Below are 53,907 nucleotides of genomic sequence, written 5' to 3'. Positions count from 1 at the left end.
TCAAGGCACGCGGGCACATCGGTGATCCTTAAGTCAGCGCACTCGTCGGCCTAGGACAGGTTGAGACGAAAACCGGTGATCCCTGCCTGAACTTCCCCGGAATAGTGGGTGCACTGGTTCTAATTCAATACCGTGCACATAAAAGACTTGTTATCGTACTAGTAGCTACAGTGACCGAAGTTTTCACGCATGAAAGGACTACTCGTGACTAACCAAGTAAGCGTGTGGAAGATTGCCACCTCAATCGCAGTCGCGGGCAGCATCCTCCTGCTTATTATTTACGTGGGTCTAAGCCGCTATTACAACTCACAAGAGCTCGCCATGCTTGTGGACGGCGCCACCGCCAACGGCCAGGACTACTCGGTGACAATCCACAATCAGCTCACCGGCGGCTACTCCTTTAACGCCCAGTAGGCAGGCTGAAAGCGCCATATCAAACCGGGCGCTTTCAGCCTCCAACAGCGCAAGTTCGCCCTGATTAGCACCAATAGCTCCAGACAGTGATGGTGGCCCGACCGGTACCGGAGGTGCTCGATGCGTTAGTCGGCGTCCGTGGACAGCGCCGCCACGAAGGCCTCCTGCGGCACGGAAACGGAACCGATGGACTTCATGCGCTTCTTACCGGCCTTCTGCTTCTCCAGCAGCTTGCGCTTACGGGAGATATCGCCGCCGTAGCACTTGGCCAGCACGTCCTTGCGCATCGCGCGGATGTTTTCACGCGCGATGATCTTCGAGCCGATGGCCGCCTGGACCGGCACCTCGAACTGCTGGCGCGGGATGATCTCCTTGAGCTTCTTCGTCATCTTATTGCCGTACCACTGCGCGGAATCACGGTGCACAATCGCGGAGAAGGCATCCACCGGATCACCGTTGAGCAGGATATCCACCTTCACCAGGTCCGCCAGCTGTTCGCCGGCCTCCTCGTAGTTGAGGGAAGCGTAGCCCTTGGTGCGGGACTTCAGCATGTCGAAGAAGTCGAAGATGATTTCACCCAGCGGCATGGTGTAGCGCAGCTCCACGCGGTCCTCAGACAGGTAGTCCATGCCACCCATCTGGCCGCGCTTGGACTGGCACAGCTCCATCGTCGGGCCCACAAACTCCTCCGGCACGATGATGGTCATCTTCACAATCGGCTCGTGAACCTCACGCAGCTTGCCCGCCGGCCAGTCGGAGGGATTGTGCACATACGATTCCTCGCCGTCTTCTGCCACCACGCGGTAGGTCACCGACGGGGCGGTGGAAATCAGGTCCAATCCAAACTCGCGCTCCAAACGGTCACGCGTGATTTCCATGTGCAGCAGGCCCAAGAATCCACAGCGGAAGCCGAAGCCCAGGGCCACGGAGGTCTCGGGCTCGAAGGTGAGGGAGGCGTCGTTAAGCTGCAGCTTTTCCAGCGCATCGCGCAAGTCCGGGAAGTCTGCCTGGGAGATCGGGAACAAACCCGAGTACACCATGGGGTTCGGGTCGGCGTAGCCCTTGAGCGGCTCGCTCGCGCCATTCGACGCCCACGTAATCGTGTCACCCACCTTGGTCTCACGCACGTTCTTTACGCCGGTAATGAGGTAGCCCACCTCGCCCGGGCCTAGGCCCTCGCACTTCTGCATGGTCGGTGAAACAATGCCCACCTCCAGAAGCTCGTGGTTGGCGCCCGTGGACATCATGGTGACCTTCTGGCGCGGGGTGAGCTTGCCGTCCATCATGCGGATATAGGTCACCACGCCGCGGTAGGTGTCGTAGACCGAGTCGAAGACCATGGCACGGGCCGGGGCATCGGGCCCGAACTCGGAGGTGGGCGCCGGGACAAGCTCCGCAACCTTGTCCAGCAACTCCGCCACGCCCTCGCCGGTCTTACCGGAGACGCGCAGCACCTCTTCCGGCTCGCAGCCGATGATGTGGGCGATCTCCAGGGAGTACTTCTCCGGGTCGGCCGCTGGCAGGTCAATCTTGTTAAGGACCGGGATGATCTCCAGGTCATTCTCCATGGCCAGGTAAAGGTTGGCCAGGGTTTGGGCCTCGATGCCTTGGGCGGCGTCGACAAGCAGGATGGCGCCCTCACACGCCTCCAGCGCGCGGGAGACCTCGTAAGTGAAGTCCACGTGGCCGGGAGTATCGATCATCTGCATGACGATCTCCTCCCCCTTCAGGGGACCGGACTGGGGAATCCAGGGCAGGCGCACGTTCTGGGCCTTAATGGTGATGCCGCGCTCGCGCTCGATATCCATGTTGTCGAGGTATTGGTCGCGCATGTCGCGCTCCTCCACCACCTGCGACAACTGCAGGATGCGATCAGCCAGCGTCGACTTGCCGTGGTCGATGTGGGCGATAATGCAAAAGTTTCGGATCTTGGACGGATCCGTAAACGTAGTAGCCGCGAAGTTTGTAGACATGCGTTTAGAATAGACGACATGTCTAGGTTGGCCCGCATTCTCGGCATCGGAGGCCCCGAGCCTGTCGACGCCGGCCTCGAGCGCATCACCGAACGCTTGGGGTTGAACCAAAACGATTCCGTGACGGAACCCCGCAAGGCCGCCGATATCCGCGTCGAGGCCGCCTCCGCCCACCCGCGCAGCGTCTTCTTCACCCCCGACATGGACGGGCAGGCTGACTCCGGGGAGGTCGTGTGGGTGTGGGCGCCTTCCGATGGCAAGCAATCCCCGCCGCGTGAGCGCGCAGTGCTGATTGTCTCCCGCACGCGCACCACGGTGCTCGGCCTTCTCATCTCCTCCAACCCGGGTCACGCGAACAAAGAAGAGTGGCTCGATATCGGCACCGGCGAGTGGGATGAAACCGGCCGGCAATGCTGGGTGCGGATGGATCGAGTGCTGGAGATTTCGGAAGAACAGTGCCGCCGGCAGGGCACGCTCTTCCCGGAGCGGCGCTTCGAGCGCATTGCCAACCGCCTGCGCTCCCGCTATCACTGGGCGTGATTTGGGGATTTAACCTGCGCCCTGATAAATTTTTTGGGATGCCGGGGCACGCTGGCGGTCAGGACCTTGGGTCCGCCTTCCTCGGTAAAGCATTCCTACGACGATAAGAGGTAGAACGATGGCAAACATCAAGTCCAAGCAGAAGCGCATCCTGACCAACGAGAAGTCTCGTCAGCGCAACAAGTCCGTACGCTCCGCCGTGCGTACCGAGATCCGCAAGTTCCGCGAGGCCGTCGCCGCTGGCGACAAGGCTGCCGCTGAGAAGCAGCTGCGCGTTGCTTCCCGCGCACTGGACAAGTCCGTGTCGAAGGGCGTCTTCCACCGCAACACCGCGGCTAACAAGAAGTCCGGCATGGCCACCGCCTTCAACAAGATGTCCTAAATGAAACCGCTCCTGAAGTGGGTAGGGGGAAAGCGTCAGCTACTACCCGTTATCCACTCCATGCTGCCCGAGAGCTTCGACGCTTATGTCGAGCCTTTCTTGGGCGGCGGAGCGGTTCTTTTTTCTTTGGCCCCCGAACGCGCCCGGGTCAATGACCTGAACACTGAGCTCATCACCGTCTACGAAGTGGTCCGCGATGATGTGGACGAGCTCATCGCTCTGTTGAAGGGCTATCCGAATGATTCGGATTTCTTCTACGAAATGCGCGCCCGCGACCGCGAGCCAGGCTTTGCGCATTTGAGCCCCGTCGAGCGGGCTGCACGCACGATTTATCTCAATAAGACCTGTTATAACGGGCTTTATCGGGTGAATAACTCGGGCCAGTTCAACGCCCCGTTTGGCCGCTACGCCAACCCGAAGATCTGTGATGAGCCCAATCTGCGCGCTGTATCGGAGTACCTGTCCTCCCACGACGTGACGTTTTTTAACGGCGACTACGCCGCGGTGGAGGCCAATGAGGGGGATTTCGTTTACTTCGACCCGCCCTATGATCCGGTCAACCCCACGAGCAATTTCACCGGCTACCAGTCGGGTGGTTTTGGGCGCGCGGACCAGATTCGGCTGAAGGAAACCTGCGATGCCCTTAATGCCCGCGGGGTAAAGTTCCTGCTGTCGAATTCGGCGACGGACTTCATCAAGGAGCTGTACGCGGACTATCGCGTCGAGATTGTCGGCGCTACGCGCGCGGTGAATTCCGTGGCGTCGAAGCGCGGCAAGGTCGATGAGGTGCTCGTGCGCAATTATGCTTAACGACGCCGCCTGGGACCTCGTCTACCCCCACCTCGCCGCCGACATCGCGGACCAGGGCTATGTGGTGTTGCCCGCCGCGAAGCTCAAGGAGCTTTCCGGGCGCGAGCCGCGGTTGATGGCCAAGCACGATTTTTCCGCCGCGCGCCCCGAGGTGCTTCGCCAGCACGGGTTGTCCATGCTGCCGATTCGCCGCGATGCCTACCTGATTGGCCGCTTTGACCTGTACCAGCCTTTCCCGGAGGAGGCCGGGCCGCTGAAGTCGATGCCGGTTCCGGGGCACATCCAGTCCATTGACTTCGAGAACTTGACCTCGGAGGCCGCAGCGTTGACCGCAGCACACTTAAGCGGCATGCTCGATGATTTCTTGGGCGGTGAGTTGGTACCGACCGTCAGCGGGCGCATGTCGACGCTCACGCTGCCCATGCGGGTCGGCGGACGCGATATCGAGGTGGACCGCGCCCAGATGGAGATCGACGCCGGCTTCGAATCCGCCGAGCACCTCGTGCTCGTGGAGGCGAAGAACCACATCTCCCCCGACTTCAACATCCGTCAGCTCTACTTCCCTTTCCGCCGCTTCTCGCGTGCACTGGATAAAGAAGTGGTGCCGGTGTACCTGGTCTATTCCAATGGCATCTTTCACTTCTACCGCTACGCGTTTAGGCAGCCGGAGGACTTCCGCAGCATCGAGCTGGTGAGCGCGGCGCGCTACGTTTTGGGCGAGTCCGGTGTGACTGATGCGGCGGTGCGCGAGGTTCTGGAGCACACGCAGGTCCACGGCACACGCGTTCCCTTCCCCCAGGCGGATTCCTTTGCCCGCGTCATCAGCTTGCTGGAGAACCCCGTGCCGAAGGCGGAGATGCCCGAGGCCTTCGGCTTTACCCCGCGCCAGGCTGATTACTACACCAACGCCGCCCGCTACTTAGGTTTGACCAAGCTCAGCGGCACGCGCGACGAGCGCAACCTCGCCCTCGTTGAGGCGCTGGCCTCGCGGCCGGTGTTCCGGGAGATGGTGCGGTTTGTCGTCGATAAGCACTGCGCGCTGAGCAAGGCCGAGGCGGCCGGGTTCATGCGCGCGGCCAACCTTGGCCTGAGTGAGACGACCCTACGCCGCCGCTCCGCCACGGTCGCGGCGTGGTCCCAGTGGCTCAAAGAACTACTCGATCAGTCCTAGGCGGCCTGGATACCGGCCCACACCAACGCACAGCCGGCCACCACGAAGAAGGCACCGGAACCGATGTCGATCCACGGGCCGGCGGCCAACAGGCGGCGGCGGATCGCGCGGGTCGAGATGACCGCCGAGAGGACAACGAAGAGCAGGTAGCTCGACAGGGACAGGCTCAACACCAAGGCCACCGAAAGCCACACCGGCGGGTGCGGCGGCAGCAGCGGGGCGATCATGGCGGCGAGGAAAAGCACGATCTTTGGGTTGGACAGGTTGGTGGCCAACCCCGTGCGGAAGACCTTGCCCACCGAACCCAAGCGGGCGGCGGCCTCCTCCTCATCCACCGGCGGCTGCTTGCGCAGCTCTAGCCCGGAGCGAATGGACAGCACGCCCATGAAGACGAGGAAGCAACCGCCAATCACCTGAATCAGGGAGAGAACTCCCGGGAAGGCGGTCAGCAAAGCGGCCGCGCCAAACACAGTCAGCGTGCACCAGAACAGCACGCCGACCTGAATGCCCGTCGACGCCGCGATGGCGTGGCGGCGCGAGCGCGTGGCATAGCGTGTCACCAGCACAATGTCGGGGCCGGGTGCCGCCGCGCCGACGAGGTTCATGAGGAGGATGGCCGCAAACGCGGACCAGCTCATGACAGGCGCTCGAGAAGATCCTCACGGCCGAACATGCGAGCCGAGTCGAGGGCATTTGGCTGGCCGGCAGTGGGGTCGGCGCCGGCGTCGAGAAGGGCGTCGATCACCGCGTCTTCCTTCTTGAAAATAGCCCCGGCCAACGGCGACTGGCCGCGATCGTTGAGGAGGTTGACGTCGGCACCCGCCGCGGCGAGCTGGCGCACCAGCTCCGCATGGCCGTGGTAGGCGGCGAGCATGATGAAGGACTGCCCGTCCTGGTTCACCATGTCCACGTTGACGCCCTGCTTGATGTACTCGAGCAGCGTGGCATCGCCGTTGCGGGCAAAATCGAAAAGCTTGGTGGCAAAGTTCTGGATGTCATCCATGGAGGGTTAGTCTAGCGCGCCAGCTCCGCCACCCGCTTAACGGCCGCCTCGATGGCGAAGTCCTCGTCCCCGCCCTGACCCTTGACCGCGGCATCCAGCTCCGACATGAGGATCACGGCCTTGGTGATATTCTCTCCCGACCAGCGCCGCGCCACCGGCTGGGTGAGCTTGATGGCATAGGGCGCCATGCCGGTCTGGGAGGCCAGGGAATACTGATCCCCGCGCGCGGTGTAGAGGCGCGCGATGTTGCCCACCTTGTTCGCCAGGGCAGATGCAATGGCCACGGGGCTCGCCCCCAACTGCAGCGCGCGGCGGCACGTGGACACCGCCGCCTCCACGCGGCCTGCCACAGCGGCATCCGCGATATCCCAGTTGGCCACCTCGGCCACACCTACGTAGTACGCGTGCACCGCCTCGCGGGTCACCTTGCCGCCTGTGTCGAAGACGAGCTGCGAGATGGCGGAGGCGAGCTCGCGGAGGTCGGAGCCGACGCCGTCGAGAAGCGCCTGCACCACATCCGGTGTAGGCCGCACCCCATGCGAGGCGAACTCACGCGTAGCCCACTGCGCGAGCTCGTTCGGGTAGAGGGAAAAGACCTCATGCACCTCGGCCGTCTTGCGCAGCGCCGCGATGAGCTCCGGCGGCTTCTTCTTTTTCTTCAGCGTCTTCGCCGTCACCGAGTACATCAAAATGAGCGTGATACCGGGCATGGGGTTAGCGCAGGCGTCGAGGAGGATCTTCGTGACCTCCTTGCCGGCCCTCTCCACGTCGCTGATGACGATGACGCGGTCCTCCCCAAACAAGGAGGGGCTGGTGGCTTCCAGGATTTCGCCCTCGCTGACCTCGGAGGCCTTGAGCTTGGTTACCTCACCTTGTTGGATGGACAGGCGGGCGCGCTCGGCCAGGAATTCATCATCACCGAGGATGAGGTGCACGGGGGCAGAAGACATGCCTGTCATCTTAGCAACGCCGCAATGACCCACCCGCCAAGTAGGAGCATCGCGACGGGCCCCGCCGCCACGGTGGTCACCGGCATGGAGGAGGCGACGAAGTGGATCCAATCCGCCAGCGGCTCAATAAGGATCACCAGGGGCCTGCCCCACCCCACCTGCGCCAGGACGGCGGCGATGAGCCCCACGACGGTGATAATAGGCACGACCGGGGCCACCAGCACGTTGGCAATGACTGACACCACCGAGACCCGCCCGCTCATCAGCGCAATGAGCGGCATGGTCACGATGTCCGCGGCGATGGCGACCGCAAAGGCCCGGGCCACGATGCCCGTGCCCAGCACCCGCAATAGCAGCGGGCTGAGTACTACGATGCCGGCGGTGGCCGCGACGGAGAGCGCGAAGCCGAAGCTGACCGCTAGGTCGCTGTCCGCCGCGAGCAGAAAGAGCACGCCAAGAGCCAGGGCATGGAGCGGTTCCATCTTCGAGGAGCTGAGCACCGCCGCCAGTCCCGCCAGCCCGGCGACGGTGGCGCGCTGGACGGAGGGTTCCCACCCCACAAGTGCCACGAACAACGCCAACGCGCTTGCCGACGCCCCCACTCTCACCCGCTGCCCCGGCACCACCAACGCGGCCGCGGTGCACACGATGGCAACGTTGGAGCCGGACACAGCACTCAAATGCGATAGACCCGTGTCGATGTAGAGCTGCTTATCCTCGGGGCTTTGCAGGCTGGTATCGCCCAAGACCATGCCGGGGATGAGGCCGTTGTCACACACGGCGCGGAAGTTTTCTGCGACCGTCGCCGTCCAGCTGTGGGCGTGCGCGGTGAGCTCACCACTAAAGACGGTTGTGCCCACCCCTACCTGATCCGAGGGGCCGGGGTGACCGTGCACCGTCACCAGCGAGCCGCCGAAGGCCTCCGGTTCCTCCTTGAGGAAGACGGGCAGCTGCGCCGGGTAGCCCGGCACGCGCAGGCGCACCATCCACCCGGATGCCGTCTGAACCGGGTCGGCTGCAAGCTTTCCCGTCACCTCCGAGCCGAAGTGGAACGCCGCGGCGCGCACCGAGCGCACATAAGCCAGGGTGGCGAAGATGACTCCGCTCGCCGCACATAGGATGCCCTGCCCGCGCCACTGACCGCGCGCTAGCGCGAAACACACCAGCCCGCCCAACAACCACGGATGCCCGAAAAGCACGGCGAGCGTGGCCAGCCACGCCACCACCGCGGCGGGCACGAGCCGCAGTTCTCTCACGGCCGGACCTTGTCCTTCAGCTTGGCGAACTTCGCCGGCCCAATGCCGGAGACGTCCATGAGCTGCTCCACGGTGGTGAAGCTGCCGATCTCCTCGCGGTGCGCGATGATCGCCGCCGCCGTGGCCGGGCCAATACCCGGAAGCTCCGTCAGCTCCTCCTCGCTGGCGGAGTTGAGGGAGATAGTGTCTTCGGCCGCAGCGCCTGGGGCAGCGGGTGGAGCGCCGACGGTGATCTGCTCGCCGTCGTTAAGCTTCTGCGCCAGGTTGAGGTTATCGGTGGGCACGCGCGGGCGCGCCACCTCGAGGGCGTCGTTAATGCGCGCGCCCGGCGCCAAGGTCACCAGCCCGGGCTGCTCTACCTCACCCACGACCGCAACCACGATATCCGCCGCTGCCTCGCTGCTCGGCGCGGCAACCTCATAGGGGTTCTCCGCACTGCGGCTCGCCCCCAGCCAGGCCAGAAGTGCAACGCCAGCCACGCCCACAACAGCCAGCGCCAACCAGGGCGGGACGCGCACGCGCGGAAAGTCGACGTTGAGCAGTTCTTCTTCCCCGGTCGGGCGGGTGAGGTCGCGGAGGCGATCAGCAATGGCGTTCATGCCCGCGACGCTACGCAGCGTCCACACCCCCGTCGAGGGCTTAAGCCGCAGCCTGTGGATAACTTGTTGAAGACGTCAACAACGTCTTTAGCTCGGCTCCGCCGTCAGCTAAAGACCGCGGAGACGCCGATGGCTCCGGGGCCGACGTGGACTGCGAGGACGTCGGTAAGCGGCACCAGCATGAAAGAGGAATCCGGCAGGGCCAAACGCAGCAAGTCCTCCAGCCGGCGTGCTGAGACCTTGTCCTCGTTGTACTGCACCGCGATGAAGGCCGGCTTGCCCTCGGCGCGGGAGGCCACCAGATCCACCAGCTTGGTAAAGGCCTTGGTTTGGGTGCGGGTCTTGCCCACCATCTCCAGCTTGCCGCCCTGAATGGCCATGATCGGCTTGGTGGCCAGCAGCGCAGTGGACAGCATCGCCGTGGCCGCGGACATGCGCCCGGAGCGGCGAAGCTCCTCCGTCGAGCTGAGGTAGACCAAGGTGTGCCCGCGCTCAAGGGTGTTGATGGCCGCGGCATAGCACTCGTCGAGGGAAGCGCCCTCCTGCGCAAGCCTGGCCGCCGCCATGGCAGCCGCGCCCATCGCCATCCCGGCGGTGCCGGAATCGATAACGCGCACGTTGTTCGGGAAAACTCCGGAGGCCGTCACCGCCGCCGACCACGTCGAGGACAGCTCCTTCGACAGATGAATGGCCAGCACACCATCATCACCGGAGCGCTCCATCTGCCGCCCGTATAAAGCAGCCAGCTCAAGGGCAGTCAGCCCGGACGTGGACAGCTCCGCGCCATCCTTGCCGTGGCTTTCCATGACGTGCAGATCCACGACGCAGATGCCGAGCTCCTCGACGATATCCTCCGGCAAGCCCGCGGCGGAATCGGTAACAACGCGGATCACTAGACGTCCGCCCCCGCGCCCCCGATGACGGCGCCGCCCATATTCCAGCCATCGAAGTACCACTGGGCGCGGCCGACGTTCTCCGGGGTGAATTCCAGCGGAGACAGCGGCCGTGCAGCATCAAACTCGGGCCGCGCGGTCAGCTGCGACCAGTGCGTATTCTTCAGCCCAGACAGGATCCCGTACTGGTGGTGTTCCAAGCCCAGCAGGTGGCAGGTCAGCGCTGAAATGGCGCCGCCGTGCGCGACGACGAGGACAGCCCCCTCATCCCACTGCGGGTGATTCTGCATGAGCTCATCAATCACGGGGCGGGCACGGTTGGCCACATCGACGCGGCTTTCGCCCTGCGGCGGCGCCCAGGTGGGGTCGTGGCGCCACAGCGCACGCGCCCCAGGAAACTGCTCATCTACTTCAGCGGAGGTCATCCCCTGCCACTCACCGAGGTGGGTTTCGCGCAGACGCTTATCGACGGACACCTCAAGCCCCAAGCGCCGAGCAATAATCTCAGCGGTATCGCGGGCACGGATGAGATCCGAGGAGACAATAGCGGTGATGCCTTTGCCCTCGAGCAGATCGGCCGCGGCACGGGCCTGGGAGTGGCCCGCTTCCGAAAGCTCGGTATCCAGGTGCCCCTGCATCCGGCCGGTGGCGTTATAGGTGGTCTGGCCGTGGCGGATGAGGAGGAGGCGGCGGGTCATAATTCGTCGTCTTCCGGCTCTGGCTGGGCCAGGGGAAGCTCATCGAAGGAGTCGATGTCGCGAGGGTTGACGTCATTGGACCACTCGCCGGGGCGCTCCGGGGTGTCTATACCGGGGATGTCGAGAAGCGGGCAATCGTGGTAGAGGCGGTCCAGGCCATAGAACTCGCGCTGATCGTTGCGCTGGACGTGGACCACGATGGGGCCGTAATCGAGCAGTACCCATCGGTTCTCGCGGTTGCCTTCGCGGCGCTTGGGCTCGAAGCCCTGCTTGGTCAGCTCGTCTTCGACTTCCTCCACGATGGATGCCACTTGGCGCTCGGTATCGGCGGAGGCTAAGACGAAGACCTCGGTAATCGCCAGCACGTCGGAAACATCGATAGCGGCGATGTTGGTGGCCAGCTTCTCATCCGCAGCCAGGGCGGCGGTTTCCGCCATGCGGCGTGCTTCATCAGTAATCGACATGACAATCCCTACACAAGTACTTTTCTGCTTAAGAACTCTAGTCTTACACGACAAGGCTCATTTTCCTAGTCGAATTCCCCCGCCCGACTACCGGAAAGGCGCAGACGTTACAGGGGCTTTTCCGGGTGCGGACCATAGAGGTGGTTCTTGGCGATGTATTGCACCACCCCATCCGGCACGAGGTACCACACCGGCTGGCCCTGCTGCGCGCGGGCACGGCAATCGGTCGAGGAAATGGCCATGGCGGGGATTTCAATCAGCTCGATGTCATCCTGGGAATCCTGCGGCAGCATGTCCTTGCGCAGGTCATAGCCTGGACGGGTCACGCCAACGAAGTGAGCCATCTCCAGCATCTCCTCCCAGTTGCGCCAGCTCATGATGGAGGCCACCGAATCCGCGCCGGTGATGAAGTAAAGCTCGGCGTCCGGGAAGATTCCGCGCAGATCCCGCAGCGTATCGATGGTGTAGGTGGGCCCCTCACGGTCGATGTCCACGCGGGAGACAGTAAAGCGCGGGTTCGACGCCGTGGCCACCATGGTCATCAGGTAGCGGTGCTCGGCGGCGGTGACCTGCTTATCGGCTTTTTGCCAGGGCTGGCCGGTGGGGACGAAGACCACCGTGTCGAGGCGGAAACGGTGGGCTACCTCGCTGGCGGCGACGAGGTGACCGTTATGGATGGGGTCAAAGGTGCCGCCCATGATGCCGATGCGTTGCGGACTAGTCATGGCTGGTGAGTATACCGGCCACGGAGTCGATGACCTGCATGTCCTGCCCGGAAGGCTCCGCCAAGAAATAGGAGGCATGGCGCTCAGCCTTGGTGGCCAGGGCGCGGTTAGCGGCGTCGAGGGAGAAATCGCAGACGAAATCCCCTTCCAGGCAATAATCGACGTAGCGCTGCGCCGGCAGCCCGGTGCGGTTCTTAGCCCACGGCACCTGGTGCAAGGGATTGCCAAAGGTGAGCACACCATGCAGGCGCCCGGATTCTGCGAGGTACTCCTCCGTGCTTGTCGCGACGAGCGCTCCTTGCGAATAGCCAGCGGCTACCCAACGCGGGTGGCAGCCGGTGGTGGCCTCATAGTTGTCCACCACCTTCGGCGCATTGCGGGCGCCGGTGCGTAGGCTATCGGCAGCTCCAAACGTCACCGAATACGCCATCTCCCCGAGGGAGTGTTCCTGGAGAATCCCGAGCGCTCGCTGCACAAGCTGAAGCGGGCCCAGGTCTTCACCCTCCTGCGCCAAGGGCGGCAGGTTCATCGCGGCCGGGTACGCCTCCGGCCCCAAAGCCAGAACATAAACGCCATCCATTGTGCCGGGGTGGCGCTGCTCTACCTGATGGAACAGGGCGGCAAAGTTGCGTCCCTCAAAGCCGGTGGATTCCGGCGCACGCTCGGAGTAACGCTGCGGACCTACGTATTCGCCCTGCTCCTCGTTCTGGTCTGAACCGCGTGCGACAAGCACCACGGTGTCGGGGCACGTGCCGACACCGCTCGCCGAGGCCACCGGCGCGCTGAGAAGGGACGCTGCCGTGCCAAGGGCGGCAGCTGCACAGGAAACGCGAAAGGAAAGAGACTTCATTCTTTCCTGTTTAGCGGAAACGGACGCCATCTACCATGTGGCCGATGGAATCGTAGACCTGGTTATCCCACTGGTGGTTGGTGAAGAAGTACTGGCCATGGGAGCCGCCGGTGGGCTTGGCGGCGTAGAGGGTCTGGGCGGAGAGGTCGCACACGGCGTCGAGCGGCAGGCAGTAGTCCACGCGGCTGACGTTGGCGCGCATCTGCGGGAAGTAGCCCATCGGGCCGCCCGCGCCCTGGGTTGCGCCGACGACGGCCGGGTCCCCTGCACGGGTCAGCGGGTTACCAAAGGTCACGACGCCAGCGAGCTGACCGCGGTGGGCCAGTTCCACCTCGTGGTTGGCCAGAATCATGGCGCCCTGGGAGTAGCCGGACAGGATGTATTGCGGGTGGCAACCGGTGGCGGCTTCATAGCTGTTGATCGCGCTGGTCACGCCACGATTGCCGGTCTGCACGGAGTACATGAACTGGTTGATGGCGGAGACCGCGGTGTTGATGACCGGGTTGGCGTACTGCGTGGCCAGGCGCACGAGGTCAGCCGCGGTGTTCGGAACCGACTCGTTCGGAACAGAGTATTCCGGGTAGGTCGCCGGATAGTACTGCGGCTCCAGGCCCAGCACGTAGACGTCCTTCATCAGCGAATTTCCGCCGTGAGTGGCCTGGTAGCGTGCCTCGGCGCCCTGCAGCATGGCGCGGATGGATTCGCCCTCCCATCCATTGGAGGCGCGGCCGCCCTGGTTCGAATACTGCGTGGGGTAAACCTGACCGTTTTGGCCAGAGCCGCGCGCGGCGACGACGACCACTGCGGGGCACTGTTCGTCAGCGTGCGCGGCGGGTGCAGAGATGGTTTGAGGGACAATGAAGGCGGACACGGCCATGACGGCGGCGGCCACGGAGGAAGCAATGCGGGACAGCATGGGAGAAGGCACCATTCAGTTCTTTGTTATTACCGCGCTTTAGAATACCCAGTGCTCCCCCGGCGCGCAGCACGAACCCCGCGCAAGGCAAACAATCTACTCGAAAAGTTTTCGAGTAGATTGTTTTGCGCAGGTCAGCCTCGAAAAATTCTTTTCGAGTAGCTTTCGAGTAGCTTTTCTAGCTGTCCCTAGGGGCGGGTCTGGCCGGTGCCCTGCAGCACCCATTTGGTGGATGTTAGCTCCGGCAGCGCCATCGGGCCGCGCGCATGCAGCTTCTGGGTGGAGATGCCGATTTCGGCGCCCATGCCGTATACCTCACCATCGGTAAACGCGGTGGAGGCGTTGAGCATGACCGCTGCGGCATCTACCTCGTTGGCGAAGGTCAGCAGCACGTCAGCATCCTGGGCCGCAATGGCCTCAGTGTGGCCGGTGGTGTACTCGGCAATGTGCGCGATGGCGCCGTTGACGCCGTCGACCACCTTGGCGCAGATATCCATGGAGAGGAATTCTTCGCACCACTCCTCGTCGGTTGCCTCCACGGCGTCCTTAACACCGAAGGCCTCAAGCTCCTTCACATCGCCGTGGATGGTAACCCCTGCCTCCTGAAGGGAGGTGATGATGCGGAGCTTGGAGGCGTCGTCAAGGGCAGCGTCGATCAGCAGGCACTCCGTCGAGTTACACACAGAGGGACGGCGGGTCTTGCCGTTGATCACCATGTCGATGGCCTTGTCCAGGTCGGCGGAGGCGTCGACGTAGAAGTGGCAATTGCCGGTTCCGGTTTCGATGGCGGGGACGGTGGCGTTTTCCACAACGGCGTTGATAAGGCGCGCGCCGCCGCGCGGGATGACCAGGTCGACCAGGCCGCGGGCGGTGATGAGGTCCTGCACGGAATCGTGAGTCTCACAGGGCAGAAGCTGCACGCCTTCGCGCGGCAGATCGAACTCCACCAGGGTGTCCTGGAGGAGCTCCACGAGCTTGGCGTTGGAGTTCTTCGCGGACTTCGAGCCGCGCAACAGCGGCACGTTGCCGGACTTCAGGGCCAAACCGAAGGCATCGACGGTGACATTCGGGCGGGCCTCATAAACCATGCCCATCACGCCGAGCGGTACGCGGACCTGCTTCATCTGGATGCCATTATCCATGGTGCGGCCCTGCAGGATCTCCCCTACCGGGTCCTGGAGGGAGGCCACCTGGCGCAGGCCGCCGGCAATACCCTCGATGCGGGCGACATCAAGCGACAGGCGGTCGATGAGAGACTCGGACATGCCATTGGCGCGGCCGGCCTCGATATCGAGCTGGTTCGCCGCGAGGATGTCCTCGGTGTGCGCGATGAGGTTCTCGGCCGCGCGGTTTAAGATCTCATTCTTGCGCGGGGTGGGCAGCTGCGCGAACTGCGGCGCCACCGCCTTGGCAGCGCGGGCTTTGGACAGAACTTCTTCACGTTCAGTGTTGCTCATGCCATACCAGCGTACGGAAGGTCTGCCCGCTTGTCAGGGATTCTGTGCAGCTATGGGTTCTTAATGAGCGCCAGTTTTAGGCCCCAAGTTCGCGGCGGCGCTCCGCCGCGGCACGCAGGCGCTCGGCGCGCTTTTTCTTTTCCCCTTCAGAAAGCTCATCGAAGAGCTCTTCATCCGACTCACTGAACTTCAGCACCCCGCGCGCAGCCCAGGAAGCGAAGAACGCGATGACGGGCGAGATCCAGAAATAGCTCCAGTCGAAGACAAAAAGCCCAAGGAAGAGGGCGATCATCGCCACCGACCAGATGACGGAATCCACTATCTGCACCTTGCGCCCGCGGGAGAGCATGTCCTCCAACTCCGCCTCGTGGCGGGTGGCAGGTGCTGAAGCACGTGGGGTGGAAAGCTCCGGCAGGTCCGCAAAGAGCTTTTCAACGTCCCCGCGCGTGCGCGCCGCGGCGGCCTCACCGGTGCGCTGCTCAAATTCATCGGGGCCCAACGCACCGTTGACGAAGTGCTGGCTCAACTGCTCCAGGGCCTCAGAGCGCTCCGCATCACCAACGCGAATATCGGGGTTCTCCATTAATAACCTGCCTGCGGGTCAACCAAAGTAGGCAGCTTGTCCCCCGCCGCGAAAGCCTTGGCCACCTTGACGGTGTGCGCGCCAATCTTTTCGCGCACGGAGCGCTGCGTATTGGCAATGTGTGGGGTGATAACCACGCGCTTATCCTGCCACAGCGGGTGATCCTCCGGCAACGGTTCAGGGTCGGTGACGTCGAGTGCCGCACCCGCAATCTCCCCTGCCTCCAGTGCCGCGACGAGGTCTTCGGTGTTAATGAGCGGTCCGCGGCCCACGTTGACCACCACGGCATGCTCCGGCATCTTCTTAAAAGCCTCCGCGTCCACCATGTAGCGGGTCTCCGCGGTCAGCGGGGCGATGAGCACGAAGTAGTCTGCTTGCGGCCAGACCTTGTCCACTTCAGAAATCGGGTAAGTCTCCTCCGCGCCCTCAACAGGATTGCCGGAGCGGTTCACCGCGATAATGCGCGGCCCAAAGCCGGAGAGCATGCTGATCAGACGCTTGCCAATGCCACCGGCACCAATAACGGCCACCGTCTTGTCATCGTAGAGGTAGGAGGTGTGCGCCTCCATCTCCCCATAGGAATCAAACGTGCCGTTCACGCGACGGTGCGCATGCAGCTGTGCCAAGAGCAGCGCGATGGTGGATTCCGCCACCGTGTTGTCATAGACACCGGCCGCGTTCGACCACGGCACGCTGCTCCCCTTCATCACTTCAAGCACGTGGTCCACGCCGGCCGAGGGAATCTGCACGAAGCCAATGTTGGCCGGCAGCGGGTCCGGGAAGTCGGTGCCATCGCCGGTGTAGATGAGGAAGGAGGCCTCATCTAGCGGGGCGCGCTCAAAGCCCGCGGCGTCGAGCACCTCGATGGTTTCCTCCCAGGGGTGTGGTTCGATGGCGTACTTCATGCACATCCTCCTTAGCTAGTAGCCGGCGTCCGGGTCGACGCGCGTGGGCATATCCTCGCCGCGCTCCCACGCGGCGGCGTTGGCATTGAAGATAGCACCCAGGTGGTACTGGGCCACGTGATCCGAGGCCGCCATGTGCGGCGTCAGCGTGGCGTTGGGCAAATCGTAGAGCGGGTGGCCATCCGGGAGCGGCTCCGGGTCCATGACCTCCAAGCCCGCGCCGGCGATCTCGCCCGTGCGCAGAGCCTCCACGAGATCATCGGTCACCACGGTGCTACCGCGGCCGACGTTGACGAATACCGCCGAAGGCTTCATGGCGCGGAACACCGCTGCGTCGAAGAAGGCTTCCGTGGCGGCCGTCGCCGGCATGATGCTCACGACGAAATCCGCCTCAGACCAGGCCTCGTCGACGCGCTCGATGGGCAGCGTCACGTCCGCTCCCTCTACCGGGCGGCCCGAGCGGTTCACCGCGGTGATGTGTACGCCGAAGGGCGCGAGGTAGGCCATGAGCTGCTTGCCGATGCCTCCCGCGCCCACGATGAGCACGCGCGTTGGCCCCTGCTGCTCATAGAGCCAAGCCTGGGATTCATCGAGCTCGCGCGCCACCGACCAGGACTTCGCCAGGGCGAAAGCCTTGTGGTGGTGCGCTTGGGAGAGCATGAGCCCCAGCGCAGATTCCGCCACGGGCTTAGCAAAAGCGCCGGCGGAGTTGCACCACGGCAGACCATCCCGCCGGATGAGCCCGGCATCGATGTGCCGGTTGACCCCGGTGAAGCAGTACTGCACCCACTTGATGTTCTCGGGGATCTCCGGGGTCTGCGCCGGGTCCGAGGCGGTATTCACAAAGACCTCGGCTTCCTCCAAGCTCTCGACACGCTCGTGCCCGGCGGCGTCGATATCTGCCACGGTTGCCGCCCACACGTCGGGGCCCATGAAATAACGCATTAAATACGGGAGGCGAAGTTGGACAGGTAGTCGGCATGGACAACCGGGCGGCGCATATCCTCCGGCAGCTCATCGGTGTGCTTGCCCAGCAGGTTGTGCAGTGTGGTGGAGTCATAGCCCACCTCGCCGCGCCCGATGACCTGGCCCTTGGGCCCCATGATGTCCACGATCTCACCGGCGTTGAACTCGCCCTTAATGTCGGTAATGCCCACGGCCAGCAGGGAGTTTCCACCTCGGACCACGGCCTCCATGGCGCCCTCGTCCAGGCGCAGGGAGCCACCGGTATCCGCGCAGTACAGAGCCCAGAACTTCCACGCGGACAGACGGCGTTCCTCACGGGTGTGGAAGACGGTGCCTACGGAGGCGTCGTCAAGCGCCTGCCCGATATTATCCGCCGAGGTCAACAGCACCGGGATGCCGCCGCGCGTGGCCAGGCGGGCAGCGGAGACCTTCGTGGCCATGCCGCCGGTGCCGACCTTGCCGCCGTCACCAGCCACGACCGCCTTGAGATCCTTGCCGGTGCGCACCTCCTCCACAAACTTGGCGTCCGGCTCGGCCGGGTTCTTGTCGTAGAGGCCGTCCACGTCAGAGAAAAGGAAGAGGGCATCCGCGCCGACCAGATTGGCCACGAGCGCAGAAAGGCGGTCGTTATCACCGAAGTGCATCTCGGAGGTGGCCACGGTGTCGTTCTCGTTGACGATGGGCACCGTGCGCATCTGGCGCAGACGGTCAATGGTGCGCTGGGCGTTGCGGGCGCGATCGCGCTTGCCGACGTCCGACGCGGTCAGCAGCACCTGCCCAATGGTGCGGTTATAGCGGGCAAAGGACACGCCCCATTCGTAGGCGAGGTGCACCTGGCCCACCGCGGCGGCGGCCTGCTTGGTGGCCAAATCGGTGGGGCGCGTGGTCAGGCCCAGCGGGCCCATTCCGGCGGCCACGGCACCGGAGGAGACGATGATGATGTCGGAGACGTTCATGCGTGCGCAGACGGCGTCGACGATCTTGTCGATCTTCTCGGTGGAAGTCACGAAGTCATCGCGCGTTAGCGACGAGGATCCGATCTTGATGACGATGCGCTTGGCTTTAGAGATCTCCTCGCGCAGCGGCGAGGAGAAACCGCTGGATTTTTCCGATAGCGTGGTGGTCTCCGGGTAGTCCACGTCCGGGGTCGGCCCCTCGAAGGGTTCGAGGGGGAGAGGATAGTCGAGCTGGTTGTCGTGTTCGGATGACATACCGGCTCAGTATACCGGGCTAACCCTGCCAGCGATCGCGGTTCGCGGACTCGCGAGTGACTTCCCCGTCCGTGCCAAAGTCGAACTCGTCCACGAGGCCGCGGCGCGCCTGGGAGGCGCGCTTGCGCTCGGCGGCGGAGACGCGGTCGGTGCCCATGAGGCGGCCGTCCTGTCCGCGGCCCGCGTCGGTGGCGCGGCCACCGGCCATCGGCTCGTACTCGAAGGTGATGTCCCCGATGGTGACCGGGCAGCCTTCCTCCGCGCCCTGGCGGTGCAGCTCTTCCTCGACACCGGCCTTGGCCAGGCGGTCCGCAAGGTAGCCCACGGCCTCGTCGTTTTCGAAGTCGGTCTGGCGAATCCAGCGGTCGATCTTGTCGCCCTCGACGATGAATCCGCCCTCCACCTCGGGGTCGGGGCGGACGGTGAAGTCGGCGAAGGAGCCCTTCTTTTTCTTGCCCACGGACTTGGGCTGAATGATGGTGTGGTTCTTGTCCACCGCCGCCTTGGGCTGTGACTTGCGGTGTTCTTTCACCATCTCCATCAGCTTGTATTTGAGAGGCTCTAGCCCCTTGCGCGCCACCGCGGAAATGATGAAGACCGGCCAGCCGTACTTCTCCTCGAGGTCTCCCTTGACGAATTCCGCGAGCTCCTCTGCCTCGGGAACATCCGCCTTGTTAAGGATGATGACGCGCGGGCGCTCGCGCAGGTCACCGAGGCCGGTGTCCTGCTCCAGGAGCTCTTGATACTTGGCCAGCTCGGTCTCGAGCGCCTCGATGTCGGAGAGCGGATCGCGGCCCGGCTCGATGGAGGCGGTATCCACCACGTGGGCGAGAACCGCTGTGCGCTCGATGTGTCGCAGGAAGTCGAGGCCTAGGCCCTTGCCCTCGGCGGCCCCCGGGATGAGGCCCGGGACATCCGCCATGGTGAAGGATTCGTAGCCCATGTCCACCACGCCCAAGTTGGGCTGGAGGGTGGTGAAGGGATAGTCACCGATCTTCGGCTTGGCTGCCGAAAGGACGGAGATGAGGGAGGACTTGCCCGCGGAGGGGAAACCGACGAGGCCGACGTCCGCCATGGACTTCAGCTCGAGAATGAGGTCGCGCGCCTGGCCCGGTTCGCCCTGCAGGGCGAAGCCCGGAGCCTTACGGGCGGCGGAGGCCAGCGCGGCGTTACCAAGCCCGCCGAAACCACCCTCCGCGGCCACGAAACGGGTTCCCGGGACCGTGAGATCCGCGAGCATCTCCCCGTCCTCGGTATAGACCACGGTGCCTTCAGGGACCTCGAGAATGAGGTCCTCGCCGCGCGCGCCGTTGCGCCAGTCACCGGCGCCGTTGCCGCCGCGGCCGGACTTCAGGTGCGGGCGGTAGTGGAAATCCATGAGGGTGTGGATCTGGGTTGAGACCTCCAGCAGGATGTCTCCGCCGTGGCCGCCGTTGCCGCCATCGGGCCCGCCGAGCGGCTTAAATTTTTCGCGGTGGACGGAGGCGCAGCCGTGTCCGCCGTCGCCTGCCTGCAAGTGCAAAACCACTCGGTCAATGAATCGTGCCATGCCCGCTAGTCTAACGGTTCCTGGCATACCGTCCTAGTTGAGCACTGCGGGGATCTGAAGCAACGCCCCTTTAGTTTTCTCCACGCTCCCCCGCCACGCCGGCCGCGTAAAAACGACAAAATCCCGAGCGAAAAGCTCGGGATTACGCCATGAAGCTCTTAGGCAGTTGCTTCTGCAACAACCTCTTCGGCCGGAACAATGTTGACCAGACGACGTCCACGCTTGACGCCGAACTCAACAGAGCCTGCCGCGAGAGCGAACAGGGTATCGTCGCCGCCGCGACCAACGTTCTCACCCGGGTGGAACTTGGTGCCGCGCTGACGCACGATGATCTCGCCGGCCTTAACCTGCTGACCACCGAAGCGCTTAACGCCGAGGCGCTTGGACTCGGAATCGCGACCGTTGCTGGAGCTGGAAGCACCCTTCTTGTGTGCCATGTGGTTTCCCCTCCTTCAGGGATGAATTAGAGCCGGTTAAGGCTTACTTGATACCGGTAATCTTCAGCGTGGTCACCGGCTGACGGTGACCAAGGCGACGCTTGTAACCAGTCTTGTTCTTGTACTTGAGGATGTCGATCTTCGGGCCCTTGCCCTGCTCGACAATTTCAGCGGAGACGGAGACCTTCTCCAGGTCTGCAGCCTTCGACTTGACGGTTGCGCCATCGACGAGCAGAACCGGGGTGAGAGCAACGGAGGAACCCGGCTCACCCTCGATCTTCTCGACCTTGACGAGGTCACCTTCAGCAACCTTGTACTGCTTTCCGCCGGTCTTGACGATCGCGTACATAGAGGGCTACCCCTTATCTAAACTCGGCTCGCTAGCAGCTGGGTGGTGCCGCTAACGAATGGACATTGGACATTGGCGTTTAGAACCACATCCGCGAGAGACGTGCGGGAACCGCAGCGCGTCCCATCGAGCGCATTCATGGTCTAAACAGCGACTGTCAAAGACTACCCCGTGAGGGGGCGAAAAGGCAAAACGCCTTTTCTAGCGCGACCTGCGCCGTGCTACTCGACGCCTCCCGCGCCCGCCCTTTCGCGCTTTCGACGCTGTGGTCTGTGCGGAAGACTCTCGCCGCTGCGCCTCGCTCCCCTGTCCGCGATCATTCGACGCCAGGGTGGACTGGCTCTGTGCCATCTTGCGCACCACTCGGCGGCGGCCGCGACCGCGGGTAGCTCGCACGCTCGTGTTCTCGCCCGACTCCGCGCCCTTGCGCTCAGCCTTGGCCGCCTTCTTAGAGGTGGCTAGCTGAGCGTCCTTGGCCGGGGCCTCGTCCTGCGCGAAGTCTTCACGCTTCGGGCGAACATCCGAACGGGAATTTCCGCGCGTGCGGCGCTTGCGGCGCGGTGATTTCTCAAAGGCTTCGACGGCCTCGTCATAGGTCTGCTCCGAGCGCTGCGTGGATGCCTTTTCCGCAGCGGCGTGCTCATCGCGCTTGCCGTGCTTCGCGCGCGAGCTCTCACTCGTCTCCTCGCGTTGTGGCTCCCGGAAGGTGCGCGTTGCCCGGCGCGGCTTGCGCGAGCGCTTCGCCTTCGACTTCGGCTTCGAGCGCTTCGCGTCCAGGCTTTCCGCTACGGCATAGCCAATGGAGGCGCTATCCGGGGTATCCGGCTCGTCCTCGTCGACGACGACCACGTTGGCCACGAGCTCCTCCAAGGAGGACTCGTCGTCGCGCGACGTTTCCTTTTCTGTGGCAGTTTCGTGCTCGGCGGCTTCCTCCTCGTCGCGGTGCATGCGCACGGCAGCCGGGTGCTGCTTCGGATCGCGCTGCGGTGCGCGGCGCTCCTTGCGGCCACGGCGCTGCGGCTTCGAATTCTCCTCCTCGGCATCCTCATCAACCGGGTACTCGTGAATGATGATTCCCCGGCCATGGCAGGCCTCGCACTCGGTGGAGAAAGTCTCGATGAGGCCTGTGCCCACGCGCTTTCGCGTCATCTGCACCAGGCCCAGTGAGGTGACCTCAGAAACCTGGTGGCGCGTCCGGTCACGTCCCAGCGCTTCCTTGAGGCGGCGCAGCACAAGGTCCTGGTTTTCCGGCAGCACCATATCGATGAAGTCCACGACGATCATGCCGCCGATATCGCGCAGGCGCATTTGGCGCACGATCTCCTCGGCCGCCTCGAGGTTATTGCGGGTCACCGTCTCCTCGAGGTTGCCACCGGAGCCGGTGAATTTGCCCGTGTTGACGTCAATGACCGTCATGGCCTCAGTGCGGTCAATGACGAGGGTGCCGCCAGACGGCAGCCACACCTTGCGACTCAGGGCCTTCTGCAGCTGCTCATCAATGCGGTAGGCGCTGAAGGCATCCTCGCCATCGTGGTCGCGGGCGTCATAGCGCACAACGCGGTCCGCCAAGTCATGCGCCATGGAGTCCACATAGGCGCTGACCGTGTTGTAGGAACGCTTGCCGTCCACAACCAAGGTGCTGAAGTCCTCGTTGAAAAGGTCGCGCACGACCTTAATGAGCAGGTCCGGCTCTTCGTACAAGGTGACCGGCTTGGCACCCTTCGTTGCCTTCTCGTGCGCGGCGCGGGCGCTAATGTCCTCCCACAGGGAGTGCAGGCGGTTGACGTCGGACGCGATGTCCTCCTCCGACACGTTCTCCGCTGCGGTACGAATGATGGCGCCGCCATCCCCCGGGATGACGCGCTCCAGAATCCCCTTAAGGCGCTTGCGCTCCGGCGCCGGCAGCTTGCGGGAAATCCCCGCGCTGCGCCCGCCCGGCACATACACCAGGAAGCGGCCGGCCAAAGAAATCTGGGTGGTCAGGCGCGCGCCCTTGTGGCCGATGGGATCCTTGGCCACCTGAACTAGGACCTGATCACCGGACTTCAAGGCGTTTTCCACCTTGCGGCCGCGTCCGCCAATACCCAATGCGCGCCAGTCGATGTCGCCTGCGTACAGCACACCGTTTCGGCCCTGTCCAATATCGACGAAGGCTGCCTCCATCGAGGGCAGCACGTTTTGCACGCGGCCCAAGTAGATATTGCCAATTTGGGAGGGGTGCGTCTCCGTAGTGACGAAGTGCTCGACCAGGAGATCATCCTCCAGCACACCGACCTGGGTGATGATGCCCGCGCCGTCGGTGCGCTGCTTATCGCGCACCACCATGGTGCGCTCTACAGACTCGCGGCGCGCGAGAAACTCCGCTTGGGAGACGATGTGCTGGCGCTCGCGGCCCTTCTCCCGCAGCTCCGCACGGCGGCGGCGCTGCGCCTCGATGCGGGTTGAGCCCTTGATAGCCTTCGGCTCTTCAATGCGCTCGACTTCCTCGCGGGCTGGCCCGCGGCTTTCCGCCCCGCGGCCGCGGGAGGTTCCGCGGCTGCCACGACGGCGACCACGCGGTTGGTTCGACGGCGCCGAATCTTCCTCGGTTTCTTCCTCGCGCTTTTCTGGCTTCTGGCGCTTGGCCAGCGGAGTGATCTTCGGCGCCATGAAGACCGGCGCGAAGTCGTACACGTCCGGGTCTTCCTCAGCCATCGGGGTGATCAGCGGGGTGAGGTCCTCGTCCTCGTCGCTATCACCGGCCTCGGCGAGCGCCTCGTGCAGCATTTCGGCATCGACCTTGTCGACGATCTGCGAAATCTCGTTATCAACGTTCTTGCGCACGCGCTCGCGCAGCTTTTCTTCTTCCTCGCTCAGCTGCTCCGGCTCCGCAGCCTGCTCAGCATCCTGTGTCGGCACGGCTTCCTCTGCCTGCCCCTTCGACTCAGCCTTCTTGCCTGCCTTGCTCACGCGCTTCGCCGCACGCTTGGCGCGCTTCTTCTTCACGGTTTTCTCCGGCTTTTCCTCAGCCGGGGCTTCAGTAGTTTCTTCGACAGGTGCTTCGGGGGTCTGCTCAGCATCGGCCGTGGTTGCAGCCTGGTCGGTGCCCTCGGTGGCGGGCACGAGGGCGTCGATAAGCTGGCTCACCTCTTCCGGCGTAAGTGTGGACTGTGCGGACTTCTTGATTCCCATCTCCGCGAACTGGGCCACCAATTCCTTGGAGGCCACGCCCATTTGCTTGGCCAAGGCATAAAGGCGAGTCTTGGGGGCGAGTGCCTCGCGGTCAATCCCCGCTACAGCCGCGGCCAACGTCGATTCAATACGTTCTTCTTTTGTTTTCTTCTTGGATGCCATCAGTGGCTAATCTCCTGACGTTGTGCTCACCCCGGGCGCAGGTTGCCGCCACACGGTGGTGAGTCTTTGAAAAATTCTCATCATCTGTATTAAGTTGTCAGCGCCTTCTATTCTGGCACAGAGCTCGATTAAGGCTCACATGTTAGTATCGCCGCTATGTCCGACGGCACGCCCACAAACACACCTGCAGAGCGGAAATTACCTGAACAGACGCCACGCACAGTGGCGCAGGCGCGCGCCCGCAACGAGATTGCGCTGCGGGATATTGTCACCGTAGCCGTACCCGCGGGCATCGCCTCCGGCCTGCGGGTTGTTGATTTTCCTTACCCTTATGCGGTCCCGGTCTATGCGGTGCTGTGGATCGCCATGATCTACGGCGCCATCCGCATCATTCGCAGCAAACCGAAGTTTGTACAAGCCGCGCAGGAAGAGTTTCGGGCGGGCGACTACCCCACCCTTGCCTACCTGTTGCCGGTGCTCGCCATCTTTTCGCCGCTTATCACCGAAGGGATTAAGTCCACCGGGATTGTCGGCGATATATCGCTCAACCCCATCCTCGTCGCAGCGGGCCACACGGCCTTTGCCATACCGGCATTCATCATCGGTGGCCGCGCCTTCGGCACCACCTCTTTCCGCGTGGGCAAGCGCCGCATCAAAGCCATCACAGAAAAGGACAGCTTGGATGGCGTCACAGAGAAAAGCATTGCCGCCGTTGAGGAACACCCAGAGGCCCTCAGCGGATTGGTGGCGGCGGGCGCCGTTACCGGTAACACGATTTCCATCCCAGCATTGAGCAAGCTACTCGGCTACGAGGAGGGGCTCGAGGAGGAAATGCGCGAGCTCGAGAAGGCAGGCGTGGTGAAGATGTCTGGCTTGATATACGGCAAAGGAAAACGCACCTACAACATCACGCTTACCGAGGCAGGTGTGCGCAGCATGGACGCCGCGCACACACGCTAGCGTGGAAGGGTGTCATCGCCCGGAAAGAGCTTCGGCCCGATCCACAGCATAAGGTAGACCAAGCTCACGAGAACGGGGATTTCAACGAGAGGACCAATCGTTCCGGCTAGGGCCTGGGCAGAAGTCGCGCCGAACGTTCCAATGGATACCGCGATCGCAAGCTCAAAATTGTTTCCTGCAGCAGTAAAAGCCACGCTGGCAGATTGCGCATAGTTCATCCCTACGGACTTAGCTACGCCCAATGACAACACAAACATGCCAACGAAATAGATAACTAATGGCACAGCAACGCGTGCTACCGCTGCTGGCTGCTCCACGATGTTTTCGCCTTGCAGAGAAAACAGCAGAACGATGGTGTAAAGCAATCCGATCAGAGCCAGAGGCGATACAGCAGGGAGGAAGCGGTCCTCAAACCACTCTCGTCCCTTCGCCTTTTCGCCCCAGAAGCGGGACAACGCACCCAAAAGGAACGGAATGCCCAGGAACACGAGAACAGCCTTGACGATGGCCCAAAAAGAGAACTCTGCACTCGTGGTATCAAGTCCCAACCAGCTTGGGAGGATGCGAAGGTAGAACCATCCCAACACGCCAAACATGGCCACTTGGAAAACAGAGTTAAGCGCGACAAGGATCGCCGTTGCCTCGCGGTCCGCACACGACAGATCCGACCACACGAGCACCATGGCGATACAGCGAGCAAGACCCACAATGATCACGCCGGTGCGAAGCTCCGGCTGGTCAGTCAAAAAGAGCCATGCCAGGGCAAACATGAGCGCAGGCCCCACCAGCCAATTGAGGACGAGCGACACCACCATGAGACGGCCATCAGTAGCAATTTCCCGGGTTTTCTCATAGCGGACCTTCGCCAAAGGCGGATACATCATGAGGAGGAGGCCAATTGCGATCGGAATGGAAATCCCACCAACTTTGACGGCCCCTAAGGCGTGACCAATTCCGGGGAGAAAGTGTCCGATAAGCAGTCCAATGGCCATCGCCAAGATGATCCACACGGGTAGAAAGCGGTCAAGAAAAGACAACGTGGGACGCTGCGGCAGGGCCATGTCTTCCTCTTCCTTCATTGTTGAACAGAGCAGGATACGAAAGTGCAATATACAGCTCGTATTGATACACGTCAATATGATTACGAAGGCAAGCATAGGCCATATACTGAACACATGGCTTCCTCCCCCGCTCCCAAGACCAGCGCTGACGCGGCTGAGTGTTGTTCCCTCAGCACGGGCCCTCTGAGCGCCGCCGAGGCGGCGCACTTTTCCCAGCAATTTAAAGTCCTGGCTGACCCAGCCCGCCTCCGGCTCCTGTCCATTCTGTGTGATGAAGGGTGCGGACCGATGAGCGTCACGAAACTCACAGAGCTCACCGCACTGAGCCAACCCACAGTCTCCCACCACTTGGCACGTCTGCGGGAAGCTGGCCTCCTCACCCGAGAGCAAAGAGGCCGTACCGTCACTCATCGCGTTGAAAAAGACGCTTTTACGGCGTTGCGCACACTTCTCTCTTTCGATTGACCCGCGAACCAGCGTGCACCCGTTAGCCAGCGTGCAATAGCGGGGCGGGAAATAGAAAAAGCCCGAGCATCTGCTCGGGCTTCGTTACGCGCTCAGCGCGGTAATCATAGTTAGAGGTTCGGGAACCAGATGGAGATCTCGCGCTCGGCGGACTCCGGGGAGTCGGAGCCGTGGACGACGTTCTCGCCAACGGTCAGAGCGAAGTCACCGCGGATGGTGCCCGGGGTAGCCTTCTCTACTGGGTGGGTGCCACCGGCGAGCTGACGCCATGCAGCGATAGCGGATTCGCCTTCGACAACGCCCGCAACCAGCGGTGCGGAGGTGATGAAGTCAACGAGATCGCCGAAGAAAGGCTTATCCTCGTGCTCGGCGTAGTGCTTCTTTGCGGTCTCCTCGTCGGCGACGCGCAGATCCATGGCGACGAGCTTCAGGCCCTTGCGCTCGATGCGGGAGATGATCTCGCCCACGTGGCCGTTCTTCACGCCGTCCGGCTTGATGAGAATGAGTGTACGTTCAGTCATAGGGCACATAGTACAGAACAGGTGCTCCCGCGTCCCGACAGTGGGCCAATTATTAAGCGCTACGTGAGGCGGCGCACGATTTCCTCCGCGCGCTCATGGCTCGTGCCGCGAAACCACATCTGTACTTGACGCACGGCCGTGCCGTATTGGCCGCTTTCCAGCAGGCTTTTCAGCTCCTCGCGGTGCCATTCTTCCAAATCCGCAAACTCCACCGGGCGCTCGTCGCGCTGCTGTTTGAGCACGCCGACGACGAGGAAGACGAAGGCCGGAATCAACAGCGCCAGCGGCAGCGCAAAGCCGCCAAAGTACAGCTTGGCCACGAGAGCAGCGATGCATAACAGGGCGGACAGGCCGTAGAGAAGAAAGAGCATGCCGGCTAGTCTAGCGCGTTCAGCGTCGACTGCAGCCAGACGCGAGAGTTCATGAGCAGGCGCTTCGCCTCCGCAGTATAGGGAGCCCACAACTCGAAGGCGTGGACGCCGCCATCCACAACCTCGCACTGCGTGGGCACGCCTGCGGACTTCAGGCGTTGCGCGTAGTCCACAATCTCCCCATAGAAGAGCTCGCTGCTGCCCGCATACAGCCACGCCGGCGGTAGGCCAGACAGATCCGCGCGGCGGCCGGGCACGACATAGGGCGCGTCCGGGTTGCCGTTGGTGTAGTAGCGCCAGGCCTGCGCGTTGGAATCCGCATCCCAGATGGGGTTGCGGTCGGTGGACGCTGCACGGTCATCCAGCATCGGACAGAACAGCCACTGCCCCGCCGGCTGGATTCCGCCTTCATCATAGAGGCGCTGGCACAGTGCGGCGGCGAGCCCTCCCCCGGCGCTTTGGCCGCCGATGACAATCCGATCCGGGCTGATTCCCAGCTCCTCCGCATGCGTGAGGAGCCAGTGGTGGGCCGAGTGGACGTCGTCAAGCGCGGCCGGATAGGGATTTTCCGGGGCATAGCGATAGCGCGGCGCGATGACGGTGACGCCGACTTCCGCAGCGGTCTCTTTGAGGTGTTTGACGTCCTGGCGCGGATGGCCCATGAGCAGCCCTCCGCCATGGATCCACAGCACGGCTCCGCGTGGGTTCTCCGGGCTATAGATGGTCGCGCGGATTTCGGCGTTTCTCACCCGCCGCGTGCGCACGCCCTGGATATAGGGGGCGGGCCACAGCGCTGGAACTACACGCCCGGCGCGGCGGATCAGCGGGTTGGTCGGATCCCACAAAGACATGAATGCCGCGCCCGCGCGCAGCTCCGGCCGGATATACACCGCAGCGGCCTACTTCTCAGTCAGGTGCTGCGTGGTGAGGTAGCCGCGGTCCATGCGGGCAACGAGCACCGAGCGCATATACGCCGCCAGAGCCCAAAGAAGGGCGAAGATGATGAAGATCGTGGCCACGGACCAGTGGACCATGAAACCAAGAACAATGCCGATGACGTGGAACACGATCAATACCCCGACGATCCAAGGCTTGTTCATGAACGGGAAGGACGCTAACAACAGCACCATAAATCCGATGACCACGCCATAGTTGAACGGGGTCCACAGGGTGCCGTCATACAGCTTGTACAGCATCGGCAGCGCCAAAACCAAGGTGATGAGTTCCAGCGTGAGGGAGCTGGCCACCACCATGCCACCGAATTGCTTGAGGGGATCCTTGGCCGGCGCTTGGCCTAGTCCGAGCGGGCCGATCTCCTCCTCGGGGACGGGTTTGCGGGGACTCATGCGGGCTCCTTTCCAAAGAGTGCGCGGGCGTCACCTGCCGTGACCACCGAGCCAGTAATCACGATGCCGGAACCGGACTGCACATCGGCCTCCTCCGCCAATTCCACGGCTTGGGTATAGGCGCTGGGCAGCTCTGGTTCGACGTACACGCGCTCCTCACCGAAGATGTCGCGGGCGAGCTCCGCCAGCTCGTAGGCATCGCGGGCGCGCGGGGAGGTGTTCTGCGTGATGACGACTTCCGTGAGAACGGATTCCAAGGCCGTGAGGATGCCGGCGGCGTCCTTGTCGGCGAAGATGGACACTACGCCGATGAGGCGGGCGAAGTTGAAGTCACGGTCGAGCGCTGCGGCTAGGGCCTTAGCGCCGTGTGGGTTGTGGCAGGCGTCCAAGAACGTCGTGGGGCTGGTGCGCACGCGCTCCAAGCGTCCGGGGGAAATGGCCTTGGCAAAGCCGGTGCGCACGGAGGCGATGTCGAGCTGATTGCCTGACGACGCCCCGAAGAAAGCCTCCACCGCCGCCAAAGCGACGGCCGCGTTCTTGGCTTGGTGCTCGCCGTGTAGCGGCAGGAAGATGTCCTCATAGAGGCCGCCGAGACCTTGGATGGTGAGCTGCTGGCCGCCGACGGCAATGCGGGATTCCAGCGCGGCGAACTCGGAGCCCGCGCGCGCTACGCCGGCGCCTACGTCGACGGTGCGCTGCAGCAACACACGCATGGCCTCCGGCTCCTGCTCGGCGATGATGGCGATGTTCTCCCCCGGCGTGAGCACGTCGTCGGCGTCGTGCTCGCGGGCTTTGATGATGCCGGCCTTTTCACCGGCGATCTCGGTGATGGTGTCACCGAGGTAATCGGTGTGGTCGAGACCCACCGGCATGACCACGGCTACCTCCGCGTTGACCACGTTCGTGGCATCCCACGTGCCGCCGAGGCCGACCTCGACCACGGCGACGTCGATGGGCGCATCGGCGAAGGCCGCGTAGGAAATACCGACGAGCACCTCGAAGGTGGACATGGGGATGTCGGAGCGGGAATCCACCATTTCCACATAGGGCTTGATTTCGCGCCAGATGCGCACGAAGTCGCGCGGGTGGATGGGGTGGCCGTCGATGCCGATGCGCTCGGTCACCAACTGCAGGTGCGGGCTGGTGACGAGGCCTACGCGGCGGTGGAAGGAGCGCAGCAGCGAGTCGATCATGCGCGCGGTCGAGGACTTGCCGTTGGTGCCAGCGACCTGGATGACGTGGAAGGAACGCTCCGGATTGCCCAAGAGATCCATGAGCATCTCGATGCGCTCGAGGCTGGGCTCAATGATAGTCTCCGGGGCACGCGCGTTGAGCTCCGCGGTCACCTGAGCCAGCTCCGCGAGCTCCTCCGGCGTGGCCTGCTCGGGCGCTGCCTCCTCGTAGTCATCCTCGCCGCCGAGGTTGAGTGTTAGGCCGGAGTCGGTGATTTCGACCGGCCCGCCATCGGTGCCCTCCGCGAGGGCATCGACGACCTCAAATTCCTCGCGGTCTTTCTCCTCCGCCACTACTTGAGCCCCTCCAGACGTGCAGTGATGCGCTCGACTTCTTCCTGGGCCACCTGCTGGCGCACGCGGATCTTCTCCACGACTGCCTCCGGCGCCTTGGACAGGAAGGCCTCGTTGCCCAGCTTCTTACCGGTCTGGTCCAGCTCCTTTTGGGCCTTGGCCAAATCCTTCTCCAGGCGCTTGCGCTCTGCGGCGACGTCGACGGCGCCGGAAGTGTCCAAGGTGACCTCGACGGTGGCCTGGGACAGGCGCACCTCGATGGAGGCGGACGCGGTGAAGTCCTCACCCGGCTCGGTAGTGTTGGCCAGGTTGCGGATGAGCCCCTCCTGCTCCTGCAGGTCGGCCGCGGCGAAGTCGAGGCGGCCCGGGACCTTCTGCGAAGGCTTGACACCCTGATCGGAGCGGAAGCGGCGCAGCTCGGTGATGAGCTTGTCTGCGTCCTGAATGCGGCGGGCGGCGACCTCGTCCTTCTCGGCGCCGCCGTTGGTGTGCTCCTGAGTCGGCCACTGCGCGGTGACGATGGTCTCCCCACCGGTCAGGGCCTTCCACAGGACCTCGGTGACAAACGGCATCGTCGGGTGCAGCAGGCGCAGAACCAGGTCGAGCACGCGGCCCAGGACGATCTGGGTGGTGCGTCCGGTGGCCTGCTCCTCGGCGCTCGCCGCATCGAAGTCGCGCGGGATCTGGGTCTTGGCAATCTCCAGGTACCAGTCACACAGCTCATCCCACACGAAGTGGTAGAGCAGCTCGTTGGCCTTCGCAAACTGGTAATCATCCAGGTAGGCATCCACCTTGGCGCGGACCTCTTCGGAGCGGTCGAGGATCCAGCGGTCGGCGTCGGTCAGCGCGTCGCGTGCCGGCAGCTCCGCCACGCCCGCGCCGTTCATGAGCGCGAACTTGGTGGCGTTGAAGAGCTTGGTGGCAAAGTTGCGGCCGGCAGCAGCGGCGTCGACAGCCAGCGGCAGGTCCACGCCCGGGTTCGCGCCGCGGGCCAGGGTGAAACGCAGTGCGTCCGCGCCATAGTCGCGCACCCAATCCATCGGGTCGATGCCGTTGCCCAAGGACTTCGACATCTTGCGTCCCTGCTCATCGCGCACCAAGCCGTGGAGGTAGATATCCGTGAACGGCACCTGCGGGCGGCCGTCCTTGCCTTCACCGAGCAGCTCCGGAGTGTGGGCGCCGGCGAAGGTGCCGAACATCATCATGCGGGCGACCCAGAAGAAGAGGATGTCATAGGCGGTGACCAACACGTTCGTGGGGAAGAACTTCTCCAGATCGGCGGTCTTTTCCGGCCAGCCCATCGTGGAGAAAGGCCACAGCGCCGACGAGAACCAGGTATCCAGAACGTCCGGGTCCTGGACGTAGCCTTCTGGGGCTTCCTCGTCGGGGCCGACGCAGATAATGTCGCGCTGGCCGTCCTTGCCCTCCGGGCCGTACCAGATCGGGATGCGGTGGCCCCACCACAGCTGGCGGGAGATGCACCAATCGTGCATGTCATCGACCCACTCAAAGTAGCGCGGCTCCAGGGACTTCGGGTGGATGGTGGTATCGCCCTCGCGGACGGCGTCACCGGACATCTTCGCCATCTTCTCCACGGCCACGAACCACTGCAGGCTCAGGCGCGGCTCAATCGGCTCGCCGGAGCGCTCCGAGTGACCCACGGAGTGGACGTAGGGGCGAATCTCCTTGACAATGCGGCCCTGCTCGCGCAGCGCCTCGCGGATCTCCACGCGGGCTTCTTCGCGGGTCAGGCCATCGAACTTCGTGCCGGTGTTCGCGATGTGGCCGGTGGTGTCCATGATGGTGGGCATGTCCAGGTCGTGGCGCAGGCCCATGGCGTAGTCATTCGGATCGTGCGCCGGGGTGATCTTCACGGCACCGGTACCGAATTCCATGTCCACATAATCATCGGCGATGATCTTCAGGCTCAAATCATCGCGGAAGGGGTGCGGCAGTTCCTTGCCCACCAGGTGGGCGTAGCGCTCATCGTCGGGGTGGACAGCGATGGCGACGTCACCCAGCATCGTCTCCACACGGGTGGTGGCAACGATGAGGTGCGGTTCGTCGTCGTTCAGCGAACCATAACGAATGGACACGAGCTCGCCCTCGACGTCCTTGTACACGACCTCGATATCGGACACCGCGGTCTCCAGCACCGGGGACCAGTTGACCAGACGGTTAGCCTGGTAGATCATGCCCTCGTCGTAGAGGGTCTTGAAGATGGTTTGCACGGCGCGGGAGAGGCCATCATCCAGGGTGAAGCGCTCGCGGGACCAGTCCACCGAGTCACCGATGGCGCGCATCTGGTTCTGGATGGTGCCGCCGAATTCTTCCTTCCACTCCCAGACCTTGTTGATAAATTCCTCGCGCTCATAGTCCCAGCGCTTCTTGCCCTCCTGCTCACGCAGGCGGGCCTCCACCTTGGTCTGGGTGGCGATGCCTGCGTGGTCAGCGCCCGGCAGCCACAGGGTGGCATAACCCTGCATGCGCTTGCGGCGAATGATGGAGTCGATCAGAGTGTGGTCCAAGGCGTGGCCCATGTGCAGCTGGCCGGTGACGTTCGGCGGCGGCAGCACGATGGAATAAGGCTCCGCCTCCGAGGAAGCATCCGGGGTGAAGTAACCGGCGCTTACCCAGCCTTCGTAGAGGTCTTTCTCTACTGCCTGCGGCTCCCAGGACTTGGGAAGCTGGTCCGCGCGGTTGGTGCCAACGAGTTGCTCTTTATTCTGATCAGTCACCTGGCCAACTCTACCCTGTGCGTCAACTGGCACCAGCGCCGTGTCTAGAGTAAGGGCATGTCTCACAACCCTGGCCACCGCGCCCGCCTCCGCACCCGTTACTTCGCCCAAGCCAAAGACAACTCTCAGGCATTCGCGTGCCTGACGAGCTATGACTGCATGACCGCCGAGATCTTCGATGAAGCCGGGGTAGATCTCCTGCTCGTCGGCGATTCACTGGCCAATGTGGTGCTGGGCCGCGAAACCACGCTCTCGCTCACCCTGGATGAGATGATTCCGCTGGCCCGCGCGGTGGTTGCATCGACCTCCCGTGCCTTCGTGGTGGTGGACCTTCCCTTCGGCTCCTATGAGGACGGCCCCTCCCAGGCGCTCGAGACCGCGGTGCGCGTCATGAAGGAAACCGGCGCGCAGGCCGTGAAGCTGGAGGGCGGTGCGGAGCGCGCTCCCATTGTTGCCGCGCTTGTCGCCGCCGGCATCCCGGTCTGCGCCCACATCGGCTTCACGCCCCAGCAAGTCCACGCCTTGGGCGGCTTCGTGGTCCAAGGCCGGGGTGCCGGTGCGGAGAAGCTTCACGACGACGCCCGCGCCCTCGCCGAGGCCGGCGCCTTCGCCGTGGTGCTGGAGATGGTCCCGGCGGCCCTTGCTGAGCAGGTGACCAGGGAGCTGCCCATCCCCACCATCGGCATCGGCGCCGGTGCGCAGACCGACGGTCAGATTCTGGTGTGGACCGATGCCTTCGGCCTGGGCGGACCCAAGGCGCCGCGCTTCGTGCGCCGCTACGCAGACCTGCGCGGTGCGCTACTGGAAGGTGCGAAGGAATACGTAGCGGATGTGGGCGAGCGCTCCTTCCCCAACGCCGAGGAATCCTTCGAGGACTAGGGTTTTAAGCCATGCAGATCCTGAAAACTAAATCTGAACTCCGTGCCTTCCGCGCCGCAGCCTCCGGCACCGTGGGCTTGGTGCCAACGATGGGCGCGCTTCACGACGGCCACGCGTCCCTCATCCGCCGCGCCCGCGAAGACAACGACACCGTGGTGAGCTCGGTCTTTGTCAATCCCCTCCAGTTCACGGACCTGGGCGATTGCGAAGACTACCGCGCCTACCCGCGCACCCTCGACGCGGATGCCGCGCTGCTGGACTCATTGGGAGTCGATGCGGTCTTCGCCCCCAGCGTGGAGGAAATGTACCCGGATGGTACCCCGCGGGTGTGGGTGCGCACGGGTGAGATGGGCTCGGTCTTGGAAGGCGCCTCGCGCCCCGGCCACTTCGACGGCGTGGCCACCGTGGTGAGCAAGCTGTTTCACCTTGTCGCACCAGACCGCGCTTATTTTGGGCAAAAGGATGCGCAGCAAGTAGCCATCATCCGCCGCCTGGTGGCGGACCTCGATGTGCCGCTGGACATCATCAGCGTGCCCATCGTGCGCGCAACGGACGGCGTGGCCGAGTCCAGCCGCAATGCGCGGCTTAGCCCCCGCGAGCGCGAGCAGGCGGTCGCCCTATCCCAGGCGCTCTTCGCGCTGCAGGATGGCGCCTCACGTGAAGAAGCCGAGGCCCAGCTCACCTCCTCCCCCGGTGTGACGGTGGATTACCTCACCGTGGTGGACCCGGCCACGCTCGAGCCCGTAGATGCGCAACACCGGCCCGCCTTGGCGCTGGTTGCAGCGCAGGTGGGGCCGGTGCGGCTCATCGATAACTTGGTGCTGGAGGCTTAACCCTTCAGCAGGTGGGCTACGGCCTCACGCTCCTCACGCAGCTCCTGCACGGAGACCTCGATCCGCTCCTTCTGGAAATCGCTGAGCTCCAGGCCTTGGACGATTTCCCACTTGCCGTCCCGGGAGACGGTGGGGAAACCTGCGACGAGGCCCTCGTCCACGCCATAGGAGCCATCCGAAACGATGGCGGCGGTGCGCCAATCCTCGGTGCCGTGGATCCAATCGTGCATATGATCCACCGCGGCGGATGCTGCGGAGGCTGCCGAGGAGCGGCCGCGCACGGCGATGATCTCGGCGCCGCGCTTGGCCACCTTCGGAATCATCTCCTCCTTGTACCATGTCTCATCTACCTCGGCGTTGGAGTAGGTCAGGTCCGGGAACTGGGAGGCGGAGTGGTTGCCCCAAACGGCAACCTTGGTCAGCTCCGCGGTGGGCACTCCCGTCTTGAGGGACACCTGGCTCAGCGTGCGGTTGTGGTCCAGACGCATGAGCGCGCTGAACTGGCTCGGGTCCAGGTCCGGAGCGCTGTTCGCGGCGATGTAGGCGTTGGTATTGGCCGGGTTGCCCACGACGAGGACGCGAACATCGCGTGCGGCGACGGCGTTCAGCGCCTTGCCCTGCACGGTGAAGATAGCGCCGTTAGCCTCCAGCAGGTCAGCGCGCTCCATACCCTTGGTGCGCGGGCGGGAGCCCACGAGGAAAGCAGCCTTGGTGTCCTTGAAGGCAACCTCCGGATCATCGGTGACGGTAATGCCGCGAAGGAGCGGGAAGGCGGAGTCATTAAGTTCCATGGCCACGCCCTCAGCGGCGCCAACGGCGTCCGGGATTTCCAGCAATGCGAGTTCAACTGGGGTGTCCTTGCCATAGACATCGCCGGCAGCGATGCGCCACAGCAGGGAGTACGCGATGTTGCCGGCGGCGCCGGTCACGGTGATCTTGACGGGTTGAGAAGCAGTCATGTGTGAATCCTTTCGGCTGGGTACTCACTTCCCCACCCTAGTCCCGTTTTTCGCCCCCATGGGGTGTGATTTTACCCCCGAAAGATGCGAGTTCTTTGCACTTGAACTCCATGGCCGGCTTTTTTCGGCATAGTGGACAACTGTACGCATATTCATCGACTAGACGGGACTTTCCATGAGCACTGAGACTGCAACGGTCGACTCCGGCTCTGTTGAGCACGTGATCGATGTTGCGATAGCGCAGTTTTCTGAGCACGGTTATGCCGATACCAAGCTCGAAACCGTGTCGAAGATGTCTGGAATGTCCAAGCGCATGATCCATTACTACTTCGGGGATAAAAAGGGCCTTTACCAGCAAGCATTGGCTGCAGCTGCCCAGCGGCTCAACCCTCCGGAGGGCAGCTTGGAAATCAATTCCGCGGTCCCGGTAGAGGGCGTGCGCACTTTGGTGGACTGGATGTTCCGCCAGCACGTGGACAACCCGGAGGCCATCCGGATGCTGACGATGGAGTCCTCGCACAGTGTGCTGGAGTCCTCGCACGCGCTTGTCGACGTTTCAGCGATCTCCCTCCACCTCGACAGGCTGCTTATGCTGGGCCAAGATTCCGGCGCCTTCCGCCCGGGCATTTCTGCCAACGATATCTTCACTCTGATTTCGGCGCTGACGATGTATCGGGTGACAAATCACGCGATGATGAGCAATCTGCTCGACATCGATATGCACACCCACAACAACACCGAGGGGCTACACCGCATGGCCGTCGATGCCGTGCTGGCCTTCCTCACGGCAAACATCCCCGACATTGGCTTTGAGTCCTATCTCAAGCAGAACGAGACCGAGCTGGAAGCCGAATCCGCGCCCTTGGACGTCTACTCCACCGAGGACGAAGGCGACGTGTCCCGGGACCTCTACGAGTAGACCCCTCTTCCCAGCACCGGGCGAGCAATAAAACCACAGTAAAGGAACCATTTACCCGCCGGCCCGTGCATAATCCCAGGTCACGATCTCGCGCCATAGCTAAATGGTCCCACTCATCTGGTTCCTTTGCCCCAACACATAGATGGCATCTGACAGAAGGCGTTTTTAGGCCTGAAAACGCCTTTTAGATAGCACAAAAGGCATCTTCAGCCGTGAAGATGCCTTCTATTAGATGCCGTTTAGGCGGATTCCTTCGCCTCATCCGAGTACACGAACTCCGGCTCGCCGCCGTCAGTCACGCAGTCCTGCGTGATGTGGACGCTGGCAATGTCCTCGCGGTCCGGGAGGTCATACATGATGGGAACGAGCAGCTCCTCCATGATGGCGCGCAGGCCGCGGGCACCGGTCTTGCGTTCGAGCGCGAGCTCGGCGATTGCCTCCAGCGCCGCATCCTCGAAGTGCAGTTCCGCGCCATCCATGCTGAACAGACGCTGATACTGCTTGACCAGGGAGTTCTTCGGTTCCACCAGTACCTTAACCAAGGATTCGCGGTCCAGGTTATCCACCGTGGCCACAACTGGCAGGCGGCCGATGAATTCCGGGATGAGGCCGAACTTCACCAAGTCCTCTGGGCGCACCTGGGAGAAGAAGTCGACGGATTCCTTCTCGTCCTTGGTCTCCAGCTTGGCGCCGAAGCCCACGCCCTTCTTGCCCACGCGCTCCGAAATCACCTTGTCCAAGCCCGCGAAAGCACCGGCCACGATAAAGAGGATGTTCGTGGTATCCAGCTGGATGAACTCCTGGTTCGGGTGCTTACGTCCGCCCTGTGGTGGGATGGCCGCCACGGTTCCCTCGAGGATCTTCAGCAGCGCCTGCTGCACGCCCTCACCGGACACATCGCGGGTAATCGAGGGGTTCTCCGACTTGCGGGAGATCTTGTCCACCTCATCGACGTAGATGATGCCGTGCTGCGCGCGCTCCACGTCAAAGTCCGCAGCCTGCAGCAGCTTGAGCAGGATGTTCTCAACATCCTCGCCCACGTAACCGGCCTCGGTCAGGCTCGTGGCATCCGCGATGGCAAAGGGGACGTCGAGCAAACGCGCCAGGGTCTGCGCCAGGTAGGTCTTTCCGGAGCCCGTCGGGCCCAGCATCAGGATGTTGGATTTGGCAATCTCCACTTCTTCATCCTGCGTCTTCTTCCGACGACCTTCCAAGCCCGCGGCTTCCTCAGCCTTAATGCGCTTGTAGTGGTTGTACACAGCCACCGACAACACGCGCTTGGCCTGGTCTTGGCCGATGACATACTTATCCAGAAAAGCCGAAATCTCCGAAGGACGCGGAAGGCGCATTTCCTTCTCTTCGTTCGCCTCAGCCTGAGCCGCGCCGAGCTCCTCCTCGATGATTTCGTTGCAGAGCTCGATGCACTCGTCACAGATGTAGACGCCGCCGCCGGCGATAAGCTTCTTCACCTGCTTCTGGCTCTTTCCACAGAAGGAACACTTGAGCAGGTCAGCGCTTTCTTGCATACGTGCCATGAAGGCCTTTCAACTCTTTTCTCTGGGGTTGGGTGGAGCGATTTTACCGCAGTCTATTCCACTCTAGTAAACCGCCCAGACCCGAGCGCTATTCCTCGCGCGGCGGCGCGCCACTGAATTTAAAACGGCAGTTAATGGACATAGACAGAGCGGTTCACTAACTTACATCGAAACCTCTCCATCAGCAGAAAGACTTTCATGGATATCCGCGAACTCATCGACCGCTCCCCCATGGGCGCGCGCCAGTGGCTCATCATCGCCATCGCCCTCTTCCTCAACGCTCTCGACGGCTACGACATGGTGGCCATGGCCTTCGGCGCCGGACCTGTCAGCGAAGAGTTCGCCTTGTCCGATTCCTCCCTAGGCTGGCTCCTCTCCGCCGCGCTCATCGGTATCGGCCTCGGCTCTTTCTTTCTCGCGCCGCTAGCTGACCGCCTCGGGCGCACCACGCTGATTACCGTCTCACTCATCATCGACCTCGTCGGCCTCATTCTCACCACCCTCGCGCCAACGTTCAGCCTTCTCCTCATCTTCCGCCTCATCACCGGCATTGGCGTCGGCGGCGTCCTCGTCTGCGTCACCGTCCTCGTCAGCGAGTATTCCAACCTGCGCTTCCGCGGACTGGCCGTCGCCATCTACGCCTCCGGCTACGGCCTTGGCGCCTCCTTCTGCGGTGTTATCGCATCAACCTTCGATAGCTGGCAGCCCATCTTCTGGGTCGGCGCAGCACTCACCGTCGTGGCCCTTCTCCTCACGGTTGCTGTCGTCCCCGAGTCCGCCGACTTCCTCGCCGCCCGCGGCCGCATGGACGCCGTGCGCACCATCACCGCCAAACTCGGCCTCAAGGGCGAGGTCAGCGTCCGTCCCCGCACCAGCCACAAGGCGTCCTACACGGACCTCATCTCCCCACAGTTCCTGCGCACCTCCATCAAGCTCTGGCTGGCGTTCAGCTTCATCATGTTTGCTTACAACTTCACCTCACAGTGGACCCCGAAGCTGCTTACCGCCGAGGGCCTGACCGCCCAGCAAGGCATCATCGGCGGCATCATGCTCTCCTTCGGCGGGGCTATCGGCGCCATCCTCTTCGGCCTATTTACCACGCGCATCGACGCCCGCCCGCTGCTCATCGCCTTCTGTCTTGTCTCCTCTGTCGTCCTCGTCGGCTTCATCAACTCCACCGCCGTGCCCACCCTCATGTTTGCCCTCGGTGTCGGCGTAGGCCTTAGCCTCAACGCCTGCATCTCCGGCCTCTATACCGTCACCCCAGAGGCCTACCCTTCCGCACTGCGCACCACGGGAACGGGCGCCGCCATCGGCATCGCCCGCGTCGGCGCCACCCTCGCGCCTATCCTGGCCGGCTACCTCCTCGAAACAGGCTGGACCCCGACGGGCCTCTACACCCTCGCTGGTGTTACCGCGGTGCTGGCCGCGCTCTCCCTCATCGGCGTGCGTGCCTACACGGCGACCACAAAGCACAGCACGCCACAACCGGTAGCGGCCTAGGCTGGGACTCAGAGCCACCCTCAACCGCTAAGGAGCTTCACATGTTCGATCTTCAGGACCAGGTTGCCATCGTCACAGGAGGTGCCGCCGGCATCGGCCGCGGTATCGTCAGCGCCCTGCGCGAGGCCGGCGCGACCGTCATCATCGCTGACCTCAACGAAGAAGCCGCACACAAAACCGCCGAAGAACTCGGCGCGGACGCCCTGCTTGTCGACGTCACCTCGCGCGACTCCGTCCGCACCCTTTATAGGGACGTCGTCAAGCGCTATGGCCGCATCGACATTGTCTGTTCCAACGCCGGTGTCTTTCCCAACTGCCCGCTCGAGGACATGAGCGACGAGCAGTGGGACACCATGTTCGCCATCAACACGCACGGTACCTTCACCGTGGTGCAGGAAGCGCTGCCTTACATGAAGAAGGCGGGCTACGGGCGCATCGTCATCACGACGTCTATCACCGGCTCGCACACCGGCTACCCGGGCTGGGCGCACTACGGCGCGTCGAAGGCCGCACAACAGGGCTTCATGCGCTCTGCGGCACTGGAGGTGGCGCGCGATGGCATCACCATCAATGGAGTGCTGCCAGGCAATATCCTCACCGAAGGCCTTGAAGGCCAGGGCCAGGAGTACCTCGACCAGATGGCGCGCTCCGTCCCCATGCACCGCTTAGGTTCCCCGCGCGATATCGGCAACGCGGCGGCCTTCCTCGCTTCCCGCGAGGCAGGCTACATCACCGGCCAGACCCTCATTATCGACGGCGGCCAGATCCTTCCCGAGTCCCCCGAAGCCATCCTGCCGCCCTACGAGGCCTAAGCGCGACTAAAGCCCCGCTTCCTTTCGGATAGCGGGGCTTTAATTCTGCTCAGTTAAGCGTTGAGCTTGCGGTAATCAAAGACGGTATCGATGAGACCGTATTCGACGGCTTCCTGCGCGGTAAGGATCTTGTCGCGGTCGGTATCGATGCGCACCTGCTCTGCGGTGCGGCCGGTGTGCTCGGCCAAGGTCTCCTCCATGAGGCGGCGCATGCGCTCGATCTCGTTGGCCTCGATCTCAAGGTCAGAGACCTGGCCCTGCGTGCCCTGCGTACGCGGCTGGTGAATCAGCACGCGAGAGTTCGGCAGAGCGGCGCGCTTGCCCGGGGCACCGGCGGCCAGCAGAACAGCCGCAGCGGAAGCAGCCTGGCCCAGGCAGACGGTCTGCACGTCCGGACGCACATAGCGCATGGTGTCGTAGATGGCCATCAGCGCGGTGAAGGAGCCACCCGGGGAGTTGATATACATCGTGATGTCGCGGTCCGGATCCTGGGACTCCAGGACCAGCAGCTGCGCCATGATGTCGTTGGCGGAGGTGTCATCGACCTGGGTGCCCAGGAAGATGATGCGCTCTTCGAAGAGCTTGGAATACGGGTTGGTGGTCTTGGATCCCTGTGCGTTCTGCTCAATGAACTCCGGCAGAACGTAGCGGGAAGAAGGCATCTGAAGATTAGACATGGTGATAAAGCTCCTTGTTCCCTAGTTGGTGATAGGACCGTTAACGGACTCAATGACGTGGTCGACGATGCCGTATTCCTTGGCCTGCTGGGCGGTGAACCAGCGGTCGCGGTCCGAATCCTTGGTGATTTGCTCGAAGGTCTGGCCAGTGTGCTCAGCAATCAGCTCAGCCATCTCACGCTTGGTCTGCGCGAACTGCTCAGCCTGGATGGCGATATCTGCAGCGGTACCACCCACACCAGCGGAAGGCTGGTGCATCATGATGCGGGCGTGCGGCAGCGCGTAGCGCTTGCCCTTGGTGCCACCAGACAGGAGGAACTGGCCCATCGAAGCAGCCAGGCCCATGCCATAGGTAGCCACATCGCACGGCGAGTACTTCATCGTGTCGTAGATTGCCATGCCCGCGGTAACGGAGCCACCCGGCGAGTTGATATAAAGCGAAATATCGCGCGTGGGGTCCTCTGCAGACAGCAGGAGGATCTGGGCGCACAGTTTGTTGGCAATCTCATCATCCACCTGGGTTCCCAGGAAGATAATGCGCTCGCGCAGCAGGCGCTCATACACGCTATCGCTCAGATTCATACCCGTAGACGACGAGTTCATTGAAATCTTCTCAGACATGAATGGTTCTCCTTCAAGTGAAGAATGCTTTAACTGGCCCCACCTTACCGGCATTCCTCTCAAACTTGGCCTCTGTTCGCTATGAGCGTTGGGGCGCAGCACCAAAGGCGCATACGGAAGCTGGGTTAACATTTGCTCATGTCTGTTTCCGAGCTATCCACCAGTACCCAGAACTATTTGAAAGCAATCTGGGGGCTAAAGGAATGGTCGTCCGAGCCCGTTACCGCCACACTTATAGCGAAACAGTTGGGACTCAAGCTCTCCTCGGTTTCCGATGCAGTGCGCAAAATGTCGAAGCAAGGGCTCGTGTCACACACGCCCTATGGCTCTGTGGAGTTAACCGAACTTGGCAGGCAGTACGCATTGGTCATGGTGCGCCGCCACCGATTGCTTGAGTCTTTTTTGGTTCAAGCATTGGACTACACGTGGGACGAAGTCCATAATGAAGCCGAAAATCTCGAACACGCGGTGTCCGACATGCTCATAGAACGTGTAGATAAGTTCCTTAATTACCCCACTAGGGATCCGCACGGCGATCCTATCCCTACGGTTGATGGACAGATCACAATCCCCAGTGCGCACCGTCTCACCGACAGCGGTGCGCAACCGCAAGTGACCGTGGAACGCATTTCTGATTCCGACCCACAACTGCTGAAGTTCCTTGAAGAGCGCGGCATTGTCACAGGGGCTGTTCTTAGCACGCGCGAGGGAGCGCCCTTTTCAGATTCTCTCGAAATACAGGTGGCCGGCAGCACTCAGTGGGTAGTGCTTGGACGCCCAGCTACCGACGCAGTGTTTGTAGCACACCACAGCCGTTAGACCTTCCCCTTTGCATTAATCCTACTCTCACCTGCCCTTTTCAAAACTACGTTGGGCCGTAGTTGCAACTACGCCATTGCGTAGTTAGTCTTTTCGAATATCACCTATCCCACTTATGGCTAAGGCCAGGATGAGCAGGATTGCTATGTCAGACTCACCAGATTTGGTGTATTTTTCTAGCGTTTCAGAAAACACAAAAAGATTCGTCGAACGCTTAGATAGACCCGCGGTGCGCATTCCACTGCGCCCCAAGAAAACCGGGATGATCCAGGTTTCACACCCGTACGTACTCATCGTTCCCACCTACGGCGGAGGCTCGCTCAAACGCGCAGTCCCCAAACAGGTCATCGACTTCCTCAATGACCCAATCAACCGCTCCTTTATCCGGGGCGTTATTACCTCAGGGAATACCAACTTCGGAAGTGCTTACTGCGTCGCCGGACGCATCATTTCCGCCAAGTGCCACGTACCGGAGCTGTATCACTTCGAGCTTCTCGGCCCCCAGAAGGACATCGCCGCCGTAAAGCAGGGCCTTCAAAAGTTTTGGGAGCAGCAAAAGCAGCTAACGATGACACCCCATTAATCCCCCACAAGATGAAGAACACATCCGCATCACACAGATTGGACAACACAATGTGGCCTCTTGATGCCACCCCCACACAGACTATTGGCGCTACGCCCCGCACTGCTTCAGCAGACAATGCCGGCGGTGTCGGCAAGCGCAAAAGCTACCACGCACTCAACGCGCAGCTGAACTTGTTCGACGCTTCTGGAAAAATCCAGTTTGACAAGGACATTCAGGCAGCACAAGACTATGTCACGCACCATGTCGCTCCCCGCATGCATCAGTTCGATTCCACCAAGCAACGCTTGGAATGGTTGGTTGATAACGAGTACTACGAGCGGGATTTCCTTGAGCTTTATGATGACGCCTTTCTGTGCGCCATGTACGACAGAGCACATCAAGCTAAGCACCAGTTCCGCACCTTCCTCGGCGCATTTAAGTTCTTTACTTCATATGCACTGAAAACCTTTGATGGCTCCCGATTCCTAGAAGGCTACGAAGAACGTGTCGCCACCACAGCTTTATACCTTGCACAGGGCGACGAAGAGCTCGCAGAAAAGCTGGTGGATGACATCATGACCGGACGCTTCCAGCCCGCCACCCCTACTTTTCTCAACGCAGGCAAAGCCCAGCGCGGCGAAATGGTCTCCTGCTTCCTCCTGCGAATCGAAGACAATCTGGAGAGCATTGGCCGCAGCGTGAACTCTGCACTGCAACTATCAAAGCGCGGTGGTGGAGTGGCCTTGTTGCTGAGCAATCTGCGCGAATCCGGAGCCCCGATCAAAAAGATTGAGAACCAGGCTTCCGGAGTAGTCCCAGTCATGAAAATTCTCGAAGATAGCTTCAGCTATGCCAACCAATTGGGCGCCCGGCAGGGCGCTGGAGCCGTCTACCTGCATGCGCACCATCCAGATATTCTTCGCTTCCTGGATACCAAGCGGGAAAATGCCGATGAGAAAGTCCGCATCAAGACTCTTTCGCTGGGGGTTGTTATTCCAGATATAACCTTCCGTCTGGCCAAAGAGAACAAAGATATGCATCTTTTTAGCCCGTATGACATCACTCGCGAGTACGGCGTAGCCATGTCTGACATGTCCATCACCGAGTACTACGACGAGTTGGTTGCCAATCCGCGAATTTCTCACACGACCATTAAGGCCCGCGAGTTTTTCACCACGCTGGCTGAGCTTCAGTTTGAATCCGGATACCCCTACATCCTCTTTGAGGATACGGTCAACCGCGCTAATCCCCTCAAAGGACATATCAATATGTCCAATCTGTGTAGTGAAATCCTCCAGGTCAATACGCCATCCACCTACGGCGCCTCAGGTAACTACACCACCGTTGGCCAGGACATTTCCTGCAATCTAGGGTCGCTCAACATCGCTAAAGCTTTTGAATCACCGGACTTTGGGGAAACTGTTGAAACCGCGGTGCGCGCTCTCACGAAGGTCTCAGACCTAACAAATATCGAAGCTGTTCCTTCCATCGCTCACGGTAATGCATCCATGCATGCCATCGGGTTGGGTCAAATGAATCTCCACGGTTTCCTGGCTTCCAAGCGTATTCCTTATGGCTGCGCCGAAGCACTGGACTTTACAAATATCTATTTCCTGACCGTGACCTATCATGCGCTCCGTGCATCCCATGCACTCGCGGTTGAGAAAGGTCAACGATTCACTGGCTTTGAAGAATCCACCTATGCCACTGGCGTCTACTTCGACAAGTACATCGACCAAGACTGGGCGCCGGCCACTGACCACGTAAAACAGCTATTCCATGAGGCTGGCGTGCAGATTCCTCAACGCGAGGATTGGCTACGCCTCAAGAACCAAGTGATGCAAGACGGCATCTACAACGCCTACTTGCAGGCAGTTCCACCCACTGGATCAATTTCCTACATCAATGACTCCACCGCGTCCATACACCCGATTGCCTCCAAGATTGAAATACGCAAGGAAGGCCGCTTGGGGCGCGTGTACTACCCCGCACCGGAAATGACCAACGACAACTTGGAGTATTTCGATGACTCCTACACCGTGGGGTACGAAAAAATCATCGACACCTACGCTATGGCCACCCAACACGTGGACCAAGGGCTTTCCCTGACTTTGTTCTTCACCGCTGATACCACCACGCGGGACATCAACAAGGCACAAATCTATGCCTGGAAAGCCGGAATCAAGACCTTGTACTACATCCGTTTACGCCAACCTGCACTCCAGGGAACCGAGGTCGAAGGCTGCGTTTCCTGTGCTCTGTAGGAACACGGTCCTCCCCTTGTCTACAACCATTCACTCAGAAAGAAGGAAGCTATGTCTTCAACATCGAACAGTGCTGAACTAACCAGCATTTCAGTTACCCCGCCGAGCTACCGGCATGATCCTTCAGCCCGCATCCGCGCCATCAATTGGAACCGGGTGAGCGATGACAAGGATCTTGAAGTGTGGAACCGTCTCACCGCCAATTTTTGGTTGCCAGAGAAGGTCCCGCTTTCTAATGATCTCCCGGCGTGGCAGAAGATGACGCCCGAGGAACGCAACCTCACCATGCGGGTGTTCACGGGACTCACCACCCTGGATACTGTCCAGGCCACTGTGGGAGAAATCTGTCAGATTCAAGATGCCCGCACCGAACACGAGGAGGCCGTGTATACCAACATCGCCTTCATGCAGTCAGTCCATGCCCGTTCATACTCTTCAGTGTTTTCTACCCTGAGCAGTACAAAGGAAATTGATGAAGCATACCGCTGGGCGGTGAATAACGACCTTCTCCAGGCACGCGCCAAGAAAGTGCTCGCGCACTATTTTGGGCCGGATCCACTCAAACGCAAGGTGTCATCGACGCTGCTTTCCTCATTGCTTCTCTACGCGGGTTTCTATCTTCCCTTGCACTTTTCTGTCCACGCCACCCTGACAAATACGGCAGACATGATTCGCCTCATTCTGCGTGACAAGGCAGTGCACGGCTACTACTCGGGCTACAAGTATCAGCGCGGTTTGGAATCCACGACCCCGCTACGGCAGAAGGAAATGCATGATTTCACCATTTCTTTGCTCGAAGAGCTTTATGCACTAGAGCTGGACTATTCCGGCGAGCTATATGAGCCTTTGGGACTCATGGATGATGTAGCCGTGTTCGTTCGCTATAACGCCAATAAGGCACTCATGAATTTGGGCTACCCGGACTATTTCCCGCCCGAAGAAACGGAAGTGAACCCAGAAATCCTCGCGGCCCTAGCCCCCGGAGCAGATGAGAACCATGACTTCTTCTCCGGATCTGGTTCCTCCTATGTCATTGGTACTGCTGAAGAAACGAGTGATGATGACTGGGATTTCTAAACCTTTTCCGCGACCGGACCAAGGAAGCTGGCTTGAGACCATTGCGCTGTTTGAAGCCATCCGCGAAGGAAACCAACCCGCAGCCATGCGGCTGTTGAATACATCCGCCGCACGAGAGGCCGTCCTCGGGGGTCTTCTAGGGCTCATCGAACTGTACTTCCGCCATGAAGAAGGAGACAAAGTAGATGGCTTCCTCACCGCCGCCCACGCTGCCGGCCCACCACCGGCCTTTGGCTGCAAGCCTTTTCTCCCTTGACCACGTCTCCCTACACCCAACTAAGAAAGAAGGTTTACCATGACCACCCCACGTATCAGCGTTATCGTCGGCAGCCTGCGCCGAGAGTCATTTGCACGCAAGATTGCACACGAGGTGCTCACGATGATCCCTGAAGACTACGAGGCAAACATCGTGGAAATCCGTGACTTGCCGCTCTATGACTTCGACTACGATGACCCCGCCGTCACGGACAAGCCCACTCCGGCTGAGTACACCACCTTTCGCGAGACCATCAAGAACTCGAGCGGGATCCTCTTCATTACGCCAGAGAACAACCGCACTATCCCCGCCTGCCTCAAAAACGCAGTGGACATCGGCTCTAAGCCCAACTCAGCTGTGGCGTGGAAGAACCTTCCCGCAGGTATCATTAGCCACTCTGTAGGCCGCATGGGCGGCTACAGTTCACAGAAGAACCTTCGCCTCGCCCTGTCCTACTTCGATATGCCGCTTCCGGGTCAGCCCGAAGTATTTCTGGGTCAATCCCCCACCCTTTTCGAAGAGTCCGGACATCTCAATGAACGCACCGCAGACTTTGTCAGGGATTACGTTATGCGCTTCCTGCAGCTAACCGACAAGGCCTTTAGAGCCACAAACGGCTAGCGGTATCCCCAGCCAACACCCATCACGCCCTCTACGAAGTACTCAAAGACTCCTAGAGGGCGTTCACACTGACACAAACCCCGGATTCAGGCTCATCCTTGAGTTACCTGAATCCGGGGTTTCACGCGCGCTCGCCACCACACATGTGGCAGCGGCACATTACAAGCGGGAGATTACTTCTCCTCGGAAGCCTCAGCCTCGTCCTCGTCGATCTCGCCGAAGTACTGGTCAACATCAACCTTGTTGCCAGCCTCGTCGGTGACCTCTGCACGGCAGATAGCCATAGCCAGGGCCTTGCCGCGGCGAACGTCAGAGAACAGGTTGCCCAGCTGGTTGCTGGACTGCAGCTGCTGGATGAACTGGTTCGGGTCCATGCCGTAGGACTGCGCGGTGAAGAGGATGTGGTCGGTCAGCTCCTGCTGGGACACCTCCGGCTCCTCGACTTCGGCGAGTGCGTCCAGGAAGAGCTGGGTGCGGACGGATTCCTCGGCAGACTTGCGAGCATCAGCATCGAACTCCTCGCGGGTCGTGCCCTGTGCCTCAAGCAGCTGTGCCAGCGCCTTCTCGTCGTGAGCCAACTGACCCATGACCTGGTGCAGCTGAGCGTGGACCTGCTCGTCCACCACGGAGGCGGGGAGCTCAAAGTCAACGTCGGCAAGCGCAGCCTTGAGGACCTCATCGCGGATGGCGGCAGCCTGCTCGGACTTCTTGGTCTCCTCAACGCGGGACTTGGTGTCCTCGCGCAGCTCGTCGATGGTGTCGAACTCGGAAGCCATCTGTGCGAACTCGTCGTCGAGATCCGGCAGCTTGCGCTCCTTGGTCTGCTGGACGTGGACCTTCACGGTGGCCTCGTCGCCCTCGTGCTCGCCGGACTGGATAGTGGTGGTGAACTCGTTGTCCTCGTCGGTCTTCATGCCGCGCAGAGCGGTGTCGAGCCCCTTGATCAGGTTGTCGTCGCCGATGCGGTAGGTCATACCCTCGTGGGAAGCCTCATCCAGCTTGGTTCCGTCAACCTCGGTGGTGATGTCGATGATGGCGTAGTCACCGGTCTTCATCTTGCGCTTGGTGTCCTTGAGCTCACCGAAGCGGGAAGCCAGGTCCTCGAGCGCCTTGTCGACGTCCTCTTCGGAGGTCTCCAGTGCCGGCACCTTAACGGAAATCTTGGAGAAGTCCGGCACCTCGAACTCAGGGCGGATATCTACCTCAGCGGTGAACTCGACGAAGTCGTTGTCCTCCAGCTTGGCAATGTCGATCTCCGGCTGACCAATGACCTTGAGATCGTTTTCGGTAACAGCCTGCTCGTAGCGGGACGGCAGCATGTCGTTGACTACCTGCTCGAGGATGGGGCCACGACCAAAGCGGGCGTCGATAAGCTGGCGCGGAGCCTTGCCCTTACGGAAGCCCGGGATGGAAACCTGCTGCGCGATCGCCGCGTAGGCCTGAGCGATTTCCTTGTCCAACTCAGCGAACGGAACGTTGACGGTGAGCTTGACGCGGGTATCGCTCAGCTTGTCTACGGTGGTCTTCACGAGAAACTCTCCTGATTGTGATCGTCTAAAAATGTAATGAAGGGGCCTGGATGCGTGTCCAGGCCCCCATACGTCGGGGCGACAGGATTTGAACCTGCGACCCCCTGCTCCCAAAGCAGGTGCGCTACCAAGCTGCGCCACGCCCCGTATGGAAAGCCTCTGCGCCCGGAAGCTCCGAACGCAGCTGCGCTTCATACTGGGGCTAGTGTACCGATAGCTGCTTGACTATCCCAACACCGGCCCCAATTAAACTTTGTTTCCCCACGTCAGGGGCAGCTTTAGCGCTAGAAGTCGAAGTCGAAATCAAACATTCCGCCATCGCCCCCGTCGCCACCAAACAGGCCGTCGAAAAAGCCGCCCTCCTCGCCTCCCCCGGCGTCACCGGCACCATCCATGGCGCCGCCGTCCATACCCTCGGCGCCGCCCATGTCTCCGCCCCAGTCGCCGCTTTCAGCGGCTGCGGCGGAGTAGCCCACTCCCGCCATGCCGGCGAACATGGCGTTGAACATCATGGAGTATCCCACCATCCACACGCCGGTGGTCAACGCGTCAGCCCACCACGGGCGCGAGTACCAGCCGGCCGGGACCGGGCGCCCTGCTACGACACCACCCGGGTAGTAGTTGGGGGTTTCTGCGGATGCGCTTGGCGACGCTGTCAGGGTCTCCCCGTTGGCCTCCACCGTGCGGGTCTCCGTCACCTTGCCGGCCTGGCGCTGGCCTTCCAACGGCGGCAGCTCTGGACCCGGGTCCATACCCATAATTTCACGGGCCGCCGCAACATAGTAGAGACCCTCCAATGCAGATTCGCGCGCTAGGTGCGCCTGCTTGACCGTGGTGGCCTGGGAGATTGCCGAGTTAGCGGCGGTAAAGCGCTCGGAAGCATCCGCCATAGCCTGCTGGGAGGCGGTATCCGTGCCGCTGATATTCATCACCTGACCACCGAGACGCTCGGTCCACCGGCGGGCATCCGCCATCGCATCATCAAAACGTTGGGATTCTCGCAGCTCTTGCTGCTTCTTCCCGTTTCGCGAGGACAGAAACCAAGCGCCGCCGCCAACGACGAGGATGAGGAGCAATAACGAGCTCACGAAAGCACCACTTTCATCTCAGAGTCGAATTGTGTGTTGTCGTAATTATGTACCTACCCAAAGTAACGCCTTTTACCCCTTTCTAGTTCCCATTTTCGTTTCAGCGCCCACGTGCGCTAAAGTAGTTCGCACGCCGATACAACGGCTTTCAACGTTGAGACTTTCAAAGTCAAGGCCTTGAAAGTTGAAGATTACCGGTTGTGGGAATGTCGTATAGTGGCTAATACCTCAGCCTTCCAAGCTGAAGACGCGGGTTCGATTCCCGTCATTCCCTCCAAGAAAAATAGCCCCACCACCTGCGCAAACAGAGGGTGGGGCTATTTTTGTACCGGCCTGTACCAGTAGCCGTGGTAGCTGACAAGGTAGCTAGCCGCTCACCTTACCCAGCGCTGCACCGTCGATGGGGTACGCCCGCACATTTTCGCTACTTGGTAGGCGCTCACATCGTATGACATGGCATCCTGCACCCACTCAGAGCGAGCATCTTTCAGCTCTGCGGTAATCGTCTCTAGCTCGCGCACCTGGTCATCTGCCCATTTGATTTGGGCCATGTACACGGCTTCGTTGTACCCATCTTTCCCGGCTCGCGCCATTTCAAGCGGCTTCGCAAACAGGGTTTCCACCCAGGCGCGCTGGTCAGGAGCAAGCTCTCCCATGGCCTTTTCGTAGTCATCTTCCGACGCGGCCAAGCCCTTACGGGCGGATTCGAGAGCAACCCGGTTCCCGGTCGTGCGCTCGGCTCTGACGGTCTTGGTGGCCATGCCGATGAGGATGATTTTCATACCGATGTGGTTGAGGGTGTCGGGGCTAATGATTTGCATGATTCGGGGTCCTTTCTAGTTGTCGCCTTTGAGGGCGGAGATGTAGGTGGATGCGTCACGGCGGGTCATGCGGGCAACTTCTTCGAGGGTGGTCGGGCCTTGGCTGAACCAGGTTGTGTTCTGGCCACCGTGCTGGGAGAGAAGGCTCATGATGTAGTCAACCTGACGGTCGGTGGCAAGTGGGCCGCGTGCTTCAGCTTCGTTGCGCTCTGCCGTCTCTTTTACTTCTTGCTTGGCTTCGGTTTCGCGCTTGGTGGCGAGTTCGGCGCGCAGCTTTTCGAGTTCGACCTGTCGCTTGTCGCAGAGCGTGATGGCTTTCTCGACGGATTCAACGTTGCGGAATTCTTCACGTCCGGTGTTGCGGCTGACCACTGCGATTTCGTAGACGCGCTTACCATTAACGAATCCGGTTTGGGTGACTACGCGGTAGTCGTTGGTGATGTAGTGGACTTCGTGGGTGCGCATCTGGCGTGCCATGGTGGGTTCCTTTGTTTGTGGCGTTTCTTGCTTACATACCCATTATGACGCACCGCGTAATAATATGCAATGCGTACTAATATCGTGGGTAATAAACGGGGGTAGCACAGGCGACGGGGCGTCAGCAGTCTGCCGTTGCGCAGTGGAAGAAGATGCTTTAGGCTCAGTGGTGTTCCCCGCATTAGCGGGGGTGAGCCGTTGCTGATGCTCAGGCATTCAGGAAAGCTCGAACCTTCCCCGCCTCGGCGGGGGTGAGCAGCTGTCGATGTTCAATACATTGCACTGCAGCTCAATTTTCCCTGCGTTAGCAGGGGTGAGCCGTTGCTGATGTTCAATCATCATGCAGATTGCTCTTATTCCCCGCGTCAGCGGGGATTTTTTAATGCCCTAAACGCAGAAAAGGACCCCCACCCAGCTGTGGGATGAGGGTCAAAACTTCAAAGACTTTCACAAGGCCTAATCGCCGGTGCTCGTTGAAAGCTTCCACTCCGGGTACGTCATCATCGGCGGCGGCGGCAGGATAATATCACGCTCCACGGCCCAGAACTGGAGCTTGCGCCAGTACCCGGCCACATAAAGCTGGTACTCATGGTGGCTTTTGTCCTTGGCGCGTAGCTCCCCCACCTCCTCGTCCAAGCTCTGAATCGTCTCCTCCATCCGGTCGAGGCGCCGCGCAACGCTCGCCTCATCCGCCGCGATTGCAGCCTGCTTGTGGCGGGTGAGCGCCTTGGAGGCTGCGCCTATGATGCCGCCATAGTTCTCCGCCGCCTTGGAGAACAAACCAGAGACGACGGCGAGGATGATAGCGATGGAGAGGAAGAACCCCAAAGGGTTCTTGGAGCCGGACAGGAACGTGAGTATTTCGTCAATCTGCACTATGCTCCCTCCGGTTTTTCGCGACTGCCATGCGGACGGTGAGTGCCCAGGCGATGACTCCCCAGATAAAAGCGGCACTGAGATACAACGTCAAATAGCGCCAGTCGTCTATCGTGTCGTCCGCATACACGTTGTCCACCACCATGAGGGCGAAGGCGATGTAGATAGCGGCTGACAGCATCGCCCCTGAGCGGACGACGTTATCCCGGCGTGCCACCAAACCTGCGGTGATGATGAGAGCAGCGAGGATACAAGCCAGCCCCCAGGCGAAGGCTGGGCCAATACTGTCTATCTCGAAGACGCCGGTACCGGGCCTGCTGTCACCGAAGAGGTAGTCGAGGCCGCGTGAGGCCTCCTGAAACGCTAGCGCGGCGATAATAAGACGTAGGGTGCGGGTCACGGCGCTACTCCCCCGCTGTGGTCGGCCCTGTGTACACCGGCAGGGTGGGCGGTGCCTGCTCCGCTTGGGTGGCCTCCGCCTGCTCCGCCAATCGCGGCGCCATGGAAGGAGTCACACCATCCACCGTCAGAGCGTTCAGAAGCGTGGTGAGCACGAAGCCCACACCACCAGCGACGAAGATGAACCACTCCGGTGTGTCTGTCAGCACGACGGGCAGGATACCCGCCAGCCACGCCAGCGCTTGCAGAATGAGCATTATCGTGGCCTTGCGGCGTAGCCACCACGGCTGAGCCACGAGCTCCGCCGCGACCGCGCCAGCCACATACTCGCCCACCTCAGTGAGCATCGGTGAAGGGCGTGTCATCGACGTTCCTCCAGCTTCTTCTCGATGCGTGCGACGTCCTGGCGAAGAGCTGCCACTGCGTCCACGAGGGTGAGGTTCTGGCCCTTGTCATTGACACCTAATTGGGGCCAGCCCTTGCCCTTAGGGCCGCGTAGCTGTGTCCATACGTCCTGTAGGGCGTCAATCTGCGGGCCCAAATAGCCGCTGATAAATGTGGTGATTTGCGAGTAGAGCTTGTTCATTTCTTCCTCCGATGGTTCCTTGTTGGTCGGGTTCTTCCCGCTGAATAAGGCTTGTAGTTCCGCCTTAGTGCCCCGGTAGGCGTTGACGTCAACGTTGGGCTGTCCCGCGACGATGCCACGCGAGCCGTACTGCAAAAGGTCTGGTTTACGGTCGCCTAGGGGGTAGTCCCAGCCGGGGTGACGGTCGCCGCCCTCGCTCGCGTACAAGGCACGCGGCTCACCGGCCGCGTTATTGTCCCCGTAGTTGGAGCACCAGAGCGCGCCAAGGCCCTGCATGGACGGCTCACCGCCCGGCATTCTCTCCCAGTACCACGCGCCGGAGTAGACGCCCGGGACGTGGTATCCGCGCCGCTCTAGTTCTCGTTTGGC

Annotated in this window: 58 protein-coding genes and 2 tRNA genes (1 of these 60 cut by a window edge); 19 read left to right on the top strand and 41 right to left on the bottom strand. The window is 61.7% G+C overall.

Annotated features, from left to right (window positions below; translation table 11 throughout):
• Positions 1–204: 204 nt before the first annotated feature.
• Positions 205–414, top strand: a complete 210-nt coding sequence (locus tag HMPREF2604_RS07990; protein WP_070530478.1) for a hypothetical protein — start codon at positions 205–207, stop codon at positions 412–414.
• Positions 415–539: 125 nt separating this feature from the next.
• Here HMPREF2604_RS07990 and lepA read toward each other — a convergent pair whose 3' ends face one another.
• Positions 540–2,387, bottom strand: coding sequence for a translation elongation factor 4 (gene lepA / locus HMPREF2604_RS07985; protein ID WP_070519533.1), 1,848 nt, complete (start codon positions 2,385–2,387; stop codon positions 540–542).
• An 18-nt stretch (positions 2,388–2,405) separates the two neighbouring features.
• Between lepA and HMPREF2604_RS07980 the strand changes: the two genes are divergently transcribed.
• The 4 genes from HMPREF2604_RS07980 (at position 2,406) to HMPREF2604_RS07965 (ending at position 5,290) form a co-directional block, all read left to right on the top strand.
• Entirely contained in the window at positions 2,406–2,927 is a 522-nt protein-coding gene (locus HMPREF2604_RS07980) for a type II toxin-antitoxin system PemK/MazF family toxin (protein ID WP_070519531.1), read from the top strand.
• 118 nt (positions 2,928–3,045) lie between these two features.
• Complete coding sequence (gene rpsT, locus HMPREF2604_RS07975; RefSeq protein ID WP_070564689.1) at positions 3,046–3,309, top strand: 30S ribosomal protein S20; 264 nt, start codon at positions 3,046–3,048, stop codon at positions 3,307–3,309.
• Positions 3,310–4,119, top strand: coding sequence for a DNA adenine methylase (locus HMPREF2604_RS07970; RefSeq protein WP_070564686.1), 810 nt, complete (start codon positions 3,310–3,312; stop codon positions 4,117–4,119).
• Entirely contained in the window at positions 4,112–5,290 is a 1,179-nt protein-coding gene (locus HMPREF2604_RS07965; protein ID WP_246818399.1) for a type II restriction enzyme, read from the top strand. Before HMPREF2604_RS07970 ends, HMPREF2604_RS07965 begins: the two co-directional genes overlap by 8 nt.
• On the opposite strand, the gene HMPREF2604_RS07960 is transcribed toward HMPREF2604_RS07965, so the two are convergent.
• The 20 genes from HMPREF2604_RS07960 to HMPREF2604_RS07865 all read right to left on the bottom strand — a co-directional run bounded on the left by HMPREF2604_RS07960 (position 5,287) and on the right by HMPREF2604_RS07865 (position 24,434).
• Complete coding sequence (locus HMPREF2604_RS07960) at positions 5,287–5,928, bottom strand: LysE family translocator (protein ID WP_070519522.1); 642 nt, start codon at positions 5,926–5,928, stop codon at positions 5,287–5,289. The genes HMPREF2604_RS07965 and HMPREF2604_RS07960 overlap by 4 nt on opposite strands.
• On the bottom strand, positions 5,925–6,293 hold the full coding sequence (locus tag HMPREF2604_RS07955) for an ankyrin repeat domain-containing protein (RefSeq protein WP_070530472.1): 369 nt from the start codon (positions 6,291–6,293) through the stop codon (positions 5,925–5,927). The genes HMPREF2604_RS07960 and HMPREF2604_RS07955 overlap by 4 nt, the downstream gene beginning before the upstream one ends.
• Positions 6,294–6,304: 11 nt before the next feature.
• Complete coding sequence (gene holA / locus HMPREF2604_RS07950) at positions 6,305–7,252, bottom strand: DNA polymerase III subunit delta (protein ID WP_070519517.1); 948 nt, start codon at positions 7,250–7,252, stop codon at positions 6,305–6,307.
• Positions 7,249–8,499 (bottom strand): ComEC/Rec2 family competence protein, encoded by a 1,251-nt coding sequence (locus tag HMPREF2604_RS07945; RefSeq protein ID WP_070519515.1) that lies wholly within the window; start codon positions 8,497–8,499, stop codon positions 7,249–7,251. The genes holA and HMPREF2604_RS07945 overlap by 4 nt, the downstream gene beginning before the upstream one ends.
• Complete coding sequence (locus HMPREF2604_RS07940) at positions 8,496–9,098, bottom strand: ComEA family DNA-binding protein (RefSeq protein ID WP_070519513.1); 603 nt, start codon at positions 9,096–9,098, stop codon at positions 8,496–8,498. Before HMPREF2604_RS07940 ends, HMPREF2604_RS07945 begins: the two co-directional genes overlap by 4 nt.
• 104 nt (positions 9,099–9,202) lie before the next feature.
• Positions 9,203–9,991, bottom strand: coding sequence for a DegV family protein (locus HMPREF2604_RS07935; RefSeq protein ID WP_070564680.1), 789 nt, complete (start codon positions 9,989–9,991; stop codon positions 9,203–9,205).
• The gene (locus HMPREF2604_RS07930) at positions 9,991–10,689 is read right to left on the bottom strand and encodes a histidine phosphatase family protein (RefSeq protein WP_070564677.1); all 699 of its coding nucleotides are present in this window, start codon (positions 10,687–10,689) and stop codon (positions 9,991–9,993) included. The genes HMPREF2604_RS07935 and HMPREF2604_RS07930 overlap by 1 nt, the downstream gene beginning before the upstream one ends.
• The gene (gene rsfS, locus HMPREF2604_RS07925; RefSeq protein ID WP_070530462.1) at positions 10,686–11,153 is read right to left on the bottom strand and encodes a ribosome silencing factor; all 468 of its coding nucleotides are present in this window, start codon (positions 11,151–11,153) and stop codon (positions 10,686–10,688) included. The genes HMPREF2604_RS07930 and rsfS overlap by 4 nt, the downstream gene beginning before the upstream one ends.
• Positions 11,154–11,260: 107 nt before the next feature.
• Positions 11,261–11,878: a nicotinate-nucleotide adenylyltransferase gene (gene nadD / locus HMPREF2604_RS07920; RefSeq protein ID WP_070530460.1), complete on the bottom strand. Its 618-nt coding sequence runs from the start codon at positions 11,876–11,878 to the stop codon at positions 11,261–11,263.
• A complete protein-coding gene (locus HMPREF2604_RS07915) occupies positions 11,871–12,728 on the bottom strand; it encodes a cutinase family protein (RefSeq protein ID WP_070564674.1) in 858 nt (285 codons plus the stop codon). Before HMPREF2604_RS07915 ends, nadD begins: the two co-directional genes overlap by 8 nt.
• 10 nt (positions 12,729–12,738) lie before the next feature.
• Complete coding sequence (locus HMPREF2604_RS07910) at positions 12,739–13,659, bottom strand: cutinase family protein (protein WP_070564671.1); 921 nt, start codon at positions 13,657–13,659, stop codon at positions 12,739–12,741.
• A 173-nt stretch (positions 13,660–13,832) separates the two neighbouring features.
• The gene (locus HMPREF2604_RS07905) at positions 13,833–15,101 is read right to left on the bottom strand and encodes a glutamate-5-semialdehyde dehydrogenase (RefSeq protein ID WP_070564667.1); all 1,269 of its coding nucleotides are present in this window, start codon (positions 15,099–15,101) and stop codon (positions 13,833–13,835) included.
• Positions 15,102–15,177: 76 nt separating this feature from the next.
• On the bottom strand, positions 15,178–15,684 hold the full coding sequence (locus HMPREF2604_RS07900; RefSeq protein ID WP_070525723.1) for a DUF1707 SHOCT-like domain-containing protein: 507 nt from the start codon (positions 15,682–15,684) through the stop codon (positions 15,178–15,180).
• Positions 15,684–16,589: a D-isomer specific 2-hydroxyacid dehydrogenase family protein gene (locus tag HMPREF2604_RS07895; protein WP_070564664.1), complete on the bottom strand. Its 906-nt coding sequence runs from the start codon at positions 16,587–16,589 to the stop codon at positions 15,684–15,686. Before HMPREF2604_RS07895 ends, HMPREF2604_RS07900 begins: the two co-directional genes overlap by 1 nt.
• Before the next feature lie 15 nt (positions 16,590–16,604).
• A complete protein-coding gene (locus HMPREF2604_RS07890; protein WP_070564660.1) occupies positions 16,605–17,534 on the bottom strand; it encodes a D-isomer specific 2-hydroxyacid dehydrogenase family protein in 930 nt (309 codons plus the stop codon).
• The gene (proB, locus tag HMPREF2604_RS07885) at positions 17,534–18,766 is read right to left on the bottom strand and encodes a glutamate 5-kinase (protein WP_070564657.1); all 1,233 of its coding nucleotides are present in this window, start codon (positions 18,764–18,766) and stop codon (positions 17,534–17,536) included. The genes HMPREF2604_RS07890 and proB overlap by 1 nt, the downstream gene beginning before the upstream one ends.
• Positions 18,767–18,785: 19 nt before the next feature.
• Complete coding sequence (gene obgE, locus HMPREF2604_RS07880; RefSeq protein WP_070564654.1) at positions 18,786–20,315, bottom strand: GTPase ObgE; 1,530 nt, start codon at positions 20,313–20,315, stop codon at positions 18,786–18,788.
• Between the two features lie 158 nt (positions 20,316–20,473).
• Positions 20,474–20,752 (bottom strand): 50S ribosomal protein L27, encoded by a 279-nt coding sequence (rpmA, locus tag HMPREF2604_RS07875; protein WP_070519487.1) that lies wholly within the window; start codon positions 20,750–20,752, stop codon positions 20,474–20,476.
• A 43-nt stretch (positions 20,753–20,795) separates the two neighbouring features.
• Positions 20,796–21,101, bottom strand: coding sequence for a 50S ribosomal protein L21 (gene rplU, locus HMPREF2604_RS07870; RefSeq protein WP_010190885.1), 306 nt, complete (start codon positions 21,099–21,101; stop codon positions 20,796–20,798).
• Between the two features lie 201 nt (positions 21,102–21,302).
• Positions 21,303–24,434 (bottom strand): translation initiation factor IF-2 N-terminal domain-containing protein, encoded by a 3,132-nt coding sequence (locus tag HMPREF2604_RS07865; RefSeq protein ID WP_070564651.1) that lies wholly within the window; start codon positions 24,432–24,434, stop codon positions 21,303–21,305.
• 156 nt (positions 24,435–24,590) lie between these two features.
• On the opposite strand from HMPREF2604_RS07865, the gene HMPREF2604_RS07860 reads away from it, so the two are divergent.
• Complete coding sequence (locus HMPREF2604_RS07860; protein ID WP_154736838.1) at positions 24,591–25,394, top strand: hypothetical protein; 804 nt, start codon at positions 24,591–24,593, stop codon at positions 25,392–25,394.
• Here HMPREF2604_RS07860 and arsB read toward each other — a convergent pair.
• The gene (gene arsB, locus HMPREF2604_RS07855) at positions 25,391–26,455 is read right to left on the bottom strand and encodes an ACR3 family arsenite efflux transporter (RefSeq protein WP_070564701.1); all 1,065 of its coding nucleotides are present in this window, start codon (positions 26,453–26,455) and stop codon (positions 25,391–25,393) included. The two genes, HMPREF2604_RS07860 and arsB, sit on opposite strands and share 4 nt — an antisense overlap.
• A gap of 114 nt (positions 26,456–26,569) precedes the next feature.
• Between arsB and HMPREF2604_RS13675 the strand changes: the two genes are divergently transcribed.
• Positions 26,570–26,920, top strand: coding sequence for an ArsR/SmtB family transcription factor (locus HMPREF2604_RS13675; protein ID WP_083299213.1), 351 nt, complete (start codon positions 26,570–26,572; stop codon positions 26,918–26,920).
• Between the two features lie 110 nt (positions 26,921–27,030).
• On the opposite strand, the gene ndk is transcribed toward HMPREF2604_RS13675, so the two are convergent.
• Genes ndk through HMPREF2604_RS07825 form a run of 6 tightly spaced genes read right to left on the bottom strand, consistent with a single transcriptional unit; the run spans position 27,031 to position 33,422 of the window.
• Positions 27,031–27,441: a nucleoside-diphosphate kinase gene (gene ndk / locus HMPREF2604_RS07850; RefSeq protein ID WP_070519481.1), complete on the bottom strand. Its 411-nt coding sequence runs from the start codon at positions 27,439–27,441 to the stop codon at positions 27,031–27,033.
• Between the two features lie 59 nt (positions 27,442–27,500).
• Positions 27,501–27,812 carry a hypothetical protein gene (locus HMPREF2604_RS07845; RefSeq protein WP_070564645.1) on the bottom strand — a complete coding sequence of 104 codons (312 nt, stop codon included), beginning with the start codon at positions 27,810–27,812 and terminating at the stop codon, positions 27,501–27,503.
• A gap of 5 nt (positions 27,813–27,817) precedes the next feature.
• Positions 27,818–28,663: an alpha/beta hydrolase gene (locus HMPREF2604_RS07840; protein WP_070564698.1), complete on the bottom strand. Its 846-nt coding sequence runs from the start codon at positions 28,661–28,663 to the stop codon at positions 27,818–27,820.
• A gap of 48 nt (positions 28,664–28,711) precedes the next feature.
• The gene (locus HMPREF2604_RS07835; RefSeq protein WP_070530438.1) at positions 28,712–29,158 is read right to left on the bottom strand and encodes a DUF4233 domain-containing protein; all 447 of its coding nucleotides are present in this window, start codon (positions 29,156–29,158) and stop codon (positions 28,712–28,714) included.
• Positions 29,155–30,684, bottom strand: a complete 1,530-nt coding sequence (locus HMPREF2604_RS07830; RefSeq protein ID WP_070564642.1) for a bifunctional tetrahydrofolate synthase/dihydrofolate synthase — start codon at positions 30,682–30,684, stop codon at positions 29,155–29,157. Before HMPREF2604_RS07830 ends, HMPREF2604_RS07835 begins: the two co-directional genes overlap by 4 nt.
• Entirely contained in the window at positions 30,684–33,422 is a 2,739-nt protein-coding gene (locus HMPREF2604_RS07825) for a valine--tRNA ligase (RefSeq protein ID WP_070564639.1), read from the bottom strand. Before HMPREF2604_RS07825 ends, HMPREF2604_RS07830 begins: the two co-directional genes overlap by 1 nt.
• Positions 33,423–33,479: 57 nt before the next feature.
• Here HMPREF2604_RS07825 and panB point away from each other — a divergent pair, with 57 nt between their 5' ends.
• Both panB and panC read left to right on the top strand, forming a co-directional pair.
• Positions 33,480–34,301: a 3-methyl-2-oxobutanoate hydroxymethyltransferase gene (gene panB / locus HMPREF2604_RS07820; RefSeq protein WP_070564636.1), complete on the top strand. Its 822-nt coding sequence runs from the start codon at positions 33,480–33,482 to the stop codon at positions 34,299–34,301.
• Positions 34,302–34,312: 11 nt separating this feature from the next.
• On the top strand, positions 34,313–35,134 hold the full coding sequence (gene panC / locus HMPREF2604_RS07815; protein ID WP_070564631.1) for a pantoate--beta-alanine ligase: 822 nt from the start codon (positions 34,313–34,315) through the stop codon (positions 35,132–35,134).
• On the opposite strand, the gene HMPREF2604_RS07810 is transcribed toward panC, so the two are convergent.
• Entirely contained in the window at positions 35,131–36,093 is a 963-nt protein-coding gene (locus HMPREF2604_RS07810) for a malate dehydrogenase (protein ID WP_070564628.1), read from the bottom strand. The two genes, panC and HMPREF2604_RS07810, sit on opposite strands and share 4 nt — an antisense overlap.
• A 175-nt stretch (positions 36,094–36,268) precedes the next feature.
• Between HMPREF2604_RS07810 and HMPREF2604_RS07805 the strand changes: the two genes are divergently transcribed.
• Complete coding sequence (locus tag HMPREF2604_RS07805; RefSeq protein ID WP_070564626.1) at positions 36,269–37,012, top strand: TetR/AcrR family transcriptional regulator; 744 nt, start codon at positions 36,269–36,271, stop codon at positions 37,010–37,012.
• A gap of 239 nt (positions 37,013–37,251) precedes the next feature.
• Here HMPREF2604_RS07805 and clpX read toward each other — a convergent pair whose 3' ends face one another.
• Entirely contained in the window at positions 37,252–38,547 is a 1,296-nt protein-coding gene (clpX, locus tag HMPREF2604_RS07800) for an ATP-dependent Clp protease ATP-binding subunit ClpX (RefSeq protein ID WP_070519462.1), read from the bottom strand.
• Positions 38,548–38,745: 198 nt separating this feature from the next.
• Between clpX and HMPREF2604_RS07795 the strand changes: the two genes are divergently transcribed.
• Together HMPREF2604_RS07795 and fabG are read left to right on the top strand one after the other, a co-directional pair.
• On the top strand, positions 38,746–40,050 hold the full coding sequence (locus tag HMPREF2604_RS07795; RefSeq protein WP_070519460.1) for an MFS transporter: 1,305 nt from the start codon (positions 38,746–38,748) through the stop codon (positions 40,048–40,050).
• A gap of 41 nt (positions 40,051–40,091) precedes the next feature.
• Positions 40,092–40,862, top strand: coding sequence for a 3-oxoacyl-ACP reductase FabG (gene fabG / locus HMPREF2604_RS07790; protein WP_070519458.1), 771 nt, complete (start codon positions 40,092–40,094; stop codon positions 40,860–40,862).
• A gap of 53 nt (positions 40,863–40,915) precedes the next feature.
• On the opposite strand, the gene HMPREF2604_RS07785 is transcribed toward fabG, so the two are convergent.
• Positions 40,916–41,539, bottom strand: a complete 624-nt coding sequence (locus HMPREF2604_RS07785; RefSeq protein WP_070447792.1) for an ATP-dependent Clp protease proteolytic subunit — start codon at positions 41,537–41,539, stop codon at positions 40,916–40,918.
• Positions 41,540–41,560: 21 nt separating this feature from the next.
• Complete coding sequence (locus tag HMPREF2604_RS07780; protein ID WP_010190917.1) at positions 41,561–42,160, bottom strand: ATP-dependent Clp protease proteolytic subunit; 600 nt, start codon at positions 42,158–42,160, stop codon at positions 41,561–41,563.
• Positions 42,161–42,298: 138 nt separating this feature from the next.
• Between HMPREF2604_RS07780 and HMPREF2604_RS07775 the strand changes: the two genes are divergently transcribed.
• The 6 genes from HMPREF2604_RS07775 (at position 42,299) to HMPREF2604_RS07750 (ending at position 47,762) form a co-directional block, all read left to right on the top strand.
• On the top strand, positions 42,299–42,979 hold the full coding sequence (locus HMPREF2604_RS07775) for a metal-dependent transcriptional regulator (protein ID WP_010190918.1): 681 nt from the start codon (positions 42,299–42,301) through the stop codon (positions 42,977–42,979).
• A gap of 115 nt (positions 42,980–43,094) precedes the next feature.
• Positions 43,095–43,562 carry a class Ib ribonucleoside-diphosphate reductase assembly flavoprotein NrdI gene (gene nrdI, locus HMPREF2604_RS07770; protein WP_070564621.1) on the top strand — a complete coding sequence of 156 codons (468 nt, stop codon included), beginning with the start codon at positions 43,095–43,097 and terminating at the stop codon, positions 43,560–43,562.
• A 50-nt stretch (positions 43,563–43,612) separates the two neighbouring features.
• Complete coding sequence (gene nrdE, locus HMPREF2604_RS07765) at positions 43,613–45,808, top strand: class 1b ribonucleoside-diphosphate reductase subunit alpha (protein WP_070564618.1); 2,196 nt, start codon at positions 43,613–43,615, stop codon at positions 45,806–45,808.
• Positions 45,809–45,859: 51 nt separating this feature from the next.
• Positions 45,860–46,885, top strand: coding sequence for a class 1b ribonucleoside-diphosphate reductase subunit beta (gene nrdF / locus HMPREF2604_RS07760; RefSeq protein WP_023020918.1), 1,026 nt, complete (start codon positions 45,860–45,862; stop codon positions 46,883–46,885).
• The gene (locus HMPREF2604_RS07755) at positions 46,866–47,141 is read left to right on the top strand and encodes a hypothetical protein (RefSeq protein WP_070564615.1); all 276 of its coding nucleotides are present in this window, start codon (positions 46,866–46,868) and stop codon (positions 47,139–47,141) included. The genes nrdF and HMPREF2604_RS07755 overlap by 20 nt, the downstream gene beginning before the upstream one ends.
• A 39-nt stretch (positions 47,142–47,180) precedes the next feature.
• Positions 47,181–47,762 carry an NADPH-dependent FMN reductase gene (locus HMPREF2604_RS07750; protein ID WP_070564612.1) on the top strand — a complete coding sequence of 194 codons (582 nt, stop codon included), beginning with the start codon at positions 47,181–47,183 and terminating at the stop codon, positions 47,760–47,762.
• Between the two features lie 173 nt (positions 47,763–47,935).
• Here the strand turns inward: HMPREF2604_RS07750 and tig are convergent, their stop codons facing one another.
• The 3 genes from tig to HMPREF2604_RS07735 all read right to left on the bottom strand — a co-directional run bounded on the left by tig (position 47,936) and on the right by HMPREF2604_RS07735 (position 50,379).
• Positions 47,936–49,291 carry a trigger factor gene (tig, locus tag HMPREF2604_RS07745; RefSeq protein WP_070564609.1) on the bottom strand — a complete coding sequence of 452 codons (1,356 nt, stop codon included), beginning with the start codon at positions 49,289–49,291 and terminating at the stop codon, positions 47,936–47,938.
• A gap of 73 nt (positions 49,292–49,364) precedes the next feature.
• Positions 49,365–49,438: transfer RNA gene (locus HMPREF2604_RS07740), tRNA-Pro, on the bottom strand.
• Between the two features lie 137 nt (positions 49,439–49,575).
• A complete protein-coding gene (locus HMPREF2604_RS07735; protein ID WP_070564606.1) occupies positions 49,576–50,379 on the bottom strand; it encodes a hypothetical protein in 804 nt (267 codons plus the stop codon).
• Between the two features lie 202 nt (positions 50,380–50,581).
• Here HMPREF2604_RS07735 and HMPREF2604_RS07730 point away from each other — a divergent pair.
• A tRNA-Gly gene (locus HMPREF2604_RS07730) sits at positions 50,582–50,656 on the top strand.
• 97 nt (positions 50,657–50,753) lie between these two features.
• On the opposite strand, the gene HMPREF2604_RS07725 is transcribed toward HMPREF2604_RS07730, so the two are convergent.
• The 6 genes from HMPREF2604_RS07725 to HMPREF2604_RS07700 form a co-directional block, all read right to left on the bottom strand.
• Positions 50,754–51,200 (bottom strand): hypothetical protein, encoded by a 447-nt coding sequence (locus HMPREF2604_RS07725; RefSeq protein WP_070564603.1) that lies wholly within the window; start codon positions 51,198–51,200, stop codon positions 50,754–50,756.
• A 15-nt stretch (positions 51,201–51,215) separates the two neighbouring features.
• Positions 51,216–51,677, bottom strand: a complete 462-nt coding sequence (locus tag HMPREF2604_RS07720; RefSeq protein ID WP_070564597.1) for a hypothetical protein — start codon at positions 51,675–51,677, stop codon at positions 51,216–51,218.
• A gap of 456 nt (positions 51,678–52,133) precedes the next feature.
• Complete coding sequence (locus HMPREF2604_RS07715; RefSeq protein ID WP_070564595.1) at positions 52,134–52,553, bottom strand: hypothetical protein; 420 nt, start codon at positions 52,551–52,553, stop codon at positions 52,134–52,136.
• Complete coding sequence (locus HMPREF2604_RS07710) at positions 52,543–52,953, bottom strand: hypothetical protein (RefSeq protein WP_070564593.1); 411 nt, start codon at positions 52,951–52,953, stop codon at positions 52,543–52,545. Before HMPREF2604_RS07710 ends, HMPREF2604_RS07715 begins: the two co-directional genes overlap by 11 nt.
• A gap of 4 nt (positions 52,954–52,957) precedes the next feature.
• On the bottom strand, positions 52,958–53,317 hold the full coding sequence (locus tag HMPREF2604_RS07705) for a hypothetical protein (protein ID WP_070564591.1): 360 nt from the start codon (positions 53,315–53,317) through the stop codon (positions 52,958–52,960).
• A protein-coding gene (locus tag HMPREF2604_RS07700) for a peptidoglycan DD-metalloendopeptidase family protein (protein WP_246818398.1) crosses the window boundary here: on the bottom strand, positions 53,314–53,907 show its end. Its footprint extends 828 nt past the window's final position; the window shows 594 of its 1,422 coding nt (coding positions 829–1,422); its start codon lies beyond the right edge, outside the window; it ends in the stop codon at positions 53,314–53,316. Before HMPREF2604_RS07700 ends, HMPREF2604_RS07705 begins: the two co-directional genes overlap by 4 nt.

Origin of the sequence: Corynebacterium sp. HMSC055A01, from assembly GCF_001809405.1 — a bacterium.
In the GTDB taxonomy this organism is placed as follows: Bacteria; Actinomycetota; Actinomycetes; order Mycobacteriales; family Mycobacteriaceae; genus Corynebacterium; species Corynebacterium hesseae.
Note: the sequence above shows the minus strand (reverse complement) of the source record. Positions and strands in the feature narration are given on the sequence as shown.

Excerpts from the sequence above, each read along its gene's own strand:
- HMPREF2604_RS13675 (WP_083299213.1), top strand. The coding sequence starts at position 26,570 with ATGGCTTCCTCCCCCGCTCCCAAGACCAGCGCTGACGCGGCTGAGTGT.
- HMPREF2604_RS07810 (WP_070564628.1), bottom strand. The coding sequence starts at position 36,093 with ATGACTGCTTCTCAACCCGTCAAGATCACCGTGACCGGCGCCGCCGGC.
- rpmA (WP_070519487.1), bottom strand. The coding sequence starts at position 20,752 with ATGGCACACAAGAAGGGTGCTTCCAGCTCCAGCAACGGTCGCGATTCC.
- fabG (WP_070519458.1), top strand. The coding sequence starts at position 40,092 with ATGTTCGATCTTCAGGACCAGGTTGCCATCGTCACAGGAGGTGCCGCC.
- lepA (WP_070519533.1), bottom strand. The coding sequence starts at position 2,387 with ATGTCTACAAACTTCGCGGCTACTACGTTTACGGATCCGTCCAAGATC.
- HMPREF2604_RS07905 (WP_070564667.1), bottom strand. The coding sequence starts at position 15,101 with ATGAGCAACACTGAACGTGAAGAAGTTCTGTCCAAAGCCCGCGCTGCC.
- HMPREF2604_RS07940 (WP_070519513.1), bottom strand. The coding sequence starts at position 9,098 with ATGAACGCCATTGCTGATCGCCTCCGCGACCTCACCCGCCCGACCGGG.
- panB (WP_070564636.1), top strand. The coding sequence starts at position 33,480 with ATGTCTCACAACCCTGGCCACCGCGCCCGCCTCCGCACCCGTTACTTC.
- HMPREF2604_RS07865 (WP_070564651.1), bottom strand. The coding sequence starts at position 24,434 with ATGGCATCCAAGAAGAAAACAAAAGAAGAACGTATTGAATCGACGTTG.
- HMPREF2604_RS07980 (WP_070519531.1), top strand. The coding sequence starts at position 2,406 with ATGTCTAGGTTGGCCCGCATTCTCGGCATCGGAGGCCCCGAGCCTGTC.
- HMPREF2604_RS07780 (WP_010190917.1), bottom strand. The coding sequence starts at position 42,160 with ATGTCTGAGAAGATTTCAATGAACTCGTCGTCTACGGGTATGAATCTG.
- HMPREF2604_RS07890 (WP_070564660.1), bottom strand. The coding sequence starts at position 17,534 with ATGCGTTATTTCATGGGCCCCGACGTGTGGGCGGCAACCGTGGCAGAT.
- HMPREF2604_RS07750 (WP_070564612.1), top strand. The coding sequence starts at position 47,181 with ATGACCACCCCACGTATCAGCGTTATCGTCGGCAGCCTGCGCCGAGAG.
- HMPREF2604_RS07910 (WP_070564671.1), bottom strand. The coding sequence starts at position 13,659 with ATGGTGCCTTCTCCCATGCTGTCCCGCATTGCTTCCTCCGTGGCCGCC.
- rpsT (WP_070564689.1), top strand. The coding sequence starts at position 3,046 with ATGGCAAACATCAAGTCCAAGCAGAAGCGCATCCTGACCAACGAGAAG.
- HMPREF2604_RS07795 (WP_070519460.1), top strand. The coding sequence starts at position 38,746 with ATGGATATCCGCGAACTCATCGACCGCTCCCCCATGGGCGCGCGCCAG.
- HMPREF2604_RS07845 (WP_070564645.1), bottom strand. The coding sequence starts at position 27,812 with ATGCTCTTTCTTCTCTACGGCCTGTCCGCCCTGTTATGCATCGCTGCT.
- HMPREF2604_RS07955 (WP_070530472.1), bottom strand. The coding sequence starts at position 6,293 with ATGGATGACATCCAGAACTTTGCCACCAAGCTTTTCGATTTTGCCCGC.
- HMPREF2604_RS07725 (WP_070564603.1), bottom strand. The coding sequence starts at position 51,200 with ATGCAAATCATTAGCCCCGACACCCTCAACCACATCGGTATGAAAATC.
- HMPREF2604_RS07835 (WP_070530438.1), bottom strand. The coding sequence starts at position 29,158 with ATGAGTCCCCGCAAACCCGTCCCCGAGGAGGAGATCGGCCCGCTCGGA.
- proB (WP_070564657.1), bottom strand. The coding sequence starts at position 18,766 with ATGTCATCCGAACACGACAACCAGCTCGACTATCCTCTCCCCCTCGAA.
- HMPREF2604_RS07775 (WP_010190918.1), top strand. The coding sequence starts at position 42,299 with ATGTCTGTTTCCGAGCTATCCACCAGTACCCAGAACTATTTGAAAGCA.
- panC (WP_070564631.1), top strand. The coding sequence starts at position 34,313 with ATGCAGATCCTGAAAACTAAATCTGAACTCCGTGCCTTCCGCGCCGCA.
- HMPREF2604_RS07965 (WP_246818399.1), top strand. The coding sequence starts at position 4,112 with ATGCTTAACGACGCCGCCTGGGACCTCGTCTACCCCCACCTCGCCGCC.
- nrdI (WP_070564621.1), top strand. The coding sequence starts at position 43,095 with ATGGCTAAGGCCAGGATGAGCAGGATTGCTATGTCAGACTCACCAGAT.
- nrdF (WP_023020918.1), top strand. The coding sequence starts at position 45,860 with ATGTCTTCAACATCGAACAGTGCTGAACTAACCAGCATTTCAGTTACC.
- HMPREF2604_RS07895 (WP_070564664.1), bottom strand. The coding sequence starts at position 16,589 with ATGAAGTACGCCATCGAACCACACCCCTGGGAGGAAACCATCGAGGTG.
- HMPREF2604_RS07840 (WP_070564698.1), bottom strand. The coding sequence starts at position 28,663 with ATGTCTTTGTGGGATCCGACCAACCCGCTGATCCGCCGCGCCGGGCGT.
- rsfS (WP_070530462.1), bottom strand. The coding sequence starts at position 11,153 with ATGTCGATTACTGATGAAGCACGCCGCATGGCGGAAACCGCCGCCCTG.
- HMPREF2604_RS07785 (WP_070447792.1), bottom strand. The coding sequence starts at position 41,539 with ATGTCTAATCTTCAGATGCCTTCTTCCCGCTACGTTCTGCCGGAGTTC.
- arsB (WP_070564701.1), bottom strand. The coding sequence starts at position 26,455 with ATGGCCCTGCCGCAGCGTCCCACGTTGTCTTTTCTTGACCGCTTTCTA.
- HMPREF2604_RS07915 (WP_070564674.1), bottom strand. The coding sequence starts at position 12,728 with ATGAAGTCTCTTTCCTTTCGCGTTTCCTGTGCAGCTGCCGCCCTTGGC.
- holA (WP_070519517.1), bottom strand. The coding sequence starts at position 7,252 with ATGACAGGCATGTCTTCTGCCCCCGTGCACCTCATCCTCGGTGATGAT.
- HMPREF2604_RS07970 (WP_070564686.1), top strand. The coding sequence starts at position 3,310 with ATGAAACCGCTCCTGAAGTGGGTAGGGGGAAAGCGTCAGCTACTACCC.
- clpX (WP_070519462.1), bottom strand. The coding sequence starts at position 38,547 with ATGGCACGTATGCAAGAAAGCGCTGACCTGCTCAAGTGTTCCTTCTGT.
- HMPREF2604_RS07805 (WP_070564626.1), top strand. The coding sequence starts at position 36,269 with ATGAGCACTGAGACTGCAACGGTCGACTCCGGCTCTGTTGAGCACGTG.
- obgE (WP_070564654.1), bottom strand. The coding sequence starts at position 20,315 with ATGGCACGATTCATTGACCGAGTGGTTTTGCACTTGCAGGCAGGCGAC.
- ndk (WP_070519481.1), bottom strand. The coding sequence starts at position 27,441 with ATGACTGAACGTACACTCATTCTCATCAAGCCGGACGGCGTGAAGAAC.
- nadD (WP_070530460.1), bottom strand. The coding sequence starts at position 11,878 with ATGACTAGTCCGCAACGCATCGGCATCATGGGCGGCACCTTTGACCCC.
- HMPREF2604_RS07960 (WP_070519522.1), bottom strand. The coding sequence starts at position 5,928 with ATGAGCTGGTCCGCGTTTGCGGCCATCCTCCTCATGAACCTCGTCGGC.
- HMPREF2604_RS07705 (WP_070564591.1), bottom strand. The coding sequence starts at position 53,317 with ATGACACGCCCTTCACCGATGCTCACTGAGGTGGGCGAGTATGTGGCT.
- HMPREF2604_RS07720 (WP_070564597.1), bottom strand. The coding sequence starts at position 51,677 with ATGGCACGCCAGATGCGCACCCACGAAGTCCACTACATCACCAACGAC.
- nrdE (WP_070564618.1), top strand. The coding sequence starts at position 43,613 with ATGTGGCCTCTTGATGCCACCCCCACACAGACTATTGGCGCTACGCCC.
- HMPREF2604_RS07755 (WP_070564615.1), top strand. The coding sequence starts at position 46,866 with ATGATGACTGGGATTTCTAAACCTTTTCCGCGACCGGACCAAGGAAGC.
- HMPREF2604_RS07860 (WP_154736838.1), top strand. The coding sequence starts at position 24,591 with ATGTCCGACGGCACGCCCACAAACACACCTGCAGAGCGGAAATTACCT.
- HMPREF2604_RS07930 (WP_070564677.1), bottom strand. The coding sequence starts at position 10,689 with ATGACCCGCCGCCTCCTCCTCATCCGCCACGGCCAGACCACCTATAAC.
- rplU (WP_010190885.1), bottom strand. The coding sequence starts at position 21,101 with ATGTACGCGATCGTCAAGACCGGCGGAAAGCAGTACAAGGTTGCTGAA.
- HMPREF2604_RS07900 (WP_070525723.1), bottom strand. The coding sequence starts at position 15,684 with ATGGAGAACCCCGATATTCGCGTTGGTGATGCGGAGCGCTCTGAGGCC.